We start from the raw sequence: 57,671 nt of genomic DNA, 5'->3' as shown, positions 1-57,671 counted from the left end.
ATACAATTTGCTTTTTCCATACCTTTATAAAATTATCATACATTTCTTTAATTTTTTCAATTTTATATCCCCAATGTTTTTCTTATTTAGAAGGAAAGTATTAGCTTCATAATTACTCCAAAATTAAGTAGTAGAATAAATGTATTGAGAAAAACAATAACAGAAAAAAATTAGAGGAGTGATATTAAATGAAAAATAAAGTTATGGCTATTAACAATAGCAGGCATCCTAACAGTAGGAGGAATTTCGGTTGCATATGCAACATGTAGAAATAATTCAACTAACAATGATGTTAACAGACAAATGATGAGTTCACAAAATAGTGATAACAAATCTTCATATAATTATAGCAGAACCTATTTAACGATAGTGTTAACACTATCTTTGTTTTATTTATTTGAATCCTTGCCTTAGCAAGGGTTTAGAACTTAGCTACAAATAAAACTACATTGTATTTCTTCAAAGTATTTTTTCACTTTTCAATGTGCAATCAAAACCCTACTATTTACATTCTTGTTTTTTCATAAGTTAGTTAACACTATCTATTTAACATAATAATCAGTAAGTAAAAAGGTTAATTAATCTTACTAAGTATTGACAGTACAATGTTTTTTATTAGGTTTGATGGACTTGGTAACTGTACACCTAAAGACAGAAGAATGCTAATTATCATTGAAAATATAATCATAGCAAGATAAAACATTATTTTTTTCTTATATTTTTGTTTCCATAGCATTCTAGTTTCTAGAATTATTACGATTAAATATGCAATTATTACAAATAAAAACATCTATAATTTCCCCTTTGATTATTTTGTTGTAGGAATAGAATTGTTTGTTTTACCAGTACCCTTTATTATTAAGTGTACGTTAACTCGAGTCTTTATATTTGAAAAAATATTTTTCCTATTTTTTTTAAAACTCTCATATACTTTTGGTTTTTCTTTAGCAAAGATCTCATGGAAACCTAGTATATCGGAATCATAATTTTTCTGTAATTTATTAATTAAAAACTGCATCTCATTCGCCATTGTCTTTTCAACTTCACTTTGAAGTATCTTTAAGTTTTCAGCGTTTATAAAGTCTTTACTTCCTGTAATTTCTTCTATAGTTACAACTGGGTATATATCAATTAAAAGTGATGCAGTTTCGTTTCTATAAGATGGGGTTAATTTAGTCTTACTTTCATGCAATTCTAAAGTTATTCCGGTGTCAGAGCCTGAAAGATTTTGAAAATTAATTACTCCTTCCTTTATATTATTATTAATGAAATTTGTATATAAGGTTTCTTTTCCATCTAGATATCCTACAAGTTTATCTGATTTGAAGATAGCAGAACCATTAACACGAGAAAACATAGAACCATCATAAAGCTCGTTTGAAACTGTAGCCACTGCTTGAGACTTTCCTTCAGAAGATAGATCATCTACAAATAACCATATTTTCGATTTAGGATATCTAGGACGTATGGTTCCTGATTTCATGGTTTCATCAAGACGAAAAGAAACTACTTGATTAAGCTTATTCTTAACTTTTAAAATCTCAGCAGCGCTATTCTCCTTTGATATTAGCATCCACATATCTGGTCGAAGGTCAGAGGATCTGTTAGTCCAATCAATTACAGGAATTATACCTTCATTCGCTACGGATTCACTTATTATTATCACCTTAGTATCACTCCAAAAAAGTTTCAGACCAGTTGTTTCTATCATACTTCTCACCGCGCTAAGGATACTGTCACCTTGGGAGCTATAAAGCTCAGGACTTATAATTGATGTAGTACCAGGATCTTGTGTGGTTATAATTTCTGCTGTAACTATATATTTATTTGATATAGGATCTTTATCTATTGCTATACCGGATACTATTGCTAAAGTATCTATTTCACTATAGTTCCAACATCCACATAATATAATAGGACATATAGTTATAATTAAAATTAGCATTACTAATTTTTTTTTTTCATTTGGGGTCCCTCCTTCTTCACTTTTTCTTGCGCTTACTATTTTTTGTTAACAGCTTCGGTCTTAAATACATATTCCACCAGGGAGCTCTAATCACAGTATCTTTTATATCCTGAGCGGTGAAAGAGGGAATGTTAGTCATATAAGGTATACCAAAGGAACGTATAGACATCATATGAAGAACTAAACCCATTACCCCGAAAATATAACCGTATAAACCTAAGAAGGAAGATAATAATAAAAAAATTAGTCTTATTTCGACTAGTCCTAAAGCTTGGGGTAATAGAAAACTAGCGATTCCAGTGAGTGCACTAATTTCAACTATTGGTGCACTCACTAGTCTTGCAGTAACTGCAGCATCACCAAGTACTAAAGCACCTACTATAGTAACTGCTCCACCAACATGTTTTGGCATTCTGAGCCCTGCTTCTCTAAGTATCTCAAAAATAATGGTCATGCCCATAGTTTCTACAAGTGATGGGAAAGGTACTCCTTTTCTGGCGGTATATATACTTATAAGAAGTGAGGTGGGAATAAGTTCTTGGTGAAAAGTAACAATTGCAACATATATTGCAGGAACGCTAGTACCAAGAAAAAAACATAACCATCGAAGACTTCTTACGAAGGAGGAATACAAAAAATTGTCATAATAGTCTTCATTGCTCTGGAAAATCTCAACAAAGAGAGTTGGCAGAGTTAAAACAACAGGACTTCCATCGCAGACAACCGCAAACCTTCCTTCAAGAAGCTTACCTGCTACCACATCAGGTCTTTCTGTATTAATAACAGTCCTAAAGGGAGAGTAGGGAGCGTCTTTAATTAATTCTTCTATGTAACCAGAATCTAAAATACTATCAATATCAATATTATTGAGCCTTGTCATTAACTCTTCATGGATAGATTCCTTTGCTATTCCCTTAATATAACACACGCATACTTGAGTTTTAGTTTGTTTACCTATTTTCATAAATTCAAATTTTAAGTTGGAATTAATTAAACGCCGCCTTATAAGTGAAAGGTTTATATTCAGTGATTCGGTAAAGCCTTCTCGAGGACCCCTTACTATAGTTTCAGATTGAGGTTCTGTAATTGCCCTTGTTTTCCATCCAATTGTACTTATAGAAATTACAACATCCAAACCATCTATGAAAAGCATGGTTTTTCCGTACATAATTCCATTAATAATATCATCAAGAGAGGTTGTTTTTTTATTATCACCCGTCAAAAGTAACTTTTGCATTAATATATCCATAATGTTGTTAGTATTAATATCAGCTATATCATTTAATAATATTGGTGAGATGATACTCATGTTAATTGCTTCAATATTTGCCATTCCATCAATATATATAAGCATACATTTAATGTTAGAAAATTTTCCAATAGACAGCGTTCTATATACGAGGGTTGTGTCATTAGTAAAAATATTTTTTATCATATTTATATTTTCAGTTAATGATTTTTTTAGCTTTACATTTGAAAATTCATTTGTATTCATAAATCAAACACCCTTTATAATATCTTATTTAATTGTATAGAGATATTTTATCCAATTCATAAATATTTTAATCATAAATATTATTTTTAACACACTCAAAATACTATTTACGCTTTGATATCTAAGTACAAATAAGAGAATTAATATTGTATTGTTTTTTATTAATATATATGATAAGATAGATGTATATTGACTGCATAATAGTAGTTATTACTGAGATTAACTAGATAACAACATATCCTCTTTTTAGAATATAATTGTTAATTGGTGCTATATCTTAATATTTGAAAAAGGAGGAATGTTTAAAATGGCAGATAAAACTTTAGTTTGTAAAGACTGTGGCAAAGACTTCGTATTCACTGAAGGCGAGCAAGAATTTTACAAAGAAAAAGGATTCGACAATGAACCTCAAAGATGTGTTGATTGCAGAAGAGCAAGAAAACAACAGAACGACAGAGGATTCAGAAACTAGTGAAAAACTACAATTAACCCTATAGGGTTAATTTTTTTGTATAAAATTATATTATATAAGTTTATACACTAACTATTTAACTGAAAATTAAGAGATTAGAGTTATAGCTCCCATTAAAGTAGACAGATGAAAAAAATCTTCCTATTTTAAAGGGAGCATTTTTATGTTCTGAAATTATGCTTAATCCAGCACGTCTACACATATTTATAAAAAAGACAATTAATAATATATATAGCTAGCTTACTCGAAGGTTAAAAATTTATTCATTAAAGTAGATTTTATTAATATACTTAATAATGAAAATTAATTCTTAGGAGGTAGTTCTTGTATGGGTAATAGACATACAACCAATGAAGTTCTCAATACTTCACTACCGGTAGTTGCGGAGATAACAATATATACATTAATGGCCATTTTCGATTTAATGATGATTGGAAGATATGGAGGAAATATAGCAGTAAGTGCTGTTGGGCTGAGCAACAATTTAACGAATGCAGTTATAGGAATATTTATTACAGGTGGATTTTGCATAAGTATTGTTTCATTGGTTTCTAGACTAGTAGGTGCAAGGCAGTATAAAACAGCTGAGAAACTTGCCACAATTAGTTTTATTTTTGGCATTAGTTTTTGCTTAATTCTAGCAATTTTAGTGTTCTTGTTTGGAAAAGAACTTCTTTATATACTTGGGGCTAGAAATCAGGTATTAGAAATAGGATATTCATTTATTAGATTTAATGCTATAGCCATATTCTTTTCTATGAGTATGAGGCTCTTAAATTCTATATTAATAGGATATGGAAATACTTTTGTACCATTTATATGTTCATTAATTGTAATTTCAGTTAAAATAATTTTGAATTATATGTTAATTTTTGGTGTTGTGTTTAAATCAAGAGGGGTAGAGGGATCATCTATAGCATCGAGCGTTGCTTATTTATGTGGGTTTATATTTACTTTTTATTATACTGCATACAAGGCAAAAATAAAGTTCAAACTATTTTATATTTTCTCCATTTCGTTTAAAGATATAAAAAAGATATTAGAATTAGCTATTCCTTGTTCAATGGAAGAAGCAGTGTTTGCTGTTAGTAAATTAATATGTATTGCTATTATAATTCATTCTGGAAGTGTCTCCTTTGCGTCTGATGAAATAGCTAATATGATAGAAGGAATATCAGTTATGCCGAGTATTGGATTCGGAATTGCGGTTATTACTTTAGTAGGATTAAATACAGGGAAAAAAGATTATAAAAAGGCAAAAGGAGTTACTTATAATTGTGCTTTTTATGCTGTACTTATAATGAGCTTTTTTGGAATAATATTTTTATTTATGCCTAATATTCTTGTGAAGTTCTTTGTTAATGATAATGAGAAAAGAGTTGCTTATTTAGCCGGGAAGTGTCTAGCAATTGGAGCGGCTGAGCAACCATTCATAGGGTTATCGGCAGTGTTTGCTGGATCACTCAAGGGGATAGGTGATGTCAAGAGCCCGTTTTTTATTTGTTGTATTACAAGTTGGCTCATAAGACTTCCTTTAACATATTATTTTATTAATGTTTTAAATTACGAAATTACAGCGGTATGGTGGATTACTGCGTTTCAGTGGGGAATAGATGCACTTCTTATGTTTGTCATGTTTAAATACAAATTTAGTAAACTATTAAAAATGTCAACATCCATTGCCTATCGTAGTAAATAAACGTTAATTATGCTTAATTACAAATTGTGAATTTTATAGTGTTTTACGTGATTTGTATTATAAATAAAGGAGCTTGTTAATAAACAAGCTCCTTTAGAAAATAATGCTGAATATAATTATTTTTTAACTACTCTTTGTAATTTGAAAGTGTAGTATTAGCTGCCTGTATCGCAGATTGTACAGCATTAAGAGTGTTCTGTATTTGTTGCTTATTTTCGGCTTTTTCTACTGTGTTTGCGGCATCAGTTAAACAAGTACTTGAGTTTTGAAGTTCTGTGCATGCATCTTGAATATGTTGTTTAGCGTTCTTTTCCATTGTGAATTCCTCCTTTAGTTCTTAATAGTACTTTAATAGTATGGGTACTTATGGAGAAAAAGATACACAAATAGTAAATATTTATTTGAATAATTTATTATTTATGTGAATTTATCTATTTTTATTAGAAATATATATTAATATAAACAAGAAGATATTAATTTTTCTTGTTAGAGTATGACCATCCATTTGAGGTATTTCAATGTCAGTTATAAGGGCTGATGTCAGTGACTATTTTTCCTCACTTTCAAATAGATATAAAGATAGCATTTCATAAAAAATTATATATACTTAATATCTAGAATAGAACGGCAAGAACTTTACTTTTATATGTTAGAATATAGTTTTAAGGGAGAAGTCGAATTTAAAAATAATAAAACATAATATAAAAGTGAAATCTTCCAGTTAAATATGGTAAACTATATAGTAGCAATAAAATATTAACAGCATTATTAGAGGGTGAAGTAAAATTGATATTAAATGGCGGATGGATAGAAACTACAGAAGATAAACACGCATTTATATTGTGGGGCGAGAGTGGTGAGACTAAGTGCACAAGAAGAGGTAGGAAACCTAAAAATGCACTTCCACTATATGAAGAGATGGCTACAGTAATAGAATTGCGTAGTAAAATAAATAATTCAGCAGTAGATATAAAATATGGAAAATACAAATATGATTTTGAATCTAAAGAGCTTGATAAAAGAGAAATCAGAGGCATTACTTTTAATAACTTAGATGCATTCCATATGATTTTAAATATAGATAAAAATGGAGCGGAGAAGATAGAATTATCACAAGAACTAAAATTTTGGATTACAGTGGCAAAATTCACAGCAGAACTAATTATAAAACATAAGTATTTGCCTTCTTTAACTATTGATAGGGTAAATAATAAAGTAAATTCGCAGTGGAGATGGCATTCAAGTGACCCTGAGTATATTGATAAAAAGAAAATTCTATGCAGTAATATGCCTACGACTTGTAAATCATATTTTCAATTAGAAAATCAGGCGTTTATATACACAAATAGTACAAAACTGGTAAGTAATTTTATGGATTCCATGATTGATAGTATGGTAAGAAGTAGCTGTAGTGTTATAAACAAAGATAATGATTATTTAGAACCTGATTTTAGTAATTTAAGCAGTAATTGGATGCATTCTCTTTTTTCAGAATTACCTGAGATACCAATAGACACAGGTGATCAACTTAAAATGCTAAATGAGTATAAGAAGTGGATAGAACCTATAAAAATTAAAAACAATAATTTTGAATTTCGTACATGTTTTAAAGTCAATCCACCAAGACGAGAAGAGGAATGGACACTTGAATATTTGCTTCAAGCAAAAGATGATCTTAGCCTTATGCTACCTGCTAAAATGATTTTTGAAGAGTCCGTGGATACAATAACCTATTTGAATAAAAAATTCAATAATCCTCAAGAAAGGTTACTAGAGGATTTAGCAGCTGCATCAAAGATATTTATTCCTATTGAAAGGAGTCTTTATGATTCAGTCCCTATAGAGTGCAAGTTATCTGAAGAGGAAGCGTATTCATTTTTAAGGGAATCAGCTTATTTTTTAAAGGAAAAAGGTTTTGGTATTATTGCACCAGCCTGGTGGAAAAAACCGTCAAGGCTTTCTGTTAAATTAAAAGATAAAAAACATGTTACAAATACTAATTTGGCAGTGAAGAGTACGTTCAATATGGATACTATTCTTGAATATGATTGGAAACTTGCTTTGAATGGAAATGAGATAAGTGAGAAAGAATTTGATAAAATTTCAAATCTAAAGGTCCCTTTTATTCAATTAAGAGGTCAGTGGGTACAGGTTGATATACATCAGATTAAAACACTTTCCAAGATGAAAATGAATAAAGGCTTAAATGGGAAGATTCCTGTTGGTGAATTATTAAGACTCAACTTAAGCGATGAAGAAATAATTCCTGGAGTTAGTGTTGATACTATAGATAACCAAGAGGCCGTTGGGCATTTTTTTGAAAAGCTATTTAACTTAAATAACATACAAGAAGTTGATATTCCATTAGGGTTTAGAGGTACTCTCCGTGAATATCAAAAAAGAGGGTTTTCATGGTTAACATTTTTGAGAAATCATGGTATAGGGGCATGTCTTGCTGATGATATGGGTCTTGGAAAAACAGTGCAAAGCATATGTCTTATGCTTTATGAAAGAGAAAAGGGACTAACGGACAAACCTACTTTAATAATATGTCCTACTTCAGTTGTTGGAAACTGGGAAAGGGAAATTGAAAAGTTTGCACCTAACCTTAAATCTGCTATCCACCACGGAAATAGTAGATGGAGTTACGAAAATTTTAGCGAAGAGATTCACAAAAATGAGGTTATTATTACAACTTATGCGCTAATAGTAAGAGATAGAGATCTATTCCAAAAGGAAGAATGGGCAGGTATAATATTAGATGAAGCTCAAAACATAAAAAATAGTGCGTCCAAACAAACACACTATATAAAAACTCTAAAAGCAGAATATAAGGTTGCTCTAACAGGAACACCAGTTGAAAATAGACTTTCAGATTTGTGGTCTATTATGGACTTTTTAAATAAAGGATATTTGTACAATTGGTCAACATTTAGAAGTGAATTTGCAGTGCCTATAGAGAGAGATGGAGATCCTAATAAAAGTAATAAATTAAAGAAAATAATTGCTCCATTTGTCCTAAGGCGTCTTAAAACTGATACAAATATTATTAAAGATTTACCAGAAAAAATTGAGACTAAGGAATATGCATCGTTAACAAAAGAGCAGGCCACTTTATATCAAGCTGTGGTAAAAGATTGTTTAAATAAGATAGATAATTCTGAAGGTATTCAGCGTCGAGGTCTTATCATTTCCTCGTTAACAAAATTCAAGCAAATATGTAATCATCCTGTACAGTTTTTAAAAGATAATGGGGAGATTGAAGGCCGTTCTGGAAAACTTGAAAGGCTTCTAGAAATGCTTGAAGTTGTTATAGAAGAAGGGGATAGGTCATTAGTATTTACTCAATTTGCAGAAATGGGACATATCCTAGAATCTGAGATTGAGAAAAAACTGGGGGTTAAAACATTATTTTTACATGGTGGAACCAGCAGAAAAAAAAGAGAAGAATTAATTAATGTTTTTCAAGATGATAGCAATGAACCGATGGTATTTATATTATCTTTAAAGGCTGGAGGGCTTGGTCTAAACTTAACAAAAGCAAACCATGTATTTCATTTTGATAGGTGGTGGAATCCTGCTGTTGAAAATCAAGCAACAGATAGAGCATTCAGAATAGGGCAACTTAAAAATGTTCATGTGCATAAATTTATATGTATGGGAACGCTTGAAGAAAAAATAGATGTTATGCTAGAGAAAAAGCAGGCACTCGCTGAAAGTGTAGTCTCAACTAATGAAAACTGGATATCAGAGATGAGTAATAAGGAGCTACGCGAACTATTTATATTAGAGCATGACAACAAATCTTAAAATCAACATATAAAAGATAACAATTATGGTGAAAATGTAATAATTGTTATCTACGCAATGATAGAGGCAAGGAGATGTAAGCTTGTGACTGGAAGAATAAGAAATGAATTTGGTAGTAACTGGTGGTCAAAAAAGTGGAATAACGCAATTTCGAGTTTTACTATTAGTTCTAGAGTTGATAGTGGACGTGAATATGCAAGAGCGGGGAATGTACTAAAAATTGAAATATCAAAGGGAGAAGTAGATGCAGAAGTTAAGGGAAGCAATTTAGTACCCTATAAAGTAAATATGAAAATTGAAAGTTTCACGAAGCAGCAGTGGGAAAAAATTATGCATATCATGGCTAGAAAAGCTATATTTTGTGCTAAACTTTTAAATGGAGAAATGCCAGAAAATATAGAGGAAGCATTTAAAGAAGGTGGAGCTCCTCTTTTTCCTAAAAAACAAATACATTTAGTAACTCATTGTTCATGCACAGATATTGCAAATCCATGCAAACATATAGCGGCAGTTCATTATATGCTTGGGCTTGAATTTGATAAAGATCCCTTTGTAATTTTAAAGCTAAGGGGCATGGACAAAGAAAAGTTTTTAAGTGCACTTAGAATTTTAAGAAGTGGCAATGAAGGAGATAGGGTTAAAAGAAAAGCAAAAATACATCGCAGATCACGAAAAACTATTGAAGATTTAAAGAGAGAATTTGAAGATTTCAATAGAGTGGACGAGGATGTATTAAATATGAAATTTTCTTATGTAACACCTGAAGTTAAGCACGGAGTTATAAAAACCTTAGGTATCCCAGAATTCTGCATTGACGAGGATGAGTTTAGATGTAAAATGAGGACTGCGTATACAAGCACTGAAGAGGAGACTAGAAAGTATATAAGTAAAAATGAGGGTAATTAAGCATCATGATCTGCTAGGAGATAATTTATATGAAGAAACTTATAAAGTTAACAAAAGGAAATAGAATATTATACATTACAGCAATACTTTCTATAGCAGTAGCAACATTTATAGCAATGATTGAGCCTATGGTGATAAAAATAACAATAGATTCGGTAATAGGAAGTAAATCAATGGACGTTCCAGAAGTTGTGCAAAAGCTAATTAACGTAGTGGGTGGCAAAGAGGGACTTATAACAAATTTATGGATATGTGCTTTAAGTCTTGTAATTTTAACATGTATAAGAGGAGTTTTCTTATTCTTAAGTGGAAATTTTTCTGCGCGTGCTGCAGAAAATATTGCAAGAAATATGAGAGTAAAACTTTATGATCACATTCAAAATTTGCCATATGAGTATCATGTTAAAGCAGATTCAGGAGACTTAATTCAAAGATGCACCTCTGATGTTGAAACCGTTAGAAAATTTTTTGCAACCCAGATGGTGGAAATAGGAAGAGCATTTTTTATAGTAGCATTTGCAATAATAATGATGTTGTCACTTAATAAAAAGATGACTATTATTGCAATGATAACAGTTCCAGTAATTTTTATATTCTCTTATGTGTTTTTTTATAGGATAAAAAACACCTTTGAAAAAGCTGATGAGCAAGAGGGAGTTTTAACAACAGTTCTCCAAGAAAATTTAAATGCAGTTAGAGTTGTAAAAGCTTTTGGAAGACAAAAATTTGAAATGGAAAAATATGAGAAAGAGAATAAGAAATATCGAGATTATAGTTTTAAATTAGTTGAGTTAGAATCAGTTTATTGGGCTACATCGGATATTCTATGCATGACTCAAATTGGTTTAGTTTTAGTTGCAGGTATATATTTTGCAGTTAATGGAGTAATAAGTTTAGGTACTTTGGTTGTGTTTAATACATATGAAGGAATGTTATTGTGGCCAGTTAGGCAGCTGGGTAGAATACTCACTGATATGGGAAAGATGTCTGTTTCTCTTCAGAGGATAACAAAAATTCTAGATGCGAGCGTTGAAAAAGAATATGGAAAAGAACTTAAACCGAAAATAAAAGGAGATATAAGTTTTAATAATGTAAACTTTGAATACGAGAATGGTAATGAAATTCTTCACGGTATAACTTTTACGATAAAGCAGGGTGAAACAGTTGCTATTATTGGCCCAACTGGTTCAGGTAAGTCATCACTAGTACATCTATTATTAAGACTTTATGACTACAATAGTGGTTCGATAAAAGTTGATGGAGTAGAACTTAAGGATATTGAGAGAAAGCATATGAGAAGTAATGTAGGAATAGTGCTTCAGGAGCCATTCCTTTATTCAAGAACTATAAAGGAAAATATTAAAATGGCAAAGATGCATTCAAAAGACATAGAAATATATAGTGCGGCGACTGTAGCGGCTGTGCATAATGTTATAACGACCTTTGAGAAGGGGTATGATACTATTGTAGGTGAAAAGGGAGTTACTTTATCAGGTGGCCAAAGGCAAAGAGTTGCAATAGCAAGGACACTTGTTAAAGAGATGCCTATATTGATTTTTGATGATTCCTTAAGCGCGGTGGATACTGAAACGGATAGAGTTATAAGAGAAAAACTTAAAAAGAAAAGTGAAAACAACACTACCTTCATAATTTCTCACAGAATATCTACTGTAATGAATGCAGATAAAATTATTGTACTAAATCATGGTAAAATTCAAGTTATAGGTACTCATGATGAGCTAATTAAAAAAGATGGTATCTATAAAAGAATATGGGAGATACAGACATCACTTGATGCACTAAACGACTAAAAGAAGATAAGTTATGAGTTAAAGGCAGGTAATGTTATGGCTAGAATACATAAACACAAATCAATAGAAAAAATAGATATAGGTATATGGAGAAAACTTTATAAATACCTTTCAGAATTTAAAAATGGACTTATGTTTTTGGCCCTCTTAATGGTTGGAGTTGCAGGAATAGACGTAGTGATGCCATTACTTACAAAATATGCAATTGACAATTTCATAGTGAAAAAAACTGTAGATGGGCTTACAATATTTGCAATAGTATTTTTTTGCGTAATTGTTTTTCAAGCATTAAATGTAAGATTATTTATATTAAATGCGGGTAAAATAGAAACACATCTGGCTTATCATATAAGAAAGCTTGGGTTTAAAAGGCTCCAAGAGTTATCTACTTCATATTATGATAACTCCTCTGTAGGATGGCTTATGGCAAGAATGACTTCAGATGTAACAAAACTTAGCGAAATAATATCCTGGGGACTAATTGATATGATATGGGCATTAGTAACCATGACTGGTTTTATAGGAGTAATGCTTTATAATAATGTAAGGTTAACCCTTATATGTATGAGTGTAGTACCACTATTGTTTTTAATAGGAATATTTTTTCAAAAGAAAATATTAAAATCATATAGAAAAGTTAGAAAATTAAATTCACGATTAACCGCGGATTTTAGTGAAGAGGTATCTGGTGCTAAAACTACTAAAACACTTGTTCGCGAAGAAGAAAACTTAAAAGAATTTAGAATAGATGCAGGTAAAATGCGAAGTTCGTCAGTTAAGGCAGCGGTTTTTTCTGCTTTATTTCTTCCAATTGTTATATCTATGGGGAGTCTAGGAGTAGGTTTTGTTTTATGGCTAGGAGGAAAAAGTATCATAGCAGGATCACTATCTTATGGTACCTTTGTAATGTTTATTGCTTATACAGTACAGTTCTTTGATCCTATAAGTCACCTAGCTGGAACAATTGCAGAACTTCAGAATGCACAAGCCTCTGCGGAGAGAATTATAGCACTAATCGAAACAAAGCCAGACATATGGGATAGCAAAGATGTAATCGCGAAATACGGAGATTTATTTTATGCGAAAGGAGAAAACTGGGAAGAAATAAGGGGAGATATCCAGTTTAAAGATGTATGGTTTAAATATAAAAACGGAGAAAAGGTTTTTGAAAATTTTAATCTTAAAGTAAATAAAGGTGAAACTATAGCACTAGTTGGAGAAACAGGTTCAGGTAAAAGCACTTTTGTTAATTTACTTTGTAGATTTTATGAGCCAGATAGTGGTGAAATATTAATTGATGGCAAAGATTATAGAGAAAGATCACTGCTGTGGCTTCAATCAAACATTGGATATGTGCTTCAAAGCCCACATTTATTTAGTGGAACAATTAGAGATAATATTATGTATGGAAAATTAGATGCAACGCAGATAGAAGTTGAAAATGCAGCAAAGCTTGTAAACGCTCATAATTTTATAAGTAAGTTAGATAAGAAGTATAATACACAGGTTGGCGAAGGTGGAGGTAATTTATCTACGGGAGAGAAACAGCTTGTTTCCTTTGCGAGGGCTATTGTAGCAGATCCTGCACTATTCATACTGGATGAAGCTACATCATCTATAGATACGGAAACAGAAAGAATGATACAAGACGCTATAGAAAAGGTACTTAATGACAGAACTAGCTTTGTTGTTGCTCATAGACTTTCAACCATAGTATCTGCAGATAAAATTCTTGTTATAAGAAATGGAAAGATTACAGAATCAGGAACTCACAGAGATTTACTAAAAGAAAAAGGATATTATTATAATTTATACACAAATCAGTTGCTAGAAGATAAGGAAATGGAAAGTAAAACGGTGCTTACTTAAAAAAGTAGATTAACAAATAAAGAAGGAAACCTGATAAATACAGGTTTCCTTCTTTGCTTATATCTTAATTAAAATTTTGACTTAATCTTTCAATAACACGTTTCTCACCCATAACTTGCATTACCTCATGTAAATCTTGAGTTTGTGTTCTATTAGTTAGTGCTACTCTTACTATTGTGGCAACATCTGATAACAGGCCTTTAAATAGGTCAGGATTCTTTTTATAAGTTTTTGCATTTTTTGCATATCCAAGTTCTAAAGAAAGTTCTTTAAGAGTTGCAAACCAAGTGTCATTATCATGAGAATAATCATATACATCTATATAGCTTGTAAGGACCCTTCTTACTTCGTCCATTGGTATATGAGTAGGGAAATTGTAGCTATCAATAATACTGTTTTTATAGAGGTCATCAAAGAAATATTCAATATGTTCTTTTACATCTAACCATTTTACAAAATCTTTTCTTGGTTTGTCATTTTCTCTCTCTATATTAAATATATTTTTTGCATAATCTTCATGCTCAATTAACTCATTTGCAAATGCAGTATCATAATTTTTAGCCCAATCAAGATAAAGTCCGTAAACAGTATCAGCACTCATGTTTGCTATAACATTTTTACTAATATCGTTAAGTTTTAAAATATCAAATAATGCTCCACTTTTGCTCATGTTTTCAAGAGTAATATTAAAACTTGTGCAAGGTTCATTCTCGTTTGCATATCTCCACTCTTGAAATTCTGAATTGATAAGATTTACAAGATACTCAGTTACAGATATAAAAGGATAACCTTGAGATTTATAAAAACTCATGGAAATCTCAGGGTCTTTTCTCTTGCTGAGTTTACGTTTTGATGTTCCATCCATTTTCATAATTGTAGGTATATGAGCATATTGTGGAGCGGTAAAGCCTAACATTTCAAATAATTGCAAATGTATAGGGAGAGATGACAACCACTCCTCACCTCGTATTACATGGGTTGTTCCCATTAAATAATCATCTACAGCATGGGCAAAATGATATGTTGGAATTCCGTTTGTTTTCAGAATTACAATATCTTGGTCGTTTTCTGGCATACTTATAGTACCTTTAATTAAATCATTACAAACTACTCTTCTACCGGATTCCTCAGGTGATCTAAGTCTTATAACATAAGGTGTACCCTTTGCTAACTCCTCATTAACTTCTTCAATTGTGGAATTCCTGTGAACAGCCCATTTCCCATGATACCCTGTATTAATTTTAAGTTCCTGTTGAATTTTTCTTGTTTCGTCTAATGCTTCTTCAGTGCAAAAGCAAGGGTATGCTAAACCTTTTTTTATTAAAGATTTTACGAAAGCATGATAGATATTAATTCTGTCGCTTTGTTTATATGGTCCATATGCACCTTTTTCAGTAGTGGAATCTATAACTCCTTCATCAAAGTTAATACCAAAATCTCTTAAGGTATTAGTGCAATCTTCAATGGCACCAACTACTTCTCTCTTTTTGTCAGTATCTTCTACTCTAAAATAAAATATACCTTGACTTTGATGAGCTAATCTTTCAGATATGAGAGCAGCAAATACACCTCCAAGATGCTGGAAACCAGTGGGGCTTGGGGCATATCTTGTAACCATAGTATTAGGTTTAAGATGTCGTTTTGGGTAAAGATCTCTATAGTATTCAGGAGTTTCGTGTATCGTTGGTAATAATAAATCTGCTAGTTTTAAATAATCCATTTTAATCATCCTCTCTTATGTAAGTTATTGAATCCAAAATAAAAAACCTCTCGTCCTATAATATAATAGGACGAAAGGTAAACTTCCGCGGTGCCACCTAAATTGATGTAGAGACATATCAAAATGCCCAAATCCACTCGTAAGCAGTATTTAATATTACTGCACTTTTATAACGGAAAGTTTCCGTTAGACTTAATCAAATATTTCAGTCCACTGCTCCAGAGTTTCTTTTTGTAGTTTCAAATACCAAATTTCCACCAGCATTGGCTCTCTTTAAATTGAGATTATACATACTTCTCTCTTTCATTACATTTAACTTTAATTATACATATATTAATTATAATGTCAACACATAACTATTGATAATTATATAAAATCAATTAAATGAGGGCGGAAATTTTATATAATGGCGTTGGATAAAATGTATTGGGTATAAGGAGTTGTAAGTTATAAGAGATGAAACACCCTAAATGAATTTTTATAAACATTAACCATATACTGGTAACATAAAAATTACAAGGTTAAAGGAGTGGCTACTATTCAATGAGTAAGTATAATGCAACTTGGTTAAAACGATTACAATTGATAAACAGGAATTAATTCTTGGAATGTATAGGTTTTCAAAAGTGTGATATAATATATAAATAGGAAGTGAGTTGATAAAAATATGGGAGCATTAGTTCTACTCAGTGGTTTTACTGACAAAGACAATATAAATTTAAAAAGAAAAATGAGAGAAATGTTTTTGGAAAAAAAATACACTTTAAGTTATATACCTTCGATTACTGATAGAACACTAAAACATTTTGAAAAAACTAAAATAAAATTAAGTGAATATGGAAATTTTAATTTTAATTATTTTGATATAGATGATTTTTGTGATATAGATAAAATAGAAAAGATATTTCAGTCTGAAATTATATATTTATCAGGGGGGAATACCTATTATTTCTTAAATAATTTAAGAAAAAGATATTTAATAACTAGAATTAGAAAGTATATTGATAATGGAGGTTACATTATAGGATTATGCGCAGGGGCAATAATGATGGCAAAGGATATATCGTCTGCACAGTTTTATAGCACGGATATAGTAGGGTTATCAAATTTGTCATCTTTAGCCCTAGTTGATTTTGACTTTATGCCACATTGGAATCTGAATAATTACTATTTAGAAGATTTAAAAAAATATTCTAACAATACAGGGAATACAGTTTATACATGTAATGATGGAGATGGAATTATTGTAATGGATAATGAATTGCATTTTTATGGAGATATAAATATGATAAAAGAAGGCAAAATAGGGCAAGTTTAAGTAAAAGTCGATGTAATAATTTAAATTATACATCGACTTTTACTTAAACTTGTCTAGCCTATAGGAATAACTTAAGCGGTTGCATTAGCAAGTCTGGCTTTAAATTTAGCTTTATTTTTCTTGTAAATTTGATGCCTCTCTAATATTTCGAGTGAAGTATAAGTGTATTTAATGAAAATAGTAGCTGTAATAAACGATATCATATCTGATACGGGATAGGCAAGCCATGCTCCTAGTACACCCATTCCTAAACCACTTATGAACGCATATACAAGTGGTATAAATATTATTATCTGCCTAAAAATAGACAACTTAAAGGAGGTTTTAACTCTATTTATAGCTTGGCAGTACGCAATAGACAAATAATATACCCCAATGCATGGGAATACAGATATAACTATTCTAAATGCATTTGTTGTCTGTTCTATAATAGCATTATCACTTATAAATAAACCTATAAGTTGTTTTGAAAAAATCATGAATATTGCCCATAATATAGTTGAACTAACTGAAACCGCAATTAGTGATGTTTTAACAACTTCCTTTAATCTTGTATAATTTCCTGCACCATAATTATATGCGGCAATAGGTTGCATAGCTGAGCTTATGCCCATGATAGTCATAAATAAAAACATTGAAACCCTAGTAGTTAAACCAACGGTCACTATAGCTAAGTCTCCACCATAGGAGAATAGTAGATTGTTTAATATAGCAGCTACTACAGCATCTGATATTTCTACTATAAAGGTTGAAAATCCAACGCATATAATTCCAATAGATACAGTTTTGTTAAGAGTTAACTTAAAAGAAAATTTTAAGCACATTTTTAATTTTATAAATACAATCAGAACATACATAAAACCTATTATTTGAGATATAATGGTTGCTATAGCAGCTCCTTTTACACCATATGAATATATATTTACTAGAAAATAATCTAGAATTACATTACAAACGGCTCCTATAGAGGTACTTAATAATACTATTTTTGTGTCTCCAAAAGCAGTTATAACATAAGAAGCAATTACAGTGAAAGATTGAAATAAGACACCAATTAAGATTATACTTATATAATCTTTTGCAAGAGGAAATGTATTTTCTGAGGCCCCTAGACTGTTAAGAATGATATCTTGGAAAAAATAGATACCAGTAGCAACTATGGTTACTATTATAAACATGAGAATCATAGCATTAGGTATAATAGTTTTTAAACTTTCAAAATCTTTGTCTCCGCAGCTTCTTGAAACAGCGGTTGAAGCACCTATAGCTATTAGCATAGATATAGCAAAAAAAAGTCTCTGTATTGGAAATGTTATGGTTAAAGCTCCGATAGCATTAGCCCCTATGGCTTGCCCCAAAAACATAGAATCCACCATGTTGTACATTTCTGCTACCATTAATGAAATGATTGCTGGAACTGAAAATTTTAATAATAGCTTCCCAATTTTTTCTTCGCCAAACATTTTATTACTTTCTGTGACGTTACTCATTGTCATGAAATCCACTTCTCCTTGAAAATTTTACTTTCTATAGTATTATTCTACGTCAATATGAAATAATTAGCATCCACACACTTGCTACATAAAAAGTACAAAGTTGCTAACCTGTAAGAATTCATTTTGTTTAAATAACAAAAAAACACCCTAAAACAGGTGTTTTTGTACTTCTTGGAGTACTATTAGGGTAGATCCATAGCCTTCTATTTTTATTATGTCATTATAAACTGCCGTTTTTTTAGCATAAGATAAAGAAACATTAGGAGCAGATATCTTAGTTAGAATCTTCCATTCATCATAACCAAGTCTTTTTGGTTTTCCCATGCGTAACCAAATATCATAGGCTGATCCAACTTTTTCTCCAATTTCATATTTAATAACTTTATAGTCATGTACTAAATTTTTAATGGATAAGGATATTTTTCTCTCAGTAATATTTTTACTACCTTTACCTTTATATAAATCTTCTAACTTTATTAGTGTATTAAGTTCATCGCTGTAACTATAAAGTAATACTTGGATATCTTCGTCTTGTCTCGTGATAATGTATCCATCACCCTGCTGTAACACCTCATTCCCTAGCTTTGATAATAAATAGTAGGAATAGTAGGAAGCCTTTTTTATTCCGTCTAAGGTAAGCAGACCAGGAGAACCAAAAAATAATTCGTTATTTAAAATTGAGTTTTCCTCTACAGTATCAAAAGCTTTTAGGGTAAGTAGACTACTAGTATCGTTAATAAAATTATGGATAATGTATGGAAGCATATAGGAGGAATCATATATAGTATTTATAGCTGGTTGAACATTAAAAGGATTTTCTATTAAACTTTGCAACTTGTATTTTTCAAATGTTTCTCGCGTAATATTTATGTACTCTATAGATAAATCACTAGAAGCTTGAAATTTCCATAGCTTTACTCTTTCAATTCCATATATATCAGCAAAATATTGTATAAAACTTTCTAAAAGTTTTATGAATGAATTTCTATCTTTAAAAATTTGATTTAAGATTATTAATGGAGTAAGAGATATATCCATTAAAAATTCTAAAAGCTTTTCAACTTCATTCCAGTTTAGGAAATTAACATTTTCATTAAAATATATTTTCATTTCTTTACCAAATAAGTTTTGAACTATGCCATTTTTGAAACCTATAACCTCTTGAATAGATCTTAAATATCCTTGTTCCCGTGCTTTAATAAGTTCTTTTGCTTGACCTAGATTTATTTTTAACTTCCATTTATGTTGCAACTCTGTACTTTGAAATGTTAAGTCTGTTTGGAGTTTAATAATTTTGTTTGTATAGTTGAATCTATCATAGTCTTCAAGGTAGTAAGATAAATACTGCAGTGATCCAGATAGATCATAAGTTTGCAAACTTTTGCAGCTATCAAGTTTTTCTTCTGGTACATAATATTTTTTCCTGAATTGTAGTGGAGTGCATTTATAGTGTTCCTTAAAGCTCTTATTATAATATCTAGCATGTGAAAAACCAACATCTAGAGAAATATCCGATATAGTTTTATCTGTATCTAATAACAATTTTACAGATTCATCTACCCGTACATTATTTACTAATTCTTTAAAATTAGTCCCTGACATGTCTTTTATTTGATGGCATAAATAGTATGAACTTAAATATTCAAGATTTGCTATATCTTGTAAACTGATTTTATTCATGTAGTTATTATAGATGTATTTGATAATTCTATGATACCTTTGAAATTGAATTACATTTTCTTTTAAATCTTTTTCATCATAAGTAAGATAGTGAAAATTATTAATTAAATGGAATAATAACTTTACTAAAATAGACTCTATTTGATCGTCGAAATTCTCGTTTTTTTGTATTACTTCACAGGCTAAAATAGATAAATATTTTCTTAGAATATCATACTTTTCTTCCTGCTGTGCACCTTCTTCGCTGGAGTTCGTATAAAAATAAATGTTTTTCATATCATCATAATATTTTTCGAAAAATGCAGGGTCTAAGTGAAAGATTAAAACCTTATTGTTTTCATTTGAATAAATTCTGTGGGATTCATCGCAATTTATAATTTCAAGCTCGCGAGCATAAACTTCATAACTTCCGGATTCTATAAGTACATTAATATTACCCTCAAGCACAAAAATTATCTCTATAGAATTATGCCAATGTATTGGATAGTCTTTTATATTCTCAAGTGAAATGCTTATAGGTAAATCGTTTATATAACTTATATATTCTTTTCTCATATTAGTAACCTCTTCTTTAACGATTATGTATATAAATATTATACATCTTAAAATGGATTATATTAATTATGGCGCATATTATATCCGATAAAAAGATATTATGTTTATTTTATTATTTTGTCAATAAGAATTTAAATTATCATTATAATTAAATGTGTTTAAAAAATACAGACTTGCTTTAATAAATTATAGTAGTAAAATTATAGTAGTAAAATTATAATTATAAATTACATAAAAAATGAATAAAAAGAAAACAATACTAATATAATATAATTATTTTTTTATATAAAGGAATGTTTCTTATAGATACTTAAAGTTTGATTAAATTATGTTTAGATGGTTGCGAGGAGAAGCAAAATGGAAAAGTATATTTATGTTGTTATATCAAGAACATCAACATTTACAGGAAAGTTAATCAGAAAGTTTTTAAAAGAAAAATATAATCATGCGTCAATTAGTCTAGATGAAAATTTAAGTAATATGTATTCTTTCTCAAGACTGTCAGTTAGCAATCCGCTTGTAGGCGGCATCGTACGCGAAAGCTCATATACACTTACCATTGGACTTGTGGTAGATGTTCCAATTATTGTATACCGCATACCTGTAACAATTATACAATATGAATTAATAAGTAAATTTATATACGACGTATATGATGATGTTGATGTATATTATTATAATTTTCTTCAAGCTATTGGGCTTATTTTTAATAAAAAGCATGCGATATATAAAACATATATATGTACCGAATTTGTCATGGAAGCACTTAAACAAGGGGGAATCAATTTTACTGAATTAGAATCTTATAGGATAACACCAACAGATATATGTGGTATTATGGAAAAGTTTGTTTTCTATTCAGGAAACCTTAATGACTACCCACTTAAACATAAGACAAAAACAAAAGAGGATGAGAATTTCTTTTGTAAGACAGGTTTTATTTATGAAGGGGTACATACTCTTAGACATTTCTGGATGGTTATTGCGAGGGATAGAAATAATAAAAGGAGTAGAAGCAGAATTTAATATCATACTTTATGTAGTAACGTGTCTTTGATAAATTTAAAAAATGAAACACATAAATCATATGTATCATTTATTGATATGTATGATTTTTATATTGAAATGAAAAATAATAAAATAAACTATAATAAACATCAATTGCGTATTTGGGGGAGAATAATGACAAACTGTGAAAATAATATAATTATGAAGGAAGAACTAAATAAAGAAGACTACGATGTAGTTAAGAGGCTGGAGGCTGCTTGCTTAGGTGTACAAAAGACCGAATTAAAATTAGAACTTGATTTTAAAATGAGGCATTCTACAAATTTTGTGGAAAATAGAATAATGGCAGAGTTTTTATATTATGATAGTAAGATTTTAGTGGGTTATCTAGGATTATGTAACTTTGGAGGAGACACAGTTGAAATAAGTGGTATGGTACATCCTAAATTTCGAGGAAGAGGAATTTACAAAAAACTGTTTTTAATTGCAAAGGAAGAATGGCAAAAGATAAGCCCTTTAGAGGTGTTAGCGTTATGTGACCATACGTCTACTTCAGGACTCGCTTTTATAAATTCACAAGCAGGCGAATACGTTTCCTCAGAGTATAAAATGTGTTTTAATAAAAAAACTTCTGAGGTTACTCATGATTATGTTATTAACCTTAGATTAGCAACGAGTGAAGATGCAGCTGAGATAAATAGGCAAACATCTATCTATTTTGGAGATCCTGAAAAAGATATAGAAACTGGTATAGAACCGATACGACTTGATAATACTTTTATTAGTTATCTAGCAGAACTAAAGGGTGAAATTATAGGTAAAATTCATATAAGCGTAATTGATAATGAGGGTTTTATTTATGGGTTTGGAGTTCTTCCATACTTTAGAGGGAAGGGGTATGGAAGAGAAATACTAAATATTACTATGAATATATTGAAAGAGAAAAATATAGAAAATATCTTTCTTGATGTTGCTACGGAAAATAAGAGTGCACTTGACCTTTATGAATCCTGTGGATTTGAAGAAATTTCTGTAATGGATTATTATGTAGTATCTTAAACAATATATATATAGTATATTTTATTACAGCAATGTTATAAATGTTAAATATTGAGTAGAAAAACGAGTTGAACTAAAGTTAATAATTCTAATTTATCTAGGTTACTCTTATAACACAAAACTCACATGATTACAATATGCTATATGGTAATACATTATGTTGTATGTTAAAATGTTAATATAATGTACATTATATTAACAAATTGTAATATTCTTGTTTAATTATGATGATAACCTATAGGGTCATGTATTGAAAAGGTGGGGGTAATATGTTGAGAGATACTTTAAATAACAGAATGGCAGAACCATTTATGTATTCGTATGGTAAAATTATAACAGAAGTTAACAAAGAATTTACTGAACTTACAGGGTTTTTAATAGATGAAATAGTAGGGAAATCACTCCACGAAGTAGGGGATATGTTAAAAATAAATTCACAAACTTTTCTTGAGAATATAACCTGTAAGTATTCTGGGTATATATTTACAAAACGACTATGTCCTAGAGAAGTGAATATATCACTGCTTAATGATAACAAAACAAATGAAAAAAAATATACTTTTATTGAGAAATTAGAATCTAGACTTGATGATAAGCTTATTTTTGAAAAACAGGCTTTTATAGATGAAACATCTGGTGTAGCTGTTTATAGTGTACCTGATCTAATATTACTAAAAGCAAACGCAAAGTATCTTAGTTTAATGAAGGGGGATCTTAATAGAGAGAGCAGTAGTATTGGTAGACCCATTAGAGAAGTTGTATCAGAATTTAAAGGTAGTCAATCTGAAGTTAGCTGGAACTCTATTCTTAAGTCTCAGAGGACTAGTTATATAAAAGAATTTAAAAATAATAAATTAGATGCAAATTCATCATATTGGGGTTTTGCTCAAACAACAATATTTGAAAGAGGAAAGATGAAATACATATATGAAACTGCGTCGGAAGTTACTGAAAGGGTTTTTAAGAATCAGAGTTTAGAGTGGCAAAACAAAATAATTGACAAGCAAAAATCACAGCTAGAGCAAAGAAATAATCAGTTAAGTAGTATACTTGAAAACTTATCTGATGGAATAATGATAACAGACAATTTAGGTAAAATTATAATGACAAATCCAGAAACAAGGAGGTTAATTTGTAAATCAAGCAAAGAAATTATGGTGAAAGAGGCTCTAAAAAACATTAAGTTATTTGACATGAAAGGTAATAAAATACCAGTTGAGAATATTCCTTCAGTAAGAGCATTAAGAGGAGAGAGAGTAAAAAGTGCTAAAGTTCTTGTAAGTCATCCTAAAAATGATTATTTCGTAGAAATTAGTTCAATACCAAGTTATAATACGAGTGGAGATCTTACTATGGTAGTATCGTGTTTTCATGATATAACTGAAACAATAAAGCAATCAAGAAAAATTGAGGAACATAATATATTGATGGAGAAAGAACTAAAATCACAAGATGAATTCCTTGTTAACATCTCCCATGAACTTAAAACACCACTAAATGTTATATTTGCAACAGTTCAGTTATTTACTATGTACTGCGATAATGGATGCCTGGATGATAAGAAGAACTCAATTATTAAATATATAGACTCAATTAAGCAAAATTCATATAGATTATCAAAACTTATAAATAATATAGTTGATATATCGAAAATTCAAGCGGGTTTTTTTAAACTAACTTTATCAAATAATAATATAGTTGAAGTTGTGGAAGAAATAGTTATGTCTGTAACTAATTTTACTGAAAGCAAAGGCTTGAGTATTATTTTTGATACAGATATAGAAGAAAAAAATATCGCTTGCGATCCTGAAAAAATAGAAAGAATAGTCTTGAATCTCATATCAAATGCGATAAAATTTTCAGATATAGGCGATGAAATATTTGTAGCTATTAAGGATAAAGGTGAATTTGTTGAGCTGTCAGTCAAAGATAATGGAATTGGTATTGAAAAGAAGCATCTAGATATGATATTTGATAGATTTAAGCAGGTAGACAAATCACTATCGAGAAATGCAGAGGGTACAGGTATAGGCTTAAATTTAGTTAAGTCTATTGTAGCATTACATGGTGGAAATATATTCGTTGAGAGTGAGGTTGGGAAAGGAAGTAAGTTTACAGTTAGACTTCCGGCAATAAAGGTAATCAACGAAAATATGATGTATAATAGCAAAGTTAGAAGTGGTGATGAAAGTATACGAGTGGAACTTTCAGATATTTATTCTTAGTTTTAAAAATGTTAGAATAAATATAGAAAATGTTTAAACAAATCATAATCTATATTTAACCCATTCTTAACATTTTATGCATATAATGAAAGGATAGGAGAGGTGAAAAATAATATGAAAAATTTGAATATATGTATAGATATTGACGGAACAATTACGGATGCTTATTACTGGCTTAATATTACTAATAAGCATTTCAATAAAAATATAACAGAGCAGCAGGTAACTAAATACTATATTCATGAAGTTATGGGTATCGATGCTAAGGAATATGAAAAATTCTATGAACAAAATAAAATAGAAATCCATTCAGAGCAAAAACTTCGCGAAGATGCGCAAATGGTTATAAAAAGACTTAGTTTAATTCATAACATTTATTTCGTGACAGCAAGAGAAGAATCACTTACTATGTTTACTCATTCATATCTAAAGAAAAATGATATTCCATATGATGATTTGTTCGTTTTAGGAAGTCATTACAAAGTAGATAAAGCAAGAGAATTAAAATGTAATGTATTTATTGAAGATAATTATGATAATGCAATTCAACTCTCTACTGCAGGATATAAGGTTCTTTTAATAGATACTAATTATAACCAAAAGCCATTAAATGAAAATATAGTTAGGGTTTATAACTGGAAAGAAATATATTCTATAATAAATGAACTGTTATTACAAAGCGAAGCAATGTAATAACAGTTCATTTTATCTTACCAGGTATGCCCTTCAGAGCATTTATGATTACCAGAATGTCCTTCACTTAATTCACATTTTCTAACCCCACACTTAGGGCAAGTATTACTACAATGTGCTGTAGTCTCTTCATTATTTGAAGCATTAATTAGTTGGCCTTTAACTAATAATTCTTTTTCTTTAAAATCGTCATATGGTAATTTTGTCAATTCACAACAACTCCTTGTAGTTTATTCTTATAGTTATTATTTGATATTTAAAGATTAATATTCGTAGTTTCGATAATACTAAAATTAAAATTATTTACTGCCCCATTTTAAAAGAATAAAAAAGAACGCTCGGTAAACTTATTAAATTTACCAGCGATCTTTTATTTTTATAGATATTTTTCCTTGAACTCTATATAACCCTTTTTTCTTAGTTTACAAGAAGGGCAGTTTCCACAACCATTACCTTTTATTCCATTATAACAAGTTAATGTTTGCTCTTTAACTACATCAAGTACACCTAAATCATAAGCCATTTTCCAAGTTTCCGCTTTGTTAATCCACATTAAAGGTGTTTCTATTACAAAGTCATAGCCCATAGCTAAGTTTAAGGTAACATTTAAGGATTTAATAAACACATCTCTACAATCTGGGTATCCACTGAAGTCACTTTGGGACACGCCAGTTATAATATTACTTATGCCTCTTTGTTTTGCAAATACTGCTACAAAGGTTAAAAACAATAAGTTTCTCCCATCTACAAAGGAATTAGGAACACTACCTTTAGGTGCCTCCTTATCTACTTCCATGTCCTTTCTTGTTAATGAATTTGGTGCTAGCTGATTAAGTAAGTTTAAGTCTAAAACGTGATACTCAACGTCATGCTCTTTGCATATGCTTTTTGCGCAATCAAGTTCTAATATATGTTTCTGGCTATAATCAAAAGATACAGCTATAACTTCTTTATATTTCTTTAACGCCCAAAATAAACAAGTAGTGCTATCTTGTCCACCACTGAATACTACTACTGCTTTTTCTTTATTCATAATTTATATGCTCCTTTTAGTTAGTATAAGACATTATTTATTTAGTATAAAGCATCATTAATTTATTATTTAACATTACGTCAGTATTAAATCTTCCTCTAAAAGTTGTGGACAATGTTTTAGTACCTGGTTTCTTTATGCCACGAGTAGTCATGCAAGCATGTTCACCTTCTATAATAACAGCAACATCACTGGAATTAGTTACCATTTGCATAATCTCAGCTATATCTGTTCCTATTCTTTCCTGAAGCTGTAATCTGCGACCTACCATATCAGCTATTCTTGCAATTTTACTTAAACCTATAATCTTCTTGTTAGGAACGTATGCAACTGAAACCTTCATATCATACATTAAGGCTAAATGATGTTCGCAATGACTAAAAATTTGAATATCTTTCATAATAACTATATCACGAGAATCCTCGTTAACTACTAAGTCATCAACAAATGTTGTGTTAAACATTTTTGAAATTTCAGCATTGCTATGACACATACCAGCAAATACTTCCTCGTACATTTTAGCTACGCGCTTAGGCGTATCAATAAGTCCTTCCCTTGATGGGTCATCACCTAAAGCTATTAGAATGCCTTTTATATGTTCTTCAATTGCTTTTGTATCTATTGCCATAATTTTATACTCCCCTCTTATTTGGATCCCAAATGATTTTATGAAGTTGCATTTGAAGATTAACTCCATTCATTTTATTATCTTTCATATATTCTACAATATCCTCTAGGTCAATTTGTCCAAATACTGGGCTAATATATACATTGGTTTTGTTGGAAAGCTCATATTTATCTATTATGTATTTGGATTTTTGTAAATCTTCCATGCTACCTGCGACGAACTTAACTGTGTCTTTGTAACTTAAATACTTATAATTATTTAGATCCATTTTATCTTCCATATTGCTCCCTGGAAGTTTGTAATCCAAAGTAAAACTTGGCGGATTATCTATGCATAAAAATTTATCCAGTAAAACACTACCATTTGTTTCAATTTCAACATGAAGTGCCGAATCAATAGATAAAATGTCTAAGAGCTCTACAAGTCCTTCTTGTAATAAGGGTTCACCCCCAGTTAAAGTTACATTGTGAATGCCGGTAGACTTTATATATTTATATATATCGCTAGATGTCATAAAGTCATAAGAGACATCTTTTTTATTAGCCCAAGTTGTATCGCAGTAGCTACAATGTAAATTACAGCCTGCAAATCTTATAAATACTACAAGTTGACCGGATAGGGGACCTTCTCCGTTAACACTTACAAACTTTTCAACTACCTTAAATTTCACTTTAATTAGCCTCGCTTTCTTCATATGATGCACCATTAGTAGGTGTTTCATAAACAGTAGTTCGCTTGACTTTATATCCTTTTTCTTTCATAACATTAAAGAAAAATTCCGCAAAATTTTCTGCTGTTGTTCTGAAATCAACTAATATTACATTAAAGCCATCTTGCTTTATACAATTTAAAGTCTCATCTCGCATGCTGCCTACTTGAACAATTAAGGCGTGATCGTATGCGTCTACCATAGCTTTTACATCTTTCTTTAAATCACCAAAATCTATTATCATGCCATCTAGTTGACCGCCTTTTACCAAGGTTTCTGATTGTACTTCAACTTCAACTTTCCATCTATGACCGTGAATATTTGCACATTTACCTTTATAGCCAGATAGAAAATGAGCACTGTCAAAGCTATGTTCTGATTTTAGTATATACATGTGGACATTCCTCCTTAAATTTATGTTAGTTATTACTGTTTGGATTATTAGAACTAAATTGCCATGTTCTATAAAAACTTACTTCCATAATAGCAGCATCCAATAGCTCCGTTTAATTGCGGTTCTTTAACAGATACAATCTCTTCATAATCATTATTTAGGTATCTTTTTATTGCAAGATTATTTGCCACACCGCCAGTTAAAACTAGTTTTTTACCCTTGAATTTACTTAACATAGGTTGGAGCCTTTTATATAGAGAGTAATTTACACTAGAACACAAACTTTCTATACTTACGCCTTCGGCTATTTTTCCAATTAATTCTGACTCGGAAAACACAGCACAGGTTGAATTAAGTTCTATAGGATTTTCGTAATGCAAGCTCATGTCATCTAAAGATACCTCGAGTACATTTGCCATATTTTCCAAATATCTACCACATGAAGCAGCACATTTTTCATTAAGCTCTAGGTCAGTAGTGATGCCTTTTTCCACTTTTACAACTTTGACATCTTGTCCACCTACATCTAAAAGAATAAAATCCTTTAAGGTAGTTTGATAGAATCCTCCATATACATGGGCTTTTATCTCATTTATTGGTGTAAACAACGCTAAGTCAATGTTGTTTTTACCGTAACCTGTAGACACGGCTCTATCAATTTGCTTAATATTAAGCTTCTCTAAGTTAACAATAATCTTGCCATCAAAGCTACAGTAATTCCTGTAAAAGCTCATAGTGCTTACTTTCATCGAATGTATTATTTTATTGTCTTCCATTAAAACTATTTTAACTTCACGACTTCCAAGATCGATTCCTAAGACTCGCATTTTTTAGCCTCCTTTAAATCTAGTAACATATCAAGAAAGGCTTCTAACCTAAGTTTTGTTCTTGCATCTAGAGAATTTAATTTGTCACCTTCTACATTTAATATGGGAATATCTAATTCTTCTTTTAAAACAATATCTGACACTGCTCTATAGCAAAATGCTTGTGTGTAGTGAATTATTCCATCTAAACGACGTTGATCAATTTGCTTTTGTAATTCTACAATTCTAAACTGCGTATCATAAGGATAAGTATAGTCAAAATATTGCTGATATATATTTAAAGCTTTATCAGCCCTTGGGAATGCAAATTCTCTTTGAACCTCATTGTAAACAAAACTTGAATTAAGATCTTCAACAAATTCATATATATCGCAAGTCATAGGAGGAACCCCAATGTAACCTAGGCGTAACTTCCTAATAATAGGATTTCTCTTTTTAATATTAGTAATGGTATTTTTTAAGTCTTTTTCAAAACCGTCTATATCACCATTAAAATCACTTGAACTTACCTGATACAAATGGTTTTCAAAACCTGTTGCTTTATTATCTATATATGTTAATTCATCAATTTCTTTAGTTAAGGCTCTAATTTTGTTAAGTCTGTTTCTAACCAATTCAACTTCTTCTATTGTTACTTTAAAGACATTCATGAATTTATTCATTTCATGTTCTACGTCTTGCACTTTGTGACTGTGTGGGTAGGAAAATGGATAAACCTTTATTCCTCTTAACTCAAGAACTTCAATAAGAGCTTTTGTATTAGAACATTCACCCTCGACAACTCCAACTATTTCTTTTATGTCGTTTTGTATGCATGCTCCATAAATTCCCTTTATCCAAGTACACAAACTTCTAGGAAAACCGTCTTTTTCTGCAATATCTATATATTTCATGTAGTCGTTAGATGTTATAAATATATTATTTAAATCAATAGGGGTATACCCTGCTGCAATGAGAACCTCTACTGGAACGGTAGTTGTTAAACCTATTTTCTTCATAATAAATCCTCCTAAAAAATAAAAAAAGTATAAACCTCGCAGAACAAAAAAACTACCTAAAACGGTAGTTACGTCCTAGTTTTGTTTAGAGACAGGATGGTTTAGAACTGTCTTATTTAGGTTTTATATTTATAAATTTTACTATATCTTGATCAGTATGTCAAATTGAAAGGGGTCACCCAGAGGGCAAATTACAAGTGTAAAATTAGCTACAGCTAATAATTTGATATATTATTAGCTGTCACTAGTATTTTACTTATTGTTATTTGACATTTTTAATAAATCTTTCATTTTTAGTCGCTTACCATAATGAAGGATAGCAGAGGAGTATATTTTTATTGATATCCAAGCTATAAAAATAATTGTTAGTACCAAAGAGAATGCAGAGGTCCATATTTGCCAAACGGGAACTTCTGTAGCTAAAATTCTAGAAGGCATGGAGAAAGGAGCTGAAAATGGAATAATAGATGATACAATTGCTACAGTTCCATTTGGTACTGCAAGTGAAAAATTTCCGACATAAAATGCAGCTATGGATATAAAAGAGATAGGCATAAGTGCTGAATTAACATCTTCGGCCTTACTAACTGTGGCCCCAGCAACCGCATTCATCATAGCATATAGGGAATATCCCAATATAAAGTATATAACTATCATTACAACACTAAAAGGCGTAAAACTAGAAAAATCAAGTGCCTGGCCTCCTATTGAAAAATTTCGGGGAAAAGTTAATTTGTAAGTTAGCATGCCTGTACACACAACCATGAATAGTTGAACTAAACCAAGCAGACCCATAGCAGCACTTTTACCAAGAATTATTATTGAAGGTTTTGTTGAGGTTACAAGAAGTTCCATTACTCTTGAAGTTTTTTCAGAAGCTATAGACATAGCTACCCCATAACCATAATAATAAATTGAAAAGAATAGTAACATACTTATAGCCATACTTGATATAGAGCTACTCACTTTTCCTTTTCCTAGTTCGCTTACGTTAAAGGTAACATCACTTTGTAGCATTTGTGATATATCATCAGATACATTAGCTTTTTTTAATAAGTCCGTTACAAAGATGCTTTTTGTAAATTGGCTTAGCTGGGCAGGATCTAGACCACTGCCAGATTGTTTAACTATATAGTTGAAAGTTGGCACGCCATTTTTCTCATCAAAAATTAGAAGAGCGTTATTTTCTGTATTCTTTACCTTATCTTTAAGCAATTTTATGTTACTTGGAGTTTCAGACTTAAATTTGTATTGTGGAAAACTAGAGCCAAGTTTATTTAGGTTTCCTTTAACAATATCTTTGGAATCAACTACAAAGATAACTCCTTTATTTTTGTAGTTTGATGAGGTTTGCTCAGTTTTAATTTTATTATCATTATCAAAGCTTTTTATTATAGCGGGAAGACTAACTATCACGACGGTTAAAATAAGTGTGATTATAGTTGAAATAATAAATGTCTTTTTTCTGGAGTTTTCTTTAAAGGTATAACCTAAAACAGTAAAAAATCCTTTCATTATTATTCACCTACCTTTTCAATAAATATTTCATGAAGAGAGGGTTCACGAATTTCAAATTTATCAAGTCTTATTTGTGATGCTATAATCTTTTCAAGGAGACTATACGCTTGCTCATCAGATTTAATTTTAAGCTCATATCCAGTAGCATTTTTTGATATAATATTTATGCCTTGGTCTTTTATAAGAGCATCAATTTCCTCTTGGCAGTTCACTGTAAGATTTGTTCTTCCATAACTGGACTTTATTTGTTTTAGGTTTCCATTAAGAACTGTTTGTCCATTTTTTAATATTATGAGGTCTTGACAATAATCTTCAATAGATTGCATTTGATGGCTAGACATTATAATAAACTTTCCTTTTTCAACCAATTCATAAATTACACTCTTAAATAAATCAGTATTAACTGGATCAAGCCCACTTAATGGCTCATCTAGAATAATCAATTCAGGATCATGTAGCAGTGCTGTTATCAGTTGGATTTTTTGCTGATTACCTTTAGATAATTGCTCAGCGGTGTAGTTTGAATATTCAGAGACTTTAAGCCTGTCAAACCAATAATTTATAACTTTTTTTACTGTTTTGCCATCCATACCTCGTAGTTTTCCGAAATATGAAAGTTGATCTACTATTTTAGCCTTAGGATATAACCCTCGCTCCTCCGGTAGATATCCGAATTTAACACTTTCCCTTGTAACAGGACATCCATTCCACTCAATACTTCCACTATTCTTTTCAAGTATTCCTAAGATCATTCTTATTGTAGTGGTTTTTCCTGCGCCATTTGTACCAAGCAAGCCAAATACACCTGGGTTTTCTATTTTAAAAGAAAGGTTGTCTACCACAGTTTTTTCACCAAATTTTTTAATAACAGACGACACATCTAATGACACATAATTACCCCCTCATTTTTATACACTCATAGAAGAACATAATAAAAAATTTATTAATTAATATACATAAAACAAGTTTTAAATTAAATATAAAGATTTATAAAATAAAAACTGCCACAGAAATAATTTCAGTGGCAGCTTTTTTATAATATAATAGGTTTATTTAATTAAGTATATGAACTTTCAAGTATCTTACACCCCAATTACATGCCTCTGCATTAGTATTAAAAAACAAATCTATAACGTTGCCTTGTATTGCAGATCCTGTATCAGCGGCGATAGCATTTCCGTAACCTTCAACATATAATTTAGTTCCTAGTGGAATTATATTAGGGTCTACAGCTATTGTACTAAAACCACCTACATTACGTACAGTCTTACTTCCAGAGGCGGTAATTCCATTCGATGCCGAATATGCAGTGGACTTTACAGAAAGAACCTTTCCGGAAGTACTTGATGACCCTCTGGAACTAGTTTTTTCAGCAGCTTTTGGAGAAGAATAAACACTGCTTACCTTTTTAGCATTGTTTGAAGTAGCCTTTACATTAATAACATTTGTAGAAGTTTTTGAAGTTTGTCCTCTTGAATAAGTTGTAGCTGTTAAATTACCTTGAACTATAATTTTATTCTGAGGTTTTTTAACTAAAGTTTCTTTAACAACTTTTCTAGTTACTTCTTTTCCATTTTCGTAAGTCACATTTAAGGTAATCTTTTTTTCGCCTTTTACTCCTTTTTGGGAGACATTAGTTTTAGATTTTTCCATCTTATTATCTTTCTTAAAAACAGTACTAAAATCAATGGGACTTGATTTTTGTATAGTTTTTGTATCAACCCTCGTTATTTTAACATTCATGCCTTTGGTTAACTTCGTTTGAACAGAGGGTGAAACCTTATCACTAGATTTTATCGCTATTTTTTGTGAACTTAACATTTGAGTAACGTTTTTTTCAGCAGACTTTATATTAAGTTCCTTATTATCTACAAAAACTTTAATATTTACAGCACGATTAATAGTTATAATTCCATTGTCAACTATTTTAGAATTTAAAGGTTTATTAATCTTATCTTTTACATCTATATTTATATTAGATTTTTTTAATGCACTGCCCAAAGTTTTCTGGTAAGTTACTAAATTAATTGGACTGCCATCTACAACAACTGTGATGTTTTTTCTTATAATACATACATAAATACTTAAAGTTGCAATTATTGTTACAAGCATTAATTCAGTCGCAATTCTTAACCTTTTATTTTTTATAAATTTCATAATAATAATCATCTCCTATTTTAAATTTCAGTACAAAGCATCTCCAAAAAATAGATATTTCATATTCTAGTCTATTTTTTAAAGATGCTTAACTACTTATGTCGGATGCCCAAGTTACAGTATTCTTATATATAATACGTCTAAAAATACTCTCAAAAGATGCATGAGAAGTAGGGGATTCATGTATGTCTATACCAATATATGGATTAACAAATAATTGTAATGATATTATAGCATGTTTATCTATTTGTGGCAAGTGTGTGTCAGTATAAGAATACAAAATATGTAATAAAAAGCATCATAATATGGATATATGATTATAAAATTTAGAATAGTCATAAATTATTCATAAAATTGACTTATTTGACTTTTATTCTAACTTGTTGGGACGTGTTATAATTATTATAACATGTAAATTTCAGCTAATCTAATTATAGATACCTTATGAGTATTATTCAAATGGAGGTGATTTATTGAAGTTAAAAGAGTTACAAAGTATACTATTTAAATCATCTTCTAGCCGAATGAGAATTGAGGGGGAAAAGGCGTTTAATAGCGGGTTAGTTATTAAGATTAAGACAAAAAAAATCGAGGATTTATATCATATATATGGATGTGTTACTAATAGTACTAAATCAAGTGAGTTAAACACGTATATAAAAATAGATATAAAAAAGAAAAAATTAGATAGTATAAAATGTACTTGTGAGGATTTTAAAGAACTTTCTACAAGTGGCTATCTATTTATGTGTAGCCATCTAACAGCTACAGCATATAATTTTTTCAGTTTAGCCAGCAAAAACAATGATAATAAAAATGAAAAAACACATAAGATTAAAGAGAATAGCTTAAATAAGCAAGGCACAAACAATATTATAAAGCTCGTTCGTATCGTTTCAAAAATACCAACATATTACGAAGCTCAATATGCCATAGGTAAAGAGAAAATAAAAATTAAACCTAATGATTTGAGACTTTTTCTGGACGGGATTAATGATAAGAAAATTAAGTTAAACCATGATAGTTTTGAGTTTGAAGCACCAATAGTGAATAGCGATTTACCCCTAAGCTTTACATTGAAAAAAAGAAATGATTTTTTTGTTATAACAACGCATAAGCGGTTCCCAGTATCTTTGAATGATCAAAATAGCGTATATTTGTTCAATTGGATGTTATATCTACCATCTAAAAATCAAATTGATAAATATAATGTTCTATGTGGAAAGTTAAGAGAAAATGGCGAAATTTTGTATCACGTTGATATACAAAACTATGATAAACTTATTACATTTTTAAGTAGTATCTCAAGCGATATTAGTATTAGTGATGAGGTAAAAACTTTTGCTGCAAAATATATAAAACCAGAGTTTTATATTTATCAGATAGGGAAAGATATTTATTGTGATATAAACGTAATTTATGGTAATAAGAAAATTAACATATTAAAAGATAATAAATTTAAAAATAACATTATACGTAACTATAAAAAAGAAGATAGAATATTTATGGAACTAGAGAGATTTAGATTTATAAAACGAGATGAGAGGTTATTGTTTATAGGTGGCGACATTGAATTATTTGATATTTTAAGTAGGAGTGAAAATAATCTACATTCCATTGGAAATGTTACATTTGGAAATGGCCTTAAACAAATGAACATATTTGGTTCCAATTCTATAAAAGCAGAAATTAAATATAGTGGAGGATGTTATGATTTTTCTTATAAAATATATGACATAGAGAATGGAGAATTAAATGATGCATTCGCCTCATATAAGCAAAATGAAAGATTTTATAAAACAAATAACAATAATTTTCTTGATTTTAAAGACGATGGAGTCCGTAACTTTTTTAATTTAATAGGAGTCTTAAATACAAATGAAAAGATAGAAACTAGCTTAATGCAATTAGGTAAAGCTAAAGCATTATACTTAGAAAATATTATAAAAGAGAAACACCTTCAGTTTATTAAAGGTGCTAAATTGCTAGAGAATATAGAAGATAGTTACGATTACCTAAATAATTTAGATATAAGTCTACCAATCACCTTAAATGCTACACTTAGAAAATACCAAATTGATGGATTTAAATGGCTTAAGAGTCTAAGTATATTAGGTCTTGGTGGAATACTGGCAGACGAAATGGGTCTTGGTAAAACTATTCAAATAATAGCATTTCTATTATCCCAGCAAAGTAAAAAATCTATTATTATTAGTCCAACATCCTTAATATACAATTGGAAGGCGGAAATAGAGAAATTTGCACCTTCTTTAAGGGTTGCAATTGTCCATGGAGTAAAACGCCAAAGGCTTAAATTAATTACTAGTCTAGAGGATTATGATATAATACTAACAACATATGGAACTTTAAGGATGGACATAAAGTTATATGAAAATATCAATTTTGAAAATTGCATAATAGATGAAGCACAAAACATAAAAAATTATCTAGCACAAAACGCAAAGATAATTAAATCAATTAAAGCGAAGGTAAGATTTGCACTAACAGGAACTCCGATTGAAAACAACTTAACAGAGCTCTGGTCTATCTTTGATTTTGTAATACCGGAATACTTATTTACTAGAGAAGTATTTGAATCAAAATTCACATATGGGAAAAAAATTCATTTAGAAGAACTTAAGTCGCTAATTAAACCGTTCCTATTAAGAAGAACTAAAAAAGAAGTGCTTAAAGAATTGCCAGATAAAATAGAAAAGGTATTTTTAGTCGAGATGACAACAGTTCAGAAGGGTGTATATAAATCTTATATTAAGCTCGCCCGCGATAAAATTAAAAATGATGATGGGGGTAAAATAGAGGTATTTTCTTATTTAACTAGGTTAAGACAAATATGCCTAGATCCAGCGATTGTATTAACTGAATATGAGGGGGGGAGCGGAAAACTAAAAATCGCGACTCAGCTTATTCAAAAGCATTTAGATGGACAGGGAAAGGTGTTATTATTTTCTCAATTTACGTCAGTCCTTAAAAATATCGGAAAGGATTTAGTGGGAAAAGGAATTTCTTATTTTTATCTAGATGGTAAAACAAAATCTAAAGACAGAATTAAACTGGTAAATGAATTCAATGATAGCCCGGATAAAAAAGTATTTTTAATCTCTCTAAAGGCAGGGGGTACAGGACTTAACTTAACATCGGCTAACTTAGTTATTCATTTTGACCCCTGGTGGAATCCTGCGGTTGAGAATCAAGCAACAGATAGAGCTCATAGAATTGGACAAAGAAACATTGTTCAAGTAATTAAATTGGTTGCTAAGGGAACTATTGAGGAAAAGATTATTTTACTTCAAGAGAATAAAAAGGATCTAATAGATAGTGTAATAACAGGAGAATTAACTAATAGCAATGCTTTGGGGAAGCTTACAAAAGAAGAGCTTCTGGAGATATTTAGGTTTTAGATATGTAGTGTTGATTACAAAAATATAACACCAAGAGGAGATGTATTAATGTACGTAGAGTTTAATAATAAAATGGTTGAAAGCAATGATATAAAAGATGCTCTTGATAAAAACACAGAATTTAAAGTAATTAAGGACATGAGCAAAGGTTCTAAAAGAGATGACATATTAGCATATAATTTAAGTATAGAAATAAATACCTTGAATGACTTAATGGAAGGTGAATGTAATTTAAATGATTTAACAGAGGATGAATTATTTGAAGAATACCTATCACTCGCTGAAGAAATAGCAATGGATATTGAAGAAAATGTCCCTGAGGGTGCTATATTGGATATTAAATCCTATAAATGGGATAAATCGGATAATTGCATAAAAATTATTATAATTATAGCCACTGAAGATACTACAGAACTTAAATTAAAGGATATTATGAGAAAACTTATAACGCAAGTGGAATAATAATGCAAACTAACGTTGAAACAACTGGGTTTTACAGTTAAACAATCCTTCGAATTGTCTATATGCCACCCTTTTGCCACCCTTAATTATTTTTGGGTGGCAAATATATTTTCAAGAATATTTACAGTATCATTTTTCATTTTTAAGGTTACATGAGAATAAGTATCCATAGTGGTGGCTATCTTGCTATGTCCAAGTCTTTCTTGAATATCTTTTGGAACTGCGCCACCTTCTAAAAGAATGGTGGCATGCGTATGCCTTAAAGAATGGAAATTATATTTAATTCCTAACTCATTATTTACTACACGAGAAATATATTTTAAACTATCATTTGAGACAAGTCCACCATTTGCTTGAGTACATACAAAATCATTTTTAGTATAAAATTCGCCATATTTCAATTTATTTTCTTTTTGTCTTATGATATTAGATTTTAGTATGTTTATGAGTGTATCACCAATTGAAATGGTTCTATAGGAGCTTTTAGTTTTAGGAGTTCCGAACTCAAACACACCTTTACCTTTGCTTATAATTATTTTTTCAACTCTAATTGTTTTATTTACCAGGTCTACACAATCCCAGGTTAATCCGCATACCTCAGATGATCTCATACCAGTATTAAAAGCAATTTGTAAAGGAATATAATAGGAAGTGGTTTTATTGAACCTATTTATAATTTGGTTAAACTGATCCAAGGTTATCATTTTCAAATCATTTTTGCCTTTAGGGGTATTATCATATTTAGGCATGCTAACATAAGTCATTGGATTATCTTTTAATAGTTGATATGGATAAACTGCTGCCTTTAATGCGCCTGAAAGGACACCATAAAAATTAGCAACAGATCCTCTCGTATATCCATTTTTATATTTAGAGTTTAAAAATTGTTGAAGTGTTGTAGGATTTAAAGATTTAAGTTTATAAACTCCAAGGGATGTTTTAATATGCTTATCTATAATTATTCTATACCCCGACTGAGTATGGTGTTTACAATTAATCAATACGTATTCCTTGAACCAATAATCAAAATAATCAGATACGGTTATATTACTTTCGTCAATAACGGATCCCGCGTTATCATATTCAGTCATTGCAATTCTTAAAGCTTTTTCCGCTTCTCCTTTAGTTCTAAAACCTCCTTTTTCTTTCTTTTTTCTTTTACCATCAACCATTCCTAAATCAAAATAGTAAGACCAGGTAAGACCACGTTGACGTACTCCACCTTTCATAAGTGCACCTCCAAAATCATTTAATTATTATATCGAAGAGTTATTTTATTATAGTCTATTTAGGTCATTATCCATTTCCTCGAGCTTAAGTTTTATTGTAATAACTGTAGCGTTCTTAAGTGCAATCATTTCATTCGTATTTAGATCAGTATTATATTTGATATAATTAAGTAATCCTTTTACATAAATTAAAGCTTGTTCATCGCTAACATCAGGGGGAGTTTCGTGTAATTTAATTTTAGGTTCAAGAATATCAATTAAATGTTTTTTACGTTCTTCTGATATTAATTCATTGCTATTTAGTTGTGAAGTTATTTCTTCTAAAGTTTCGCCTTCAAAACTAATTTTTTCAACTAAATCATTAATTGTTACTCCAAGAGCAGTTGCTATTTTATTTAGTATTGTAGCAGTAGGTTCTCTAGTGCCTCGTTCATAATTTCCAATAGCTACACGGGATATTTTAGCCATTTCAGCAAGTTCACTCTGTTTTAAATTCTTTTCTAACCTCATTTTTTTTATATTTATACCTAAACTCAACGATATCACCTCTTAAAATATTATAACATATATGATAACAAATGGAACATACATTAAAAAAAACATTGACGTGATAACGAATGAAGCATATTATAAGGATATAAGGATACAAATGAAACATTGATGGTGTGAGAATGTGTCATAAAAATAAAAGTTAAACGAGTTAGAAACATCTCTAAGATTTGATTTAATGTAGAAAATATCAAGGTTTTAAAAACACCGATTTTGGAATTATTTTTATAATATATCTTGAAAATTCTATAGTGTCAAAAAAAATATAGGGGGTTAAGAACATGGAAAGATATTTATATACAGTTGCAGAAGTATCTGAGATACTAAAGATTAATAGAAATGCGGTATATGAGTTAATAAATCATGGATTATTACAGGGATTGAAACTTGGAGCTATGAAAATTACAAAATTAGAAGTTGTAAGGTTCATTGATACCTATAACGGTAAAAATTTAGATGACCTTGATAATATTAAAGATTTGATGGTGGTGGCTAATTAATGATTAAAGAGAAATTATTATATGAGCAATATTTAAAGCTACAGAGCAAAGAGTGGAAAGAAGAAATAATTGGGTATAAATATTTAAAGAGACTGGAAAGGATGTATGCATCAAAGGTACATTTACATGGGGTTGGCTTAGAGTGTTTATAACTAAAGACAATCGAATTGAGTGGTACTAAAAAGTAGGTGACGAGATGGCGGGATACACAGTAATAGATAATGGTGAAGTATTGGATAATGAAGATTTAAGACCTATGGAAAAACTAACATTAATTATGTTAATAAAATTTAATAATCAATTAAAAGGATATGCATACCCAAGCCTTGAAGTTTTAAAGAATCTTTTAGGGTATTCACATATAAAATATGTTATAAAAATAATTAATTTATTAATTACAAAAGGGTATATAAAAAAAGAAACAGTTAAACAAAAGAACCATTACTATATATTAAAAGGTAGTGTACAAAAGGTACATAATGTACAAAATGTACCCAATGTACAAAATATACCTAAAGATAGGGCACAAAATATACCTAAAGGTAGGGTACAAAATGTACATACGAAAAGTATTAAGAAAAGTATTAATAAAAATACTATATATATAAGCCTAAATTTTATTGATGAGATTATAGATAAAGTAAAAATTACTAAAGAGCAGTATGACGAGTTACTTACTAAATTTAGCAAAGAAATAGTACATAAAAATATAGTTGACTTAGATAATTATATAACCAATGGTAAGGGAGAAAAATATAAAGAACATTATCGTGTTTTAAATACCTGGTGCAGTAAAGCTAATAATATCAATAGTTCCAACAAAGAAGGACAAGTTTCGAACAGGTGGGCAGGAATGAAACAATTTAACTAAAGGAGTGATTTTATGGATAAACCATTGCCAAGCAATAAAGAAGTTGAAATTGCTTTATTAGCAAATATATTTTTAGAAAATGATATTATAGCTGATTGTATTGGATCATTGAAAAAAAGTGATTTTTATTATAACTAACATAAAATTATATATTCAAAATTAGTAGAGCTTTATAAAAAGAGCATTTCAATAGATTTACTAATATTTACAAACGACATAAGTAAAGAAACATTAAAGAGCATTGGAGGAATAACATATCTTTCAGTAATAGTTGGATCTGAAGTAAGTACAGTTAATTATATACAATATATAAAAACAGTTAAGAAATTAAGTATTAAACGAGAACTAATAAAGGCATGTCAAGATGCTCTAAGCATGGCGTATGGTGAAGAAATAGACATAAGAGATGTAATTGATACCTTAGAAAATAAGATGCTTAGCGCAAGCGATATGAATGAAGAAAAAACAGTGAATTTAGAAGAACTAATGACTCAATCAATAGATTTAATTGATAATGGATATAAAAATGGGGGACAACTACTAGGAGAGACTACAGGATATAAGCTCCTTGATAATGCTATAAATGGTTTTGTAAAAGGAGATTTATGTATTATAGCTGCAAGGCCTAGTATGGGCAAAACTGCACTAAGTATGGAAATGTTAAACAAACTACCTCCTGGGAAAAAAGGCTTAATATTTGAAATGGAAATGTCTAAAGGGAAATTAGGAATAAGAATGTTAGCACCCCGGACATACATAAACTCACAAGATTTAAGCAAAGGATTAATAAAAGATACTGACTTTAGTGTGATCCAAAAAGAAGCTGGGAAAATGGCAAATAAAAATAATGTTTTCATTAATTGCAGAACTGGGTTAAGTGTATCGGAAATAAAGGCTGAAGCTAAAAAGATAAAAATACAAAATGGATTAGATGTAATCTTTGTGGATCATATTGGAAAAGTAAGACCGGATAACCCAAAAGCTACGAAAAATGACCAAATAGGACAAATATCAGAGGAATTTAAAAATATGGCAATGGATTTAGATATATGTTGTGTGGTATTAAGCCAATTAAATAGAGAGGTAGAAAAAAGAACCGATAAGCACCCAATAATGAGTGATTTAAGGAATTCGGGGTGTATAGAACAAGATGCTGATGAGATCCTAATGTTATATCGTGATGATTATTACGCGGAGCGTGAGGGAAGAAAAAGTATTAGACCTGGACTTCTTGAAGTATTAGTTGCAAAGAACAAAGATGGTAACGTAGGAGCAATAAAGCTTTATTACAATACTAATTATCAAATTATTAGTGATCGCCCTATACTTTATTAATTGGAGGTTATATGAATTTAGAAGAATTAATTATTAAAGTAGGTGAATATTATTTACAGAGTCCAAAAGGAACAAAAAAATATTGCTTACTATTATAATTCAAGTAATTGAAGTAGGGTGGGAAGTTGTTAAAAGGTTGAATGCACCTAAGAGTAATGATGTTGTTAAAATCCAGGGTTATTTAAGACCTGACCTTATTGGATTTGGAAAATATAACTTAAATTAAAATCAAGGGTGTTAAATATGAAAAAAATAAATAAATTTTTAATTATAAGCAATATAATTTTTGTAATAGCATTAACGACCTTAATTATTATGAACTATTTATGACAATATAAAACATTACTCAATGCCTTCTTTAGTAAATAAATTAAAACCAGTAGAAGAAAATGAACTAGAAAGTACGTTAATTATAAAATTTGAATTAAAAATATAAGAGTATATTCTAAGGCGATACAAGATGATAATAATGTTAGTGTTTTAGTGTTAGCTGACCAAGGAATGTTAGTAAATAAGGTAGATAGTACAACACCAATATTAATAGAATTAAAATTAAGAAATATTGATAATAAATGGGCAGTTGATGATTTATTAATTAATAAACCATTAAAAAATATGCTTTTTTAAAATTAAAGTGGGGTGAGAATATGATTGGTAATTTAGCTTATTCTAAAATAAATGTGAAACATAATAAATCAACTTTTTATTATGTTTCATTTGTTTTTATAATAATTATGTATTTTATATTTTTCAATGCAAATAGTATATTACAGATAATTCTACTGTTATGAATAGCGGTTTAGGTAGGGAAGTAGAGGTTGGTTCCACAAAGTTTTCTATAAACAGATGGGAGTACAATGAAAATAAAAAAATTATGGAAATAGAATTATCTTATAAAGATTCTGGAGATTATATTGCAACAAAATTTGATTTTTCGGCTAAAGCTAAAGTTAATGTGAAAAAGCAATTAGCGGTAAAAACAATGTTAAATACAAATAATATTTATATTGTTCAAATTGAAAACATACCAGAAATTATGAAGCTATTGCATTAAAAGTTAGTCAAAATATAGGTTCGGGTTCAAATATAAATATAGATACGAGTGATATATCTACGGATGATTTTAGTTCAAATTCTGTTGAAAAAAATATAAATAATGATAATGACAATGCAAATAAAAACAACTCAACTACACTATATTGTGATTATAGAAGAGTGAAAATTAACAATAATCTTAAAGCTGAAACACAAAAATATTATATTATTAATATATTGAAAACTGAAATAAAAAACATAAATAATGATGTAATTACTATAGATAATAAAATAAAAAGTAATGACAATATAATCAATATATCTAACGAAAAAATCAATAATTTAAATAGCCAATTGCAATATGAAATTGAGGCAGAACAGAATAAAACGAATCAAACAATCAATAGTTATAAAGCAAAAATTGATGCTAGTGGAATAGATAATGCTTCTATATAATTACTAGAGCTTTACTTATAGACAAGATAGCAAAGGCAAATCAAAATATTAATGACGTTACATATGCTCAATAATATTATAAAAAACAGCCTTTGTTTAAAAATTTAATGTGTTTTGAGGATACGTAGAGGTATACGAAAGCCACTATAATTTGTAAAAAACACACTTGAAAAGATACGTAAAGGTATCCGAAAACATATAAAATGATGATATCACTGTTTCGTTAGGCTTTGCCTAACCTATCGCTGTAGGTGATAGCAAAAACCCCTTATGCTCATACAGAGAACTAGGGGGTACCCATTATCTTAAAGGTTGTATCAAAATTTACGCTACTAAAAAACCAAGAAAAAAGGAGAAGTTATGGATATTATAATTAGGAATCTTGATGTAAAGTCGGTGCAAAAGTTGGATGAAATTGCTAAAGAAAAAGGATTATCTCGCCAACAATTTTTTTAAAATTATATTGAAACTTTAAGTGTATTAGGTGTTCTTAAGGAAAGTGAAACTAAGTATATCAATTATCTTTTTTAATTAAAGAAAATACTAATGTTTTAACGCAAATTCGAACTGATTTTATATTGGATGATGAGGAGTAAATTATGAGCATTAAAGTAGAAAGTTGATAAAAAAGAAACACAGAAACTTAAATAGCTTCTTGAAACATCCTTTTAAAAAGCAAGAAATTAACGAACTTGAAAACACTAATGATGATGATGAGTATAAAGACATATTATCTGGCGTAGAAATTGGAACAGTTGCTAGATGTACAATTACATCAAAATCAATAAAAACTCGCTTATATAGGATCTAAAGGGCATAAAACTAATAGAGATATTGGATAAGCTCAATATAAACATGAGTAAAGAGAAAACTGTTGAAGTTGGTAAAGAGCTTAAACAAATATATATAAATAAATTGAAAATTGAAGATGTTGTATGTGAGGTTAAAAATGAGCTTTTTGAAGTGATAAATAAAAGTTCAGATGTAGTTATAGAAAAAATTAAATATTATATGCAAATGTCCAATTTGTGGTGGAGATATAGTAGAAAATGCTAAGGCATATGGTTGTAATCAGTGGAAAGAAGGTTGTAAATTTACAATTTGGAAGACAATAGCAGGTAAAAAGCTAACAGAAAAGCAAGCAATACAGCTTATTGAAAAAGGTAAGACGAATAAAATAAAAGGGTTTAAAAATAAGGCAGGTAAAAAGTTTGATGCTTCTTTAAGGTTAGAGATTAGACAAGTTAAATTCGATTTTAATAATTAATTAGTTAAATTTAAGAAAGACAATGCAAGAGCAATGGACACCATTCCTATATTAGTTGACCACTTCCATTGCTCTGGTATTGTAACGTTGGTTAAAGGGCATACAATATAATTTTAATTATATTATATGCTTTTATCGTATTTTAGAACTATTTTGAACTATTTTGTAGTTTTAAAATCATTACGATACGACATTAATAAATAAATGGTATTGCTTTATTTATTTAGTTTTTTAATATAATTGATAAAGGATACAGCATGATTATAATTAAAGTTTAAGTTGCCATCATGTACTATAATATTTCTTTTGTTATAAGTCTTTTTGTTCCAATTAATATTTAACAACGTTTATTATGCTGAGTATTTATTATTTTTCATTCTTTTTATCCATATACTCTAATAATATTTGTCGACCTAGTTTAAAAGGTTTAGTATTCTCAGAATCATTATTTACAACATCAGCATTAACAGAATCTGTTTTTTCTACTGTAGGTAACTTTTTAATCTTCTTTAACTTCTTAAGCTTTTGAAATATCTTCATGTTTTCTCCCATCAATCATTATTTTAAAATTTATTATTTAATAATTTAATTATCCTTTTATGCTTAAATGTTTTTTATTCAATCGAATCAAATCTTTAAAAATTCCATCAATAGTATTCTCATCAATAAATGGTAGCAGTACTGGCTCTGATTCTTTCGTATTAACATAATTAATTAGATACATTCCTGCTTCTTTAACAATTCTTAATCTAATAAATACAATATCGTCACGACCATTTTCATCCATAATACTGAAAACAATTCCATCATCAGAATATGTTAGTATAATTCTTTTATAACCTTTTATGTCAATATAACTTTGTGAATCTGTTTCTGCTTCAATATTTTTTATGCCATATTTGGTTATGCTTCTATTAAAAACATCAACGAAATTAGACATTGCATTCACAACAGTCTTTTGATTAATTGCTAATTCCCTAAATTGTAATACTAATTCTTCTTTCCAATCCATTTCCATTATACGCTCGCCTCCCATATATAGAATTATATACTATATACTATAAATAATATTATACTCCCTTTAGTCTTTGAAGAGCGGTTTAACCCCTATTTATACAAAAAACCTAACTCATAAACCAATGGCCTCATTCTATCCTCAAATTTCTTATATAAAATGTTGAATTCCTTTAACCCTTCTGGCAGATACGCTTTTAATAGTCCTTTGATTTGATACCAACCAGCATCCCAGTATATATAATATCATATTATTCAAGTATTAAAGTGCAATTTTGTCCGTCAAGGAAAACACAAATGTCGTGAAATAAGGCTTTCACGACATTTATTGTTATTAACATCTTTAATATAATTTCCACCAAATCTAATGATTTGTGTCGATATCTGAAAATATGTGATTAAATAATTCCAGCATTTTTAAGAAATTCTATTTCCTTTTCGTATGTATTACAAGTATATGGAATTTCAAATAAAGATATATTATGTGACTTGGCATAAACACGTTTTAATTCGTCATTCTTTACTTGAGACTCATATTGTGAAACACCACCGAACTCAGCTACAGGCTTATAATGCTGTTCACCTTGACACTCAATAAGACATTTAATGCTATTATCTGAACCGAGAACAGCAAAATCATAACGCAACAATTTCTTATGCTCTACACCATATAAGTCTTGAAACGAAACTTCAACTCTATATGCTACATTATGTTCTCTCAATGTTTTAGCTGTTCTCCATTGGAACGATGAAATGATATGGCAGTCGCAACAAGCTTCACAATAGTATCCTTCACTAGCTCTATGTCCGTAGCTGTCAATCTTTATCTCAAAATCTGATGATTTAAATTGATATTCTTTACCACACAGATAGCAACGACATTTATATAACTTAAATACTTTACATATGCCAGCTCCCTTTTTTCGTTTGTCATATGCAACAGGTGTTCCCTCATAATTTTCATCAATACATTCTAATACCTCTAATGATTCATGTGTGGTATATAAATAATCAATATCATAACTTTCATCTTTTACTCTAGGATATGAAGCTATCATTTTTCTCTCGTGGTCTTGTTTTAATCCACAATTTTCTCCACAATTCCTCCATCTCTTTCTAAATAAAGTAACTTCATCTAAATATTTTATTTCTCCACATTTACACTGGCATTTGTACATCTTAGCATCTTTGTAATCTTGAATCCAACTGTCAAAAGTGTCTACAGAATCAAAATTATTCGATATATTTTTTTCTCCTTTTATAAATTTTTGTTTTTCTTGCTCTAAACGCAATATTCTTTCAGCTGCCACTTCTTTTTGGTATGCTTCAAATCCGTCAAATATAGTAAAACATCCCTGTTTCGTTCCAATAGGCAATGATACGTTTTCCATGTACTTCAAGCCTCCTCCATTATGCATTAATTTGCTTTGCACATTATCCATCTTAATACATTGATTACTTTATCTTTTCAAATTCTGATTTGTACATTCCATTATCTATAAATTTTCTTCATATATTAATAATAAACAACTCCTCAAATTAGTATTTATCGGCAAGATTTATAATAACCATTAGTTCGCAGTTGATTACGAGTACGCATAAAATAAATGTTAATTATCCTATTCTATAAGAAAGATTAACAACCCTCTAAAAAAAATCATAGAAAAATATAAATGTCGTGAAATCAAGGCTTCACGACATTTGTTTAGCTTATAGAGCCATTATTATTCTTATTCATGCAATTTGTTGCTTAATATTGACATTATTTAAGACGACATAAAAGAAAATTTTGAACTATGATAACTTATTAACCAAACTATTATTTATCATAATATATAATCTCATTTGCTTTCAGTTTGTGAAAATCTTAATAAATATCCATCAGGGTCTTGAAATAGAATCTCTTTCTCAACAATAACTTCGCCATCACATTTATATTGGTTTTCTACAATGTCTCTAAACAGTGTTATATTATTTTGTTTAAGGCTATATGCAATTTTATATACATCATCTGTATGTATTTGAAAATTTATACCTCTGCCAAAGGGACATTGCAATTCGCTTGTGTTCCAATGCCCATTAATCTCCTCAATCATAATCTGTGCTTCACCATAAGAAAGAAATGCAAACTTATCTTCTGCCCTTTCATATTCCAAATGAAACCCCAATATATCTATATAGAATTTTTTTGACTCGTTAACACTGGATACAGATAATTCAGGAATTAGTCCGTTAAATTTCATGTATAATCCTCCTATTTTACAAATAATCTTACTTTGTTATTACTATAATATTGACATCATTTTAGAAGACATAAATGATGAAAACGAACTAATACAACTACATATTATGCTCTTAATGCGCTATTATTTAAAAACCACTTTAAATTCTTCACATACAATAAGCATATTTTCATCAAAATTGAGGTCATATACTTTGAGTTGCCTTGAAAAAAAGTCTTTATGTACTGTTCTCCAATACGCTATAGAGCAGTCGCCTTCGCCCTCTTTAAAAGCATGACTTTCTGACACTTCCCAAAATGGGCAAGTATAAACTTTAATTGTTTCAGTTATACAAATAGCATTATTATCAGAGTCCAAAATAATATTCAAACTACCGATTGGTGGCAACGGACTGTTTTCAAGTTCATATAATTGGTAAGCCGATGCGGTTCCTGTCTTTATGCCATTTACTACAAGTTTTGCAAGTTCATTTGCTATTGAAGTATCTCCACCAAAACTCCAAGCATCATAAGTCTTATTTTTTACATCATTATTTTTGTTATATAAATTCCACATTTCCTTTTCAGTCATATGTCTTCAACCTCCTTCCTTCATTATTACCTATTTTTACCATAGATTATATATAAGAAAATAAAATAGTATTTGTTTATTATGAGATAAATTAAATACTATTTTATTAGCTATTAGAGAATAACAAATGACGTGAAATGATACTTTAACGACATTATGTTATTAACAAGTGTTATAGTTGCCATAAGAGGTGAATAACCAATGAGAAATCAACTGCATTATTCACATAGGATAAGCTTAATATTGCCAATAAAGCTAACATTGCATATAGGGTGGGTATTATAAAATATAGCTCCCAATTTGCCTGCATGGTCATCTATATTTCTTGTACTATTCTTTGTTTTATCCATTTTCCTTTTAATAAAAGGTTTATTGAATTATATGTTATTTAGTACTGATATTTAACCATGGAGTAATACAATGCTGTCTTCTCAAAATCGACTTGTCGGTTTGATTTGGCTTGCAAAAGTTTTTAGAAGTAAGTTGACCGCAGGGAAAATTAAAGTAGTATTATGCCTTGTTGTATACCGAAGGTGTACTATGTAGCTAGTATAGCTCTTCATAGCCTAATTTCTAGAGCTATTACCATATGCAACAGATACCTTTTTGTGTTAAGGTATACAATTATAGTTTATAATATATACGGTATTTGGTTAGTTGAGAAAAATAAAACAATTAATATTCAATTTACACCCTATTGGTATTTAGTCACAATAAAAAACAAACACTTTACTAGGAGAAATAAAAATGGAAAAAAATTTAGCTTTTCGAGAATTAAGAAAATCCGATTACAGTACAATAGAAGAAATGATTATCCACACATGGGAATATGATAAACGTTGTAAAAAACGACAAACAGCCAAATTCATGGCAAAATGTTTTTTATATGATTGTCTGGCGCAACATACTTTTTCAAAAGTAGCTGTTTATCACAATAGCGTTATCGGCGTTATATTAGGTAGAAGTAATAAAGCATATCAGAAGAAAAACGTTTTTCAATATAAGATACAGTCGCGATGGTTAAGATTTCTGCTTGCATTATCAAAAGACGGATGTTTTGGCGGTGAAATCTTTTCGAAAATCGAAAAAGTAGACCAAAACTTACTTAGCAAATGCAACCAAAATTTTGGTGGAGAGTTAGTATTTTTTGTGGTTGATGACACACAACGTGGGTTAGGTATTGGAAAAATGTTTCTACATTATCTGAAAGAATATATGCAGAAACAACAAATTGACAGCTTTTACCTATTCACAGATACAGCCTGTAATTATCAATTTTATGAAAGTCAGGGATTTCAAAAGATGGGAGAAAAACAATTTGACCCTATAAAAAATGAAAATAAAAATGCACGTTTTTTTATTTATCAATACGATTTTTCCCATAGCATTTTAAGGAGCAGTAACGGTGTTGGGCATTGAGATTGTTCAAAATATTAGCAACATATAACAATATTAATTGAGTTACATTTAAAATAATAGTTTAAAGAAAATTAGAGGGGTAAGACAAATGTCGTGAAAAAGATTAGTTTCACGGCATTACTTCTAAATTTATAAACGATAGAAACGATTATTCTCATTATATGTAAATCCAAATTTTTTATAAAAATTATGAAGGTCACTTTTTGCTATTAGACCAACAAATGATTTTTCTAAGCAATTCATTCTGATATATTCCATTATTTTTTCCATAATTCTAATACCAATTTTTTGTTTTTGGAATTTTGGTGATACGATTATATCGTGAACATAAAAAACTGTTGTTCCGTCTCCTACAACTCTTCCAAATCCAATAAGGGAGCCTTCACATTCAACGCATAAACAATAGCACGAATTGCTTATTCCTTTTCTGGTGGCGTCTATATCTAATGAACCCCAACCAACTTGTTTTCTTAATTCAATATATTGATTTGTATCTGGTAATTTCTCAATGATTACAACTTGCTTCATAAATTTTCCTCCAAGGTAATACATAATTTTCTACGAGTATAACATAAAAAATCCACTTAATTATACTATTTTTATCTATTCTATAAGAAAGATCTAGAACCCTCTAAAAAAATCGAAAAAAATAATAAATGCCGTGAAAAGAGACGTTCACGACATTTAAGATATGTCATTCTCAATAGGGTCTCTATTTTCTTCCCCCCATTCCGCCATAACTAATAATATAGGGATCAAAGTAGTTCCCTTTTCAGTTAATGAATATTCGACTTTAGGTGGAATTTGACAGTATTCTTGTCTATAAATTAATTTTGAAGATTGAAGATCTTTTAATTCCTTACTAAGCATTTTATGTGTAATTGAAGGTATAGTTTTTTTGATTTCACCATATCGTAGTATATTATTTTTAAATAGCTTATATAATATTAGCCATTTCCATCTACCTCCAACAACTGATAATGTATATGATATAGAACATTTTCCTTCGTCAGATGACCATTTTTTCATATTACTCTCCTTTTATACAGTATCTTTCGTTTAAGTGCATACTTGCTTATATACCTATGATTATATATAGTTATTAGTATAAAAACAAGCAGAATAGGAGATGTATTAGTTCAATGGAATTGATTAAAGTAGATCAATCAAAATGTATTAAATGTGGAATTTGTGTGAAAGTGTGCCCACCAAAAGTTTTGGGTATGGGAGAAAATGGTCCTTTAGCAATTGAGCCACAAGGCTGTATAGCCTGTGGGCAATGTGTTGCGGTATGTCCTAACACTGCAATTGATAATATAAAAACACCTTTAAACAATCAAACCATTCTAAAAAAGTTCCCAGTTGTAGATAAAGAAACTGCTAAACAGTTTCTTAGGTCTCGACGATCAATTAGATGTTACAAAGATATGACAGTGCAGCGAGAGCAATTAATTGAACTAGTTAATAGTGCACGTTTTGCACCTACTGCCAGCAATCAGCAAGGAATATCATATATAATTGTTGAAGATAAAAAAACACTAAAAAAAGCTACAGAGGTTGTAATAGAGTGGATGGAATCACAAGGCGAGAATCCTTTGCACTGGAGTTTCCCTTATCATATTCGTGCTTATAGAGAAACTGGAATAGATCAAATATTACGCGATGCTCCAAATATAATCTTAGCAATGGCTCCAAAAGAAATGAAAAATGGCAGAGAAAATACAATATTTTCATTTGCTTACTTGGAATTGTTTGCAACGACGCTTGGATTAGGTAGCTGTTGGGCTGGGCTCTTTGAAATGTGTGTGTTTGCTAATTATTATCCATTATTAGAATTGTTTAATATTCCTAAAAATAAGGTGTTAACAGGCGCAGTTATGGTTGGTTATCCTAAATATGGTTATAAGCGATTGGTAGATCGTAACCCATTAGATATTACTTGGGTTTAATTAGTACACAAAATTATATATTTAAAAGACAAATGACGTGAAAAGATAATTTCATGACATTTTTTAATATAATTGATTAACATAGTATTAAGATAAATTTAATTATACAATATAATACGTTATGTTAAATTAATATTATCTATTAGGATTAAAATCAATGATTTATTAAAAGAAACCTAGTGGTTTCAATGGCTTGGAGGTTTTATGTGAATTTAACACAATTACATTTATGTTACATTCAGAATATTAATATATATTTGGGGCCACATAGCCATCGACCTAAGAGAATTCTATAAGAATACCCCATTTAGCATAAAACTAAAATTCCATAAAAAATAGCACCTGGAATTAACCAAATGCTAAACAAATATATTTAAAAGGATAATCATTACTTGTTATACTTATATCCCAAACTATATATAGTATTATCTTGATTGTACACTCACTTCAGGATATTTAGAAAGCTTTTGATCAATCAAAGGCTTCTTCATTCCCTTAAGATGCTTGTCAAAAAATGAAAGTATATAATCATTCATAATTTGTTCCTGCCTATTTCCATTAATAGTACCTAATAGTGAAATTAATTTTTCGGATGGTACGATAACAGTCTGATCTGTAAAATCAAGATGTTTTGTTCCGTTTATTGATACAATAAGATAGTTTTTTTGATCTTTAGAGTATTCTTGGTCTATATAGTTTTTAATATTTCCATTAGTTAAAATCATAAAAGGCTGCTTAACTTTATTGTTTACAGTATCACCATATGCGGTGCCATCCATATTAATAAATGCTTTAAATCTATTATCTGTAAGGCTTGCTTGTCCTGCTGTAGCACCACCGAATGAATGACCAAATATTCCTAAATTTGATATATCCAATTTATTCTTGAATATACTCTTAATTTCTCCATTATTAAGCTTTTCTATCTCATCAACAACAAAACTAGTATCATCACTCCATATATGTACACTCTTTTCTACTACTTTAGAATTTTTTATCATATATTTCTGAAATTCATTACTTGTTTTATCTCCTTTAAATTGTTTTGATACATTACTATATTCTTCACCAACTCTTTTCATTTGTTTATTGTTGAGAGGTACGATTTTCCCTTGCGGAAATGTACTAGAAAAAGCTTCATAGGTATGTGATATGCTGAATACTACATATCCATGACTAGCCAATTCCTCCATTTGTATTGTATTTTGTCCACTAAACCCACCATATCCGTGTGAAAAAACTATTACTGGATACTTTTCTTTTTTATTATAAATCCCTGTATTAAGAAAACTGTTTGTTTTAATTAATTCAAACTGATTCAATAGGTTGGGATATCCTAAACTTTTGCACATATAGGCGCTAACCTTACTGTCTGAAATGTAAGGCTGAACTTTTTTACCTTTTACTCCATTGGTTGGATACCAAACTTGTACTGCAAGTTCCCTAGGTGTGTCAGCGTTTGTAAAAATACCTTTTCTAGATTTGTCAGTATAAGCCATAATCCTCGTTCCAACGGAATATTCCCCATCTGGTTTAGGAAGATTTATTACAGGAAACAGCATTGGAAATACAATTGATATTATTAATGACATCATAAGAAAAGTAATTCCTACTATTTTAAATACCTTTTTCACTTTAGAAATTCCTGAATATGTATTAATAATACATACAACAAGTAAAACTACAGATAAAAAATATGCTGGAACCATTTGTAGTCTATACCCCTCAAAAATCAAGCTTAATGTGCATGATACAACCGCTAGTATAGGTAATGTAATTCTTAATTTTTTATACTTTATAAAAACAAGATTGATAATGGTAATAACTAAAAAAACAATTGTCAGTACTTCAAAAATTCTCATAAAATCACTCCTTAAAATTTAGAATTTTATCAATACGAACTCTAAGACTTGTACCTTCAATTCCATGAACAAAGTTAAAATTGAAATTAACCGCGTTATAAATTCTGTCCCCCCTTTATTGAAATTTTACTGATTTTTCAAAAAAAAACAATACAAATTACGTGAAACGTACATTTTCTGTCATAAGCAGTTATTTTCATATAAAACCTATTTAATTGGAATTAAAAAATAACAATGACGTGAAACCAAAATTCCACATCATTTTATTTTTATGAACATCTGGCCTATAGCCACAAAGTGAAAGTAACACAATTGGTATTGTGTTACTTTCACTTTGGGTTTGAGTTTAAGTATTTTACTTGTTTATTAGTCTCTTCTTTAATCATTTTCTTTAAATTTTCTTTAAATTATCATTTAAAAAAAATACAATAAAATACAAATAGAAAAAACATGAACAGTACTTTTAGAAACATAAAATGTAAATTTAAACCGGTAAAACAAACGACCGTTTAATTTACTTTGCTCCCACTCCCCCTATATATAGAAAACTTTTCGTATAATAATAGCTTCTGTCTAATTTATTATATATGATTTATCTTCTGTAATATCATAACCAAGTGGACGCGTACCAACGTTATGTTTAGCCTGGTAAACTTTTTCCTATATTTATTTCTATTTGAATATATTTCTTTTAATTCCATTTATTTTATAGTAATATACTATTAACCAACAATCATGTGGTATTAACCATATCTGATTTGTTAGGTGAGATTTATTATTTATAAAAAGGGGGACATAGAAAATGAAGATAAAAAAACGTATATTTACATTTTTATTGATAATGATAATGTATACATCATCATCAATGACAGCTTTTGCTGCCAATAACATTCCAATAGGACCATTAACAACAGGATTTCCATCTGAGGCAAGTGCACCAGATTTTTCAATTAAAAAGAGTGGTGAAGTAAAAGTACCACAGCCAAGTAAACTTTCAAAATCAAAGAAAAAAAGTAGTAATCAGGTTCAAAGCTTTTCAACAAGTGATTATGTCAACACGAAAGCAGTTGCAGAGAAAAAAGCCTCATATATAGCTACTGATTGTGGAAGTACAAGTGTACAGTATGCCTTAATAGATAATGGAAAGATTGTGTTATCTGGTAATTCAGGTGTATATTCAAAGGAAAATACTACAGCTTTAACAGCTGATAGTATGTATGGGATAGGCTCAGTTAGTAAAATGTTCGTAACAACTGCTGTAATGAAATTAGTGGACGCGGGTAAAATTAAATTAGATACCCCGATTACACAATATATTAAAGATTTTAAAATGGCAGATGACAGATACAAGAAAATTACAGTCAGAATGTTGTTAAATCATTCATCAGGCTTAATGGGCTCTAGTTTTTCTAATGCAGTTCTTTTCGATGATAATGATACATACGCTCATGATACTTTTTTAAAGCAATTAAAGTCGCAACGTCTAAAAGCAGATCCTGGTGCTTATTCAGTATACTGCAATGATGGTTTTACCCTTGCTCAAATCCTAGTAGAACATGTGACAGGAATTAATTATACAAACTATATAACAAATACATTTATTAATCCTCTAAAAATGTGTGATACTAAAACACCAGCTAGTACCTTTGATAGAGCTAGATTAGCTAAGACATACTATAATGGAATTTCTAGTGCCTTACCAGTAGAAAACGTTAATACTTTTGGTGCTGGCGGGATTTATTCAAGTGCAGAAGATTTATGTACTTTTGCAACAACTTTCACTAAAAATTCAAATAGAATCCTTTCAAAAAAATCCCTAAAGGCAATGGAGAATAAGGAATATCTAAAGGGTATTTGGCCAGAAGATACTGATAATACAATGGGCTACGGATTAGGCTGGGATAGCGTAAATCTCTATCCATTCAATCAGTATAATATCAAAGGATTATCAAAAAGCGGAGACACTGTACTTTATCACAGTAATTTGACTGTTTTACCAGAACAAAATATGGCAGTGGCTGTTGTAACTTCTGGTGGAAGTAGTAGCTATGATCAAGTACTGGCTCAAGAAATACTTCTTGCTGCATTAAAAGAAAAAGGTGTAATTAGTAAAATCAAGCCGAATAAGACCTTTACTGCACCAGAAAAAGTAATTGTTCCACCAGAGATTAAAAAATATGAGGGTTTATATGTATCACCTGCAGGATCTCTTGATATCAAAATTGATAAAGCAGGCATATTAAGTTCATCATTTCCTCAAGCACCACAAAATGGTTCGCAAACTCTTGTTTATACAAAGGATGGAACTTTTATATCCAGTGGAGGAGAGACAAGTTTAAAATTCGTAAAAGAGATAAATGGGAAAATTTATATTGAATATACCGGCTATTCAACTTTGCCATTGCTAGGTCAAACAATATCAAGTTTGTATGTAGCACAAAAAGAGGATGTAAATAAATTAACAGAAAGTGTTTCACAAGCTTGGGCAAAAAGAGAGGGTAAGAAATATTTCTTAATAAACGAAAAATACTCTTCATTAAAGTATATGTTTGCATGTCCCGATGTACAAGTTAGCCTTACAAAAGGGCCTGAGGGATATGTTCAATCAAATAAAATTGTAGATAATAATTCAGCTATTGCTATATTAGATGGTCCAGGTGGATTGTCACGTGACCTATTGGACTACACATTTTATAAAAAGGGTGCGGTTGAATACCTAAAGGCAGGTGGTGCCACTTATGTATCAGAAGATGTAATTGAAACTTTTCCAACAAAGAATAAATTCAAATGTACAATTAAGAAAGACGGATATGCTAGCTGGTATAAAATAGATAAGGAATCAGCTGATAAGGAAATTACTGTAGATATACCGAAGAATGCAGCCTTTGTAGTTTATGATAGCAATGGAGCTTTAGTGAATGATTCTCTAATTACAGGTATTAAAAAAGTTACATTGCCTAAAAATGGAACAATCGTATTTTTAGGTAATGTACAAGCTAAGTTTACGATTCAATATAAGGAATAAAAATTCAGAGACATATGGTAATCCTAAATGACCCTTATCCGCTGCATTTAAGGAAAACTTAATTAATTTTATGAGGAATACATTTAAATTATAAAAAACAAAGTGATATCTTACTAATTGAGATATCACTTTGTTTTCTTATTCATTGACTGTTACTCAAACTTATATAGGTAAAGTACGTTAAATAGGGGCAAAAGTTCGTGTTATATCAACTTAAAGTTCGTTTATTTTATAGTGAGGTCATGGAAGCTAGTCATATAGCCGGAGTTCGCGTATCGGATATAAAACGAACTTAATAAATAAAAAAATATATAAAAATAGCTATAAGTTATTTATAATATAACATATAGCTATTTTTACAATTCATCTTTTATTTATTTGAGAATTTAAGTAATTGATTTTCAAGGTTTTTTTCTACGC

Annotated in this window: 54 protein-coding genes, 1 pseudogene and 1 other annotated feature; of the genes and pseudogenes, 28 read left to right on the top strand and 27 right to left on the bottom strand. The window is 29.8% G+C overall.

Annotated elements, in window-relative coordinates; all coding sequences use genetic code 11:
• Nucleotides 1-574: 574 nt before the first annotated feature.
• Genes LGK95_RS14510 through LGK95_RS14500 form a run of 3 tightly spaced genes read right to left on the bottom strand, consistent with a single transcriptional unit; the run spans nt 575 to nt 3,461 of the window.
• Nucleotides 575-790 carry a hypothetical protein gene (locus LGK95_RS14510; protein WP_226125499.1) on the bottom strand — a complete coding sequence of 72 codons (216 nt, stop codon included), beginning with the start codon at nt 788-790 and terminating at the stop codon, nt 575-577.
• Nucleotides 791-808: 18 nt separating this feature from the next.
• Complete coding sequence (locus tag LGK95_RS14505) at nt 809-1,945, bottom strand: Ger(x)C family spore germination protein (protein WP_226125498.1); 1,137 nt, start codon at nt 1,943-1,945, stop codon at nt 809-811.
• A gap of 37 nt (nt 1,946-1,982) precedes the next feature.
• Entirely contained in the window at nt 1,983-3,461 is a 1,479-nt protein-coding gene (locus LGK95_RS14500; RefSeq protein ID WP_226125497.1) for a spore germination protein, read from the bottom strand.
• A gap of 307 nt (nt 3,462-3,768) precedes the next feature.
• On the opposite strand from LGK95_RS14500, the gene LGK95_RS14495 reads away from it, so the two are divergent.
• Both LGK95_RS14495 and LGK95_RS14490 read left to right on the top strand, forming a co-directional pair.
• Nucleotides 3,769-3,933 (top strand): zinc-ribbon domain-containing protein, encoded by a 165-nt coding sequence (locus tag LGK95_RS14495; protein WP_165413014.1) that lies wholly within the window; start codon nt 3,769-3,771, stop codon nt 3,931-3,933.
• 328 nt (nt 3,934-4,261) lie between these two features.
• Nucleotides 4,262-5,632 carry an MATE family efflux transporter gene (locus tag LGK95_RS14490; protein WP_226125496.1) on the top strand — a complete coding sequence of 457 codons (1,371 nt, stop codon included), beginning with the start codon at nt 4,262-4,264 and terminating at the stop codon, nt 5,630-5,632.
• A 127-nt stretch (nt 5,633-5,759) separates the two neighbouring features.
• Here LGK95_RS14490 and LGK95_RS14485 read toward each other — a convergent pair whose 3' ends face one another.
• Nucleotides 5,760-5,948 (bottom strand): hypothetical protein, encoded by a 189-nt coding sequence (locus LGK95_RS14485; RefSeq protein ID WP_226125495.1) that lies wholly within the window; start codon nt 5,946-5,948, stop codon nt 5,760-5,762.
• A 470-nt stretch (nt 5,949-6,418) separates the two neighbouring features.
• On the opposite strand from LGK95_RS14485, the gene LGK95_RS14480 reads away from it, so the two are divergent.
• Genes LGK95_RS14480 through LGK95_RS14465 form a run of 4 tightly spaced genes read left to right on the top strand, consistent with a single transcriptional unit; the run spans nt 6,419 to nt 14,028 of the window.
• On the top strand, nt 6,419-9,442 hold the full coding sequence (locus LGK95_RS14480) for a DEAD/DEAH box helicase (protein WP_226125494.1): 3,024 nt from the start codon (nt 6,419-6,421) through the stop codon (nt 9,440-9,442).
• 57 nt (nt 9,443-9,499) lie between these two features.
• The gene (locus LGK95_RS14475; protein ID WP_226125493.1) at nt 9,500-10,348 is read left to right on the top strand and encodes an SWIM zinc finger family protein; all 849 of its coding nucleotides are present in this window, start codon (nt 9,500-9,502) and stop codon (nt 10,346-10,348) included.
• Nucleotides 10,349-10,377: 29 nt separating this feature from the next.
• Nucleotides 10,378-12,159: an ABC transporter ATP-binding protein gene (locus LGK95_RS14470; RefSeq protein ID WP_226125492.1), complete on the top strand. Its 1,782-nt coding sequence runs from the start codon at nt 10,378-10,380 to the stop codon at nt 12,157-12,159.
• 36 nt (nt 12,160-12,195) lie between these two features.
• Complete coding sequence (locus tag LGK95_RS14465; protein WP_226125491.1) at nt 12,196-14,028, top strand: ABC transporter ATP-binding protein; 1,833 nt, start codon at nt 12,196-12,198, stop codon at nt 14,026-14,028.
• Nucleotides 14,029-14,092: 64 nt separating this feature from the next.
• Here LGK95_RS14465 and gltX read toward each other — a convergent pair whose 3' ends face one another.
• Nucleotides 14,093-15,748: a glutamate--tRNA ligase gene (gltX, locus tag LGK95_RS14460; protein ID WP_226125490.1), complete on the bottom strand. Its 1,656-nt coding sequence runs from the start codon at nt 15,746-15,748 to the stop codon at nt 14,093-14,095.
• A gap of 63 nt (nt 15,749-15,811) precedes the next feature.
• Nucleotides 15,812-16,064 (bottom strand) — a binding site (T-box leader).
• Nucleotides 16,065-16,415: 351 nt separating this feature from the next.
• On the opposite strand from gltX, the gene LGK95_RS14455 reads away from it, so the two are divergent.
• Nucleotides 16,416-17,066 carry a Type 1 glutamine amidotransferase-like domain-containing protein gene (locus LGK95_RS14455; protein WP_226125489.1) on the top strand — a complete coding sequence of 217 codons (651 nt, stop codon included), beginning with the start codon at nt 16,416-16,418 and terminating at the stop codon, nt 17,064-17,066.
• Between the two features lie 71 nt (nt 17,067-17,137).
• On the opposite strand, the gene LGK95_RS14450 is transcribed toward LGK95_RS14455, so the two are convergent.
• Nucleotides 17,138-18,556, bottom strand: coding sequence for an MATE family efflux transporter (locus tag LGK95_RS14450; RefSeq protein ID WP_226125488.1), 1,419 nt, complete (start codon nt 18,554-18,556; stop codon nt 17,138-17,140).
• A 153-nt stretch (nt 18,557-18,709) separates the two neighbouring features.
• Nucleotides 18,710-20,797: a helix-turn-helix domain-containing protein gene (locus LGK95_RS14445; protein WP_226125487.1), complete on the bottom strand. Its 2,088-nt coding sequence runs from the start codon at nt 20,795-20,797 to the stop codon at nt 18,710-18,712.
• A 357-nt stretch (nt 20,798-21,154) separates the two neighbouring features.
• Between LGK95_RS14445 and LGK95_RS14440 the strand changes: the two genes are divergently transcribed.
• The 4 genes from LGK95_RS14440 to LGK95_RS14425 all read left to right on the top strand — a co-directional run bounded on the left by LGK95_RS14440 (nt 21,155) and on the right by LGK95_RS14425 (nt 25,782).
• Complete coding sequence (locus LGK95_RS14440; RefSeq protein WP_226125486.1) at nt 21,155-21,823, top strand: hypothetical protein; 669 nt, start codon at nt 21,155-21,157, stop codon at nt 21,821-21,823.
• Between the two features lie 156 nt (nt 21,824-21,979).
• Entirely contained in the window at nt 21,980-22,864 is an 885-nt protein-coding gene (locus LGK95_RS14435) for a GNAT family N-acetyltransferase (RefSeq protein WP_226125485.1), read from the top strand.
• 269 nt (nt 22,865-23,133) lie between these two features.
• Nucleotides 23,134-25,089 carry a PAS domain-containing sensor histidine kinase gene (locus LGK95_RS14430; protein ID WP_226125484.1) on the top strand — a complete coding sequence of 652 codons (1,956 nt, stop codon included), beginning with the start codon at nt 23,134-23,136 and terminating at the stop codon, nt 25,087-25,089.
• A gap of 114 nt (nt 25,090-25,203) precedes the next feature.
• On the top strand, nt 25,204-25,782 hold the full coding sequence (locus LGK95_RS14425; RefSeq protein ID WP_226125483.1) for a 5' nucleotidase, NT5C type: 579 nt from the start codon (nt 25,204-25,206) through the stop codon (nt 25,780-25,782).
• Between the two features lie 17 nt (nt 25,783-25,799).
• Here the strand turns inward: LGK95_RS14425 and LGK95_RS14420 are convergent, their stop codons facing one another.
• The 10 genes from LGK95_RS14420 to LGK95_RS14375 form a co-directional block, all read right to left on the bottom strand.
• Entirely contained in the window at nt 25,800-25,991 is a 192-nt protein-coding gene (locus LGK95_RS14420) for a hypothetical protein (protein ID WP_226125482.1), read from the bottom strand.
• 167 nt (nt 25,992-26,158) lie between these two features.
• Nucleotides 26,159-26,815, bottom strand: coding sequence for a 7-cyano-7-deazaguanine synthase QueC (gene queC / locus LGK95_RS14415; RefSeq protein WP_226125481.1), 657 nt, complete (start codon nt 26,813-26,815; stop codon nt 26,159-26,161).
• A 37-nt stretch (nt 26,816-26,852) separates the two neighbouring features.
• Complete coding sequence (gene folE / locus LGK95_RS14410; RefSeq protein ID WP_226125480.1) at nt 26,853-27,443, bottom strand: GTP cyclohydrolase I; 591 nt, start codon at nt 27,441-27,443, stop codon at nt 26,853-26,855.
• A 4-nt stretch (nt 27,444-27,447) separates the two neighbouring features.
• Nucleotides 27,448-28,113 (bottom strand): putative 7-carboxy-7-deazaguanine synthase QueE, encoded by a 666-nt coding sequence (gene queE, locus LGK95_RS14405; RefSeq protein ID WP_226125479.1) that lies wholly within the window; start codon nt 28,111-28,113, stop codon nt 27,448-27,450.
• A 1-nt stretch (nt 28,114) separates the two neighbouring features.
• Nucleotides 28,115-28,546 carry a 6-carboxytetrahydropterin synthase QueD gene (queD, locus tag LGK95_RS14400; protein ID WP_226125478.1) on the bottom strand — a complete coding sequence of 144 codons (432 nt, stop codon included), beginning with the start codon at nt 28,544-28,546 and terminating at the stop codon, nt 28,115-28,117.
• Between the two features lie 68 nt (nt 28,547-28,614).
• Nucleotides 28,615-29,373, bottom strand: coding sequence for an acyl-CoA dehydratase activase (locus LGK95_RS14395; protein WP_226125477.1), 759 nt, complete (start codon nt 29,371-29,373; stop codon nt 28,615-28,617).
• Nucleotides 29,361-30,371, bottom strand: a complete 1,011-nt coding sequence (locus LGK95_RS14390; RefSeq protein WP_226125476.1) for a 2-hydroxyacyl-CoA dehydratase family protein — start codon at nt 30,369-30,371, stop codon at nt 29,361-29,363. Before LGK95_RS14390 ends, LGK95_RS14395 begins: the two co-directional genes overlap by 13 nt.
• 252 nt (nt 30,372-30,623) lie before the next feature.
• Nucleotides 30,624-31,886 carry an ABC transporter permease gene (locus LGK95_RS14385; protein ID WP_226125475.1) on the bottom strand — a complete coding sequence of 421 codons (1,263 nt, stop codon included), beginning with the start codon at nt 31,884-31,886 and terminating at the stop codon, nt 30,624-30,626.
• Between the two features lie 2 nt (nt 31,887-31,888).
• Nucleotides 31,889-32,779, bottom strand: a complete 891-nt coding sequence (locus LGK95_RS14380; RefSeq protein ID WP_226125474.1) for an ABC transporter ATP-binding protein — start codon at nt 32,777-32,779, stop codon at nt 31,889-31,891.
• Between the two features lie 163 nt (nt 32,780-32,942).
• Nucleotides 32,943-34,046, bottom strand: a complete 1,104-nt coding sequence (locus LGK95_RS14375; RefSeq protein ID WP_226125473.1) for a 3D domain-containing protein — start codon at nt 34,044-34,046, stop codon at nt 32,943-32,945.
• A gap of 473 nt (nt 34,047-34,519) precedes the next feature.
• On the opposite strand from LGK95_RS14375, the gene LGK95_RS14370 reads away from it, so the two are divergent.
• The gene (locus tag LGK95_RS14370; RefSeq protein WP_226125472.1) at nt 34,520-37,465 is read left to right on the top strand and encodes a DEAD/DEAH box helicase; all 2,946 of its coding nucleotides are present in this window, start codon (nt 34,520-34,522) and stop codon (nt 37,463-37,465) included.
• Nucleotides 37,466-37,513: 48 nt separating this feature from the next.
• Nucleotides 37,514-37,927, top strand: a complete 414-nt coding sequence (locus tag LGK95_RS14365) for a hypothetical protein (RefSeq protein WP_226125471.1) — start codon at nt 37,514-37,516, stop codon at nt 37,925-37,927.
• An 86-nt stretch (nt 37,928-38,013) separates the two neighbouring features.
• Here LGK95_RS14365 and LGK95_RS14360 read toward each other — a convergent pair whose 3' ends face one another.
• Both LGK95_RS14360 and LGK95_RS14355 read right to left on the bottom strand, forming a co-directional pair.
• Nucleotides 38,014-39,156: a tyrosine-type recombinase/integrase gene (locus LGK95_RS14360; RefSeq protein WP_226125470.1), complete on the bottom strand. Its 1,143-nt coding sequence runs from the start codon at nt 39,154-39,156 to the stop codon at nt 38,014-38,016.
• Between the two features lie 48 nt (nt 39,157-39,204).
• Nucleotides 39,205-39,693: a helix-turn-helix domain-containing protein gene (locus LGK95_RS14355; protein WP_226125469.1), complete on the bottom strand. Its 489-nt coding sequence runs from the start codon at nt 39,691-39,693 to the stop codon at nt 39,205-39,207.
• A gap of 293 nt (nt 39,694-39,986) precedes the next feature.
• Here LGK95_RS14355 and LGK95_RS14350 point away from each other — a divergent pair, with 293 nt between their 5' ends.
• The 12 genes and pseudogenes from LGK95_RS14350 (at nt 39,987) to LGK95_RS22845 (ending at nt 45,169) form a co-directional block, all read left to right on the top strand.
• Complete coding sequence (locus LGK95_RS14350; protein ID WP_226125468.1) at nt 39,987-40,205, top strand: helix-turn-helix domain-containing protein; 219 nt, start codon at nt 39,987-39,989, stop codon at nt 40,203-40,205.
• Entirely contained in the window at nt 40,205-40,357 is a 153-nt protein-coding gene (locus tag LGK95_RS14345) for a hypothetical protein (protein WP_226125467.1), read from the top strand. The genes LGK95_RS14350 and LGK95_RS14345 overlap by 1 nt, the downstream gene beginning before the upstream one ends.
• A gap of 44 nt (nt 40,358-40,401) precedes the next feature.
• Nucleotides 40,402-41,076, top strand: a complete 675-nt coding sequence (locus tag LGK95_RS14340) for a helix-turn-helix domain-containing protein (protein ID WP_226125466.1) — start codon at nt 40,402-40,404, stop codon at nt 41,074-41,076.
• A 12-nt stretch (nt 41,077-41,088) separates the two neighbouring features.
• Nucleotides 41,089-41,388, top strand: a pseudogene (locus LGK95_RS14335) (DnaB-like helicase N-terminal domain-containing protein); the annotation flags it as partial.
• Nucleotides 41,389-41,451: 63 nt separating this feature from the next.
• Nucleotides 41,452-42,411: a replicative DNA helicase gene (locus tag LGK95_RS14330; RefSeq protein ID WP_226125524.1), complete on the top strand. Its 960-nt coding sequence runs from the start codon at nt 41,452-41,454 to the stop codon at nt 42,409-42,411.
• 82 nt (nt 42,412-42,493) lie between these two features.
• Nucleotides 42,494-42,637 (top strand): hypothetical protein, encoded by a 144-nt coding sequence (locus LGK95_RS14325; RefSeq protein ID WP_226125465.1) that lies wholly within the window; start codon nt 42,494-42,496, stop codon nt 42,635-42,637.
• A gap of 257 nt (nt 42,638-42,894) precedes the next feature.
• Entirely contained in the window at nt 42,895-43,038 is a 144-nt protein-coding gene (locus tag LGK95_RS14320; RefSeq protein WP_226125464.1) for a hypothetical protein, read from the top strand.
• Between the two features lie 160 nt (nt 43,039-43,198).
• The gene (locus LGK95_RS14315; RefSeq protein WP_226125463.1) at nt 43,199-43,465 is read left to right on the top strand and encodes a hypothetical protein; all 267 of its coding nucleotides are present in this window, start codon (nt 43,199-43,201) and stop codon (nt 43,463-43,465) included.
• A 218-nt stretch (nt 43,466-43,683) separates the two neighbouring features.
• Nucleotides 43,684-43,902, top strand: coding sequence for a hypothetical protein (locus LGK95_RS14310; protein WP_226125462.1), 219 nt, complete (start codon nt 43,684-43,686; stop codon nt 43,900-43,902).
• Between the two features lie 619 nt (nt 43,903-44,521).
• Complete coding sequence (locus LGK95_RS14305; protein WP_226125461.1) at nt 44,522-44,713, top strand: hypothetical protein; 192 nt, start codon at nt 44,522-44,524, stop codon at nt 44,711-44,713.
• Nucleotides 44,714-44,757: 44 nt separating this feature from the next.
• Nucleotides 44,758-44,958: a hypothetical protein gene (locus tag LGK95_RS14300; protein ID WP_226125460.1), complete on the top strand. Its 201-nt coding sequence runs from the start codon at nt 44,758-44,760 to the stop codon at nt 44,956-44,958.
• Nucleotides 44,909-45,169: a topoisomerase C-terminal repeat-containing protein gene (locus tag LGK95_RS22845; RefSeq protein WP_404814458.1), complete on the top strand. Its 261-nt coding sequence runs from the start codon at nt 44,909-44,911 to the stop codon at nt 45,167-45,169. The genes LGK95_RS14300 and LGK95_RS22845 overlap by 50 nt, the downstream gene beginning before the upstream one ends.
• Nucleotides 45,170-45,535: 366 nt before the next feature.
• On the opposite strand, the gene LGK95_RS14290 is transcribed toward LGK95_RS22845, so the two are convergent.
• From LGK95_RS14290 to LGK95_RS14270, 5 genes are all read right to left on the bottom strand, one after another.
• Nucleotides 45,536-45,709: a hypothetical protein gene (locus LGK95_RS14290; protein WP_226125459.1), complete on the bottom strand. Its 174-nt coding sequence runs from the start codon at nt 45,707-45,709 to the stop codon at nt 45,536-45,538.
• A gap of 49 nt (nt 45,710-45,758) precedes the next feature.
• Nucleotides 45,759-46,187, bottom strand: a complete 429-nt coding sequence (locus tag LGK95_RS14285; RefSeq protein WP_226125458.1) for a hypothetical protein — start codon at nt 46,185-46,187, stop codon at nt 45,759-45,761.
• A 394-nt stretch (nt 46,188-46,581) separates the two neighbouring features.
• A complete protein-coding gene (locus tag LGK95_RS14280) occupies nt 46,582-47,574 on the bottom strand; it encodes a hypothetical protein (protein WP_226125457.1) in 993 nt (330 codons plus the stop codon).
• 450 nt (nt 47,575-48,024) lie between these two features.
• On the bottom strand, nt 48,025-48,426 hold the full coding sequence (locus LGK95_RS14275; protein ID WP_226125456.1) for a bleomycin resistance protein: 402 nt from the start codon (nt 48,424-48,426) through the stop codon (nt 48,025-48,027).
• Between the two features lie 123 nt (nt 48,427-48,549).
• Complete coding sequence (locus tag LGK95_RS14270) at nt 48,550-48,996, bottom strand: ASCH domain-containing protein (RefSeq protein WP_226125455.1); 447 nt, start codon at nt 48,994-48,996, stop codon at nt 48,550-48,552.
• Between the two features lie 747 nt (nt 48,997-49,743).
• Between LGK95_RS14270 and LGK95_RS14265 the strand changes: the two genes are divergently transcribed.
• Nucleotides 49,744-50,415: a GNAT family N-acetyltransferase gene (locus LGK95_RS14265; protein ID WP_226125454.1), complete on the top strand. Its 672-nt coding sequence runs from the start codon at nt 49,744-49,746 to the stop codon at nt 50,413-50,415.
• 129 nt (nt 50,416-50,544) lie between these two features.
• Here the strand turns inward: LGK95_RS14265 and LGK95_RS14260 are convergent, their stop codons facing one another.
• Entirely contained in the window at nt 50,545-50,943 is a 399-nt protein-coding gene (locus tag LGK95_RS14260; RefSeq protein ID WP_226125453.1) for a GNAT family N-acetyltransferase, read from the bottom strand.
• A 156-nt stretch (nt 50,944-51,099) separates the two neighbouring features.
• Nucleotides 51,100-51,444: a winged helix-turn-helix transcriptional regulator gene (locus LGK95_RS14255; RefSeq protein WP_226125452.1), complete on the bottom strand. Its 345-nt coding sequence runs from the start codon at nt 51,442-51,444 to the stop codon at nt 51,100-51,102.
• A 113-nt stretch (nt 51,445-51,557) separates the two neighbouring features.
• On the opposite strand from LGK95_RS14255, the gene LGK95_RS14250 reads away from it, so the two are divergent.
• Nucleotides 51,558-52,364: a nitroreductase family protein gene (locus LGK95_RS14250; RefSeq protein ID WP_226125451.1), complete on the top strand. Its 807-nt coding sequence runs from the start codon at nt 51,558-51,560 to the stop codon at nt 52,362-52,364.
• Nucleotides 52,365-52,789: 425 nt separating this feature from the next.
• Here the strand turns inward: LGK95_RS14250 and LGK95_RS14245 are convergent, their stop codons facing one another.
• Nucleotides 52,790-54,226, bottom strand: coding sequence for an alpha/beta hydrolase (locus LGK95_RS14245; protein WP_226125450.1), 1,437 nt, complete (start codon nt 54,224-54,226; stop codon nt 52,790-52,792).
• Nucleotides 54,227-55,028: 802 nt separating this feature from the next.
• Here LGK95_RS14245 and LGK95_RS14240 point away from each other — a divergent pair.
• The gene (locus LGK95_RS14240) at nt 55,029-57,251 is read left to right on the top strand and encodes a serine hydrolase domain-containing protein (RefSeq protein ID WP_226125449.1); all 2,223 of its coding nucleotides are present in this window, start codon (nt 55,029-55,031) and stop codon (nt 57,249-57,251) included.
• The last annotated feature ends 420 nt before the right edge of the window (nt 57,252-57,671 follow it).

This window comes from Clostridium algoriphilum, from assembly GCF_020443705.1.
GTDB classification, from domain to species: Bacteria; Bacillota; Clostridia; order Clostridiales; family Clostridiaceae; genus Clostridium_AD; species Clostridium_AD algoriphilum.
Note: the sequence above shows the minus strand (reverse complement) of the source record. Positions and strands in the feature narration are given on the sequence as shown.

What these genes read in the sequence shown, in the direction of transcription:
- LGK95_RS14510 (WP_226125499.1), bottom strand. Translation starts at nt 790, where the DNA reads ATGTTTTTATTTGTAATAATTGCATATTTAATCGTAATAATTCTAGAA.
- LGK95_RS14505 (WP_226125498.1), bottom strand. Translation starts at nt 1,945, where the DNA reads ATGCTAATTTTAATTATAACTATATGTCCTATTATATTATGTGGATGT.
- LGK95_RS14500 (WP_226125497.1), bottom strand. Translation starts at nt 3,461, where the DNA reads ATGAATACAAATGAATTTTCAAATGTAAAGCTAAAAAAATCATTAACT.
- LGK95_RS14495 (WP_165413014.1), top strand. Translation starts at nt 3,769, where the DNA reads ATGGCAGATAAAACTTTAGTTTGTAAAGACTGTGGCAAAGACTTCGTA.
- LGK95_RS14490 (WP_226125496.1), top strand. Translation starts at nt 4,262, where the DNA reads ATGGGTAATAGACATACAACCAATGAAGTTCTCAATACTTCACTACCG.
- LGK95_RS14485 (WP_226125495.1), bottom strand. Translation starts at nt 5,948, where the DNA reads ATGGAAAAGAACGCTAAACAACATATTCAAGATGCATGCACAGAACTT.
- LGK95_RS14475 (WP_226125493.1), top strand. Translation starts at nt 9,500, where the DNA reads ATGATAGAGGCAAGGAGATGTAAGCTTGTGACTGGAAGAATAAGAAAT.
- LGK95_RS14470 (WP_226125492.1), top strand. Translation starts at nt 10,378, where the DNA reads ATGAAGAAACTTATAAAGTTAACAAAAGGAAATAGAATATTATACATT.
- LGK95_RS14465 (WP_226125491.1), top strand. Translation starts at nt 12,196, where the DNA reads ATGGCTAGAATACATAAACACAAATCAATAGAAAAAATAGATATAGGT.
- gltX (WP_226125490.1), bottom strand. Translation starts at nt 15,748, where the DNA reads ATGGATTATTTAAAACTAGCAGATTTATTATTACCAACGATACACGAA.
- LGK95_RS14455 (WP_226125489.1), top strand. Translation starts at nt 16,416, where the DNA reads ATGGGAGCATTAGTTCTACTCAGTGGTTTTACTGACAAAGACAATATA.
- LGK95_RS14450 (WP_226125488.1), bottom strand. Translation starts at nt 18,556, where the DNA reads ATGAGTAACGTCACAGAAAGTAATAAAATGTTTGGCGAAGAAAAAATT.
- LGK95_RS14445 (WP_226125487.1), bottom strand. Translation starts at nt 20,797, where the DNA reads ATGAGAAAAGAATATATAAGTTATATAAACGATTTACCTATAAGCATT.
- LGK95_RS14440 (WP_226125486.1), top strand. Translation starts at nt 21,155, where the DNA reads ATGGAAAAGTATATTTATGTTGTTATATCAAGAACATCAACATTTACA.
- LGK95_RS14435 (WP_226125485.1), top strand. Translation starts at nt 21,980, where the DNA reads ATGACAAACTGTGAAAATAATATAATTATGAAGGAAGAACTAAATAAA.
- LGK95_RS14430 (WP_226125484.1), top strand. Translation starts at nt 23,134, where the DNA reads ATGTTGAGAGATACTTTAAATAACAGAATGGCAGAACCATTTATGTAT.
- LGK95_RS14425 (WP_226125483.1), top strand. Translation starts at nt 25,204, where the DNA reads ATGAAAAATTTGAATATATGTATAGATATTGACGGAACAATTACGGAT.
- queC (WP_226125481.1), bottom strand. Translation starts at nt 26,815, where the DNA reads ATGAATAAAGAAAAAGCAGTAGTAGTATTCAGTGGTGGACAAGATAGC.
- folE (WP_226125480.1), bottom strand. Translation starts at nt 27,443, where the DNA reads ATGGCAATAGATACAAAAGCAATTGAAGAACATATAAAAGGCATTCTA.
- queD (WP_226125478.1), bottom strand. Translation starts at nt 28,546, where the DNA reads ATGTATATACTAAAATCAGAACATAGCTTTGACAGTGCTCATTTTCTA.
- LGK95_RS14395 (WP_226125477.1), bottom strand. Translation starts at nt 29,373, where the DNA reads ATGCGAGTCTTAGGAATCGATCTTGGAAGTCGTGAAGTTAAAATAGTT.
- LGK95_RS14390 (WP_226125476.1), bottom strand. Translation starts at nt 30,371, where the DNA reads ATGAAGAAAATAGGTTTAACAACTACCGTTCCAGTAGAGGTTCTCATT.
- LGK95_RS14385 (WP_226125475.1), bottom strand. Translation starts at nt 31,886, where the DNA reads ATGAAAGGATTTTTTACTGTTTTAGGTTATACCTTTAAAGAAAACTCC.
- LGK95_RS14375 (WP_226125473.1), bottom strand. Translation starts at nt 34,046, where the DNA reads ATGAAATTTATAAAAAATAAAAGGTTAAGAATTGCGACTGAATTAATG.
- LGK95_RS14365 (WP_226125471.1), top strand. Translation starts at nt 37,514, where the DNA reads ATGTACGTAGAGTTTAATAATAAAATGGTTGAAAGCAATGATATAAAA.
- LGK95_RS14360 (WP_226125470.1), bottom strand. Translation starts at nt 39,156, where the DNA reads ATGAAAGGTGGAGTACGTCAACGTGGTCTTACCTGGTCTTACTATTTT.
- LGK95_RS14350 (WP_226125468.1), top strand. Translation starts at nt 39,987, where the DNA reads ATGGAAAGATATTTATATACAGTTGCAGAAGTATCTGAGATACTAAAG.
- LGK95_RS14345 (WP_226125467.1), top strand. Translation starts at nt 40,205, where the DNA reads ATGATTAAAGAGAAATTATTATATGAGCAATATTTAAAGCTACAGAGC.
- LGK95_RS14340 (WP_226125466.1), top strand. Translation starts at nt 40,402, where the DNA reads ATGGCGGGATACACAGTAATAGATAATGGTGAAGTATTGGATAATGAA.
- LGK95_RS14330 (WP_226125524.1), top strand. Translation starts at nt 41,452, where the DNA reads ATGGCGTATGGTGAAGAAATAGACATAAGAGATGTAATTGATACCTTA.
- LGK95_RS14315 (WP_226125463.1), top strand. Translation starts at nt 43,199, where the DNA reads ATGAATAGCGGTTTAGGTAGGGAAGTAGAGGTTGGTTCCACAAAGTTT.
- LGK95_RS14300 (WP_226125460.1), top strand. Translation starts at nt 44,758, where the DNA reads ATGAGTAAAGAGAAAACTGTTGAAGTTGGTAAAGAGCTTAAACAAATA.
- LGK95_RS14290 (WP_226125459.1), bottom strand. Translation starts at nt 45,709, where the DNA reads ATGAAGATATTTCAAAAGCTTAAGAAGTTAAAGAAGATTAAAAAGTTA.
- LGK95_RS14285 (WP_226125458.1), bottom strand. Translation starts at nt 46,187, where the DNA reads ATGGAAATGGATTGGAAAGAAGAATTAGTATTACAATTTAGGGAATTA.
- LGK95_RS14280 (WP_226125457.1), bottom strand. Translation starts at nt 47,574, where the DNA reads ATGGAAAACGTATCATTGCCTATTGGAACGAAACAGGGATGTTTTACT.
- LGK95_RS14275 (WP_226125456.1), bottom strand. Translation starts at nt 48,426, where the DNA reads ATGAAATTTAACGGACTAATTCCTGAATTATCTGTATCCAGTGTTAAC.
- LGK95_RS14270 (WP_226125455.1), bottom strand. Translation starts at nt 48,996, where the DNA reads ATGACTGAAAAGGAAATGTGGAATTTATATAACAAAAATAATGATGTA.
- LGK95_RS14265 (WP_226125454.1), top strand. Translation starts at nt 49,744, where the DNA reads ATGGAAAAAAATTTAGCTTTTCGAGAATTAAGAAAATCCGATTACAGT.
- LGK95_RS14260 (WP_226125453.1), bottom strand. Translation starts at nt 50,943, where the DNA reads ATGAAGCAAGTTGTAATCATTGAGAAATTACCAGATACAAATCAATAT.
- LGK95_RS14255 (WP_226125452.1), bottom strand. Translation starts at nt 51,444, where the DNA reads ATGAAAAAATGGTCATCTGACGAAGGAAAATGTTCTATATCATATACA.
- LGK95_RS14250 (WP_226125451.1), top strand. Translation starts at nt 51,558, where the DNA reads ATGGAATTGATTAAAGTAGATCAATCAAAATGTATTAAATGTGGAATT.
- LGK95_RS14245 (WP_226125450.1), bottom strand. Translation starts at nt 54,226, where the DNA reads ATGAGAATTTTTGAAGTACTGACAATTGTTTTTTTAGTTATTACCATT.
- LGK95_RS14240 (WP_226125449.1), top strand. Translation starts at nt 55,029, where the DNA reads ATGAAGATAAAAAAACGTATATTTACATTTTTATTGATAATGATAATG.